This is a genomic window from Streptomyces sp. NPDC058308, from assembly GCF_042880275.1.
Lineage (GTDB): Bacteria > Actinomycetota > Actinomycetes > Streptomycetales > Streptomycetaceae > Streptomyces.
In genome coordinates this window covers 221311-277458 of record NZ_JBHVZA010000005.1, presented here as the reverse complement: position 1 = coordinate 277458, position 56148 = coordinate 221311, and the positions used below count along the sequence as shown (strand labels likewise).

Genomic DNA, 56148 nt, shown 5'->3' with positions numbered 1-56148 from the left:
CGCACGACGCGCTGTTCGGGCCGACGGTGACGGTCGGGCTCGGCGGCGTACTCGTGGAGGTCCTGCGGGACGCGGCCGTGCGGGTGCCGCCCTTCGGCGAGGAGCAGGCGAGGGCGATGCTGTCCGAGCTGCGGGGCCGTGCGCTGCTCGACGGGGTCAGGGGCGCGGCGCCCGCGGACATCGAGGCGCTGGTCGAGGTGGTGCTGCGGGTGCAGCGCATGGCGCTCGAACTGGGCGAGGACATCGCGGAGCTGGACATCAACCCCTTGATGGTGCTGCCCCGGGGCCAGGGAGCGGTGGCACTGGACGCGTTCGCGGTCTGCCGCTAGACGAACCCGCACCCGCACCCACACGAAACGGAGCCACACCCTCATGCCAGCCTCAGCCTCCCCCGACCCCACTCTGAACCCCAACGCCGTCCCCAACCCCAACCCCGCCCCGAACCCCCAACACCAACAGAACCACCAACCCCCGTCCGCCCTCGATTCATTGATACTCCACACCACTGACAACGCGGTCTCATGGATCACGCTCAACCGCCCCGAGGCCATGAACGCCGTCACCTGGGACCAGCGGGAACGCGTCATCGCACTCCTCAACGAGGCATCCGGCGACCCGACGGTGCGGGCGGTAGTGATCACCGCAACCGGCAAGGGTTTCTGCGCGGGCGCCGATCTGCGCGGAGCCCCGTCCACGGGCGAGCGCGTGCCGGGAGACGTCGCCCGCACCATCAGGCAGGGCGCACAGCGGCTCGTCTCCGCGGTCCTCGACTGCGAGAAGCCGGTGATCGCCGCGGTGAACGGCACCGCGGCGGGCATCGGCGCCCACCTGGCGTTCGCCTGTGATCTGGTCGTCGCGGCGGAACCGGCCCGTTTCATCGAGGTGTTCGTGCGCCGGGGGCTCGTGCCGGACGGCGGCGGGGCCTATCTGCTGCCCCGGCTGATCGGCCCGCGGCGGGCCAAGGAGCTGATGTTCTTCGGGGATGCCGTGTCCGCCGCCGACGCCGAACGGATGGGCCTCGTCAACCGTGTCGTACCGGCCGCCGAGCTGGAGAAGACGGCGCGGGCCTGGGCCGAGCGGCTGGCGGCGGGCCCGACCCGCGCGCTCGCCCTGACCAAGCAACTGGTCAACGCGTCACTGGAGTCGGACCGGGCGACGGCCTTCGCCGCGGAGGCAGCGGCCCAGGAGATCAACATGACGACGGCGGATGCGAACGAGGGCGTGGCGAGCTTCGTGGAGCGCCGCGCGCCCTCGTACCGTGGACGCTGACAAAGCGACGGCCACGGGCAGCCCCCCCCCAAAGCCACCACCAAGAGCGCCCCAAAAAAGCCCCCCCCAAAAAAAGAGGCCACCACCAAGAGCAACCGCAGAAAGCCGCCCTAGAAGGACCACCGACCCTCATCGCTCCCGATGCAGTATTTCGAGGTCCGGCGAGTCCATGTCCCCGGAGTTCACGAAGAGTTCGGGCTCACCCTCCGTGCCACCGACGAGCCAGGTCTGCCGCTCGCTGCACCCACCGGGCCCCGGGCCCACCTCAACGGCCGGCCGCTCCGAGAACCCCTCAACGCCCATGCTCCACACCCCCGTGGCACCGCCGCAGGAGGCCAGCTCCGCGCGATGGTCCGCGTACAGCCGGAAGAGGACCTCTCCCCCGTCCTCGCTCCGCCACGCGCCCGCCACCTGCGCAGGGGAGAGCCGCGGAGGCTCGTACTCCTTGATGAGGCCGGTCAGCGTGGCGAGGACGGCCGCGCCGATGAGGGCCGCGGACAGGCCGATCGAGATGAGTCCCGACAGGATCCAGACCTTGCGCAGGGGCCTGCCGAGACGCGCCTCGCGCCGACGGCAGTACGCGACGTTCAGCGCGGGGACGAGGCCGCTCGCCGTGAAGCAGGACACCAGCAGGACGAGGGGCCCGCCCAGCAGGGCGAAGAACCCGGCCCACGCCGCGCCGACGACCGGCAGACACCCCACCGACCAGGCCCATTCCGTGCCGCGACCGCTCCACGCGGCGCCGCGTCGCCCGAGCCAGACGGCCGGGAGCGTCAGCACCGCCGAGTGCAGCAGGCCGAGGACCGGCAGCAGCAGCGGCGCGAAGAGGACGGCGCAGAAGAGGCCGAAGTACGGGCCGCCCCCGATGCCGTGGTCGTCATCGTCGAGCGACAGCACGAACAGCAACAGCCCGGCCACCGGCAGCTGCGCCGCGCATGCCGCCCCGGCGGCCCGCATATCCACGTCGCCCCAGGTCCGACGCGTTTTCCCCCACTTCATGCGAGTGAAGATACGCGTGGGGCGGCAGCGATCCGGCCACGCCCTTCACATCTGATGCCCCGTCAGCTTCAATGGTCGGTGTGATGGGACACGCAGGGATGGCGGCCACCGCCGTTCGATACCTCAGGTCGGTCGGGGCCCGCACCACGACGGCCCCCGTCGAGGTCCTTCCGCGCCCTCAGCTGCGCGCGGTCGGCGACGACGAGCGGGCGCCGCTCGACCGGGACGAGTTCCGCAGGGTGCTGGGGAACTTCGCGACGGGCGTCACCGTGATCACGGCACCGCCCGCCGAGACAGCAGGAGCGGCAACGGGACCAGGCCCGGGGCCGGGGCCGGGGCCGGAGCCGGGCCCGGGAGCGGGCCCCGCCGGCTTCGCCTGCCAGTCCTTCGCCTCGCTCTCCCTGGACCCACCGCTGGTCTCCTTCATGGTGGCGCGTACGTCGACGACGTGGCCGCGCATCGCGCGCGCGGGCGTCTTCTGCGTGAACGTCCTCGGCGCCGACCAGGGCGAGCTCTGCCGCGGCTTCGCGGTGAGCGGTGCCGACAAGTTCGCCGGGGTGGTCTTCGACGCGGCGCCGGTCTCCGGTTCGCCGCGGCTGGCCGGCGCGCCCGCATGGATCGACTGCACGATCCAGGCCGTGCACACCGGCGGCGACCACCTCATCGTGGTGGGCCGGGTGGACGCCCTGGGGACGGCCGACGGCGACGCGGACCCGCTGCTCTTCCACCGCGGAAGATTCGGCCGCTTCACCCGCTGAGGCCGCCGCGTCTCCAGGGCCCCACACCGCCCGGCACCACCTCAGGCCACCCCGCAGCACCTCACGCTGCCCCGCACCACCTCACACCGCGACCGCCACAGCGTCCGCCTCCCCCGGGACCCGCCGCCGGATCACGAGCACCATCAGCGCCGCCGCCGCGCACAGCGCCCCGGAGGCGTACCAGACCACGTTGTACGAGCCGAAGACGTCCCGCGCCACGCCACCGAGGAACGCGACCAGGGCTGCGCCCACCTGGTGCGAGGCCAGGACCCAGCCGAAGACGATCGCGCTGTCGTCGCCGTACTGCTCACGGCACAGGGCCAGGGTCGGCGGGACGGTGGCGACCCAGTCGAGGCCGTAGAAGACGATGAAGAAGATCATCGGCGGGTGGACGTTCGGTGCGAGCAGGACCGGCAGGAAGAGGAGCGAGACACCGCGCAGCGCGTAGTACACAGCGAGCAGGCGCCGGGAGTCGAAGCGGTCGGTGAACCAGCCCGACGCGACGGTCCCGATGATGTCGAAGATCCCGATGACGGCCAGCAGGGAGGCGGCGGCCCTGACGCCCATGCCGTGGTCGTGGGCGGCGGGCACGAAGTGGGTCTGGATGAGCCCGTTCGTCGAGGCGCCGCAGATCGCGAAGCTGCCGGCCAGCAGCCAGAAGGGGCCGGTGCGGGCGGCCTTGAAGAGCGCCGTGACCGCGCGCCGGGCCGCGCCGGGGACGGGCGGGGGCTTCTCGACGAACTCCGTCGCCCCGTAGGGCTTCAGGCCCACGTCGGCCGGGTGGTCCCGCAGTAGCAGCCAGACGAAGGGGACGACCGCCAGGGCGGTGAGCGCGACGGTCACGGCGGCGGGCCGCCACTCGTACGTTTCGACGATCCAGGAGAGCAGCGGCAGGAAGATCAACTGACCTGACGCGGACGCCGCGGTGAGGATTCCGCTGACCAGACCGCGCCGCTCCGTGAACCACCGGTTGGTTACGGTGGCCGCGAAGGCGAGCGCCATCGACCCCGACCCGAGCCCGACGAGCAGCCCCCAGCACAGCAGCAGCTGCCACGCGGAGTTCATCCACACGGTCAGGCCGGACCCGCACGCGATCACGACCAGCGCGACGGCGACGACCCTGCGGATGCCGAAGCGGTCCATGAGCGCGGCGGCGAACGGCGCGGTCAGCCCGTACAGCGCGAGATTGACGGAGACCGCGAGCCCGACGGTGCCGCGCGACCAGCCGAAGTCCTCGTTCAGCGGGTCGAAGAGCAGACCGGGCAGCGAGCGGAACGCGGCGGCGCCGATGATCGTCACGAAGGTGACGGCAGCGACGAACCACGCGCGATGGATACGGGGAGTACGGCGCTGGGGCGCGTCGGGCGGGGAGGAGATCCGCGCGGGCGTCTCGGTTGTCTGGGTCACGTCATACAGCATCGGGAGGTGGTCCGTCCCGAACGAGTGGCCCGAGGGCCAGCCTTCGCTAGGATCGGGCCATGGCCCTCCCTGTCGCCACCGCAGAGCCCACCGAAGAGCCGCCCACCGGAGCAGCCAGAGCAACTGGAACAGCCGGAGCAGCCGAACCGTCCGGACCGGACAGGCACCGCGTCGTCGTCCTCGCCCTGGACGGCGTGATCCCCTTCGAACTGGGCATCCCCCAGCGCATCTTCAAGGGAGCGCGCACCCCCGAACAGCACCCCCTCTACTCCGTCGTGACCTGCTCGGTCCGCCCGCCGGGCCCCGTCCGCACAGACGCCGACTTCGCGATCCTCGTCGAGCACGGCCCCGAGGCGCTGGCCACCGCCGACACGGTCGTGATCCCGGCGTCGTACGAGCTCGGCCCGGTGTACGAGGAAGGCCGCCTCGCCCCCGAACTGGCCACCGCCCTCGCCCACATCAGGCCCGGCACGCGGCTGGTCGCCATCTGCACGGGCGGGTACGTTCTTGCCGCCGCGGGTTTCCTGGACGGCCGCCCAGCGACCACCCACTGGTCATCGGCCGACCACTTCCAGCAGCTCTTCCCGCAGGTCGAGGTGGACCCGGACGTGCTGTTCATCGACGACGGCGACGTGCTGACGTCGGCGGGCGTGGCCGCCGGCATCGACCTCTGCCTTCATGTCGTACGCCGCGACCACGGCACCGCGGTCGCCAACGAGGTGGCCCGCCGCACCGTCGTACCGCCGCACCGCGACGGCGGCCAGGCCCAGTACATCCACCGTCCGCTGCCCGAACCGCAGTTGGCGACCACGCGGACCGCGCGGGCCTGGGCGCTCGGCCGCCTCGACCAGCCGCTGCAACTGCGCGACATGGCGGAGCAGGAGGCGATGTCGGTCCGCACGTTCACCCGGCGGTTCCGCGAGGAGGTGGGCGTCAGCCCCGGCCAGTGGCTGACGCGGCAGCGGGTGGAACGGGCACGCCACCTGCTGGAGTCGACCGAGCTCTCCGTCGACCAGGTGGCGCGGGACGCGGGGTTCGGCACGGCCCAGTCGATGCGGCAGCACCTACAGGCGGTGGTCGGGGTCACCCCCACCACGTACCGCCGAACCTTCCGGGACGTCGCCGCGGGCTGATTCCCCGGCCTCGACGACCACGACCGCACCCTCCCCCCGCACAGCCTCCGCGCCCGCGGGCTTCACCTCCCCCAGCACCCCGATCACGGTCAGCACCACCCCGAGCCCCACCCCCGCCAGAATCGCGGTGGACGGCGAGACGACGCTCAGCAGCCCGCCCGCCAGCGAGCCGCTGGCCGCGTAACCGGCGCCCACGGAGGCGTACATCACCGAGTAGCCCGCCGCGAGGGCGCTGGGCGGGAGCACCTCGCGCAGCGAGAGGTTGCGCGTGAGCATGGCCCCCGCCTGGAGGACCCCGGCGACGACCAGGACCGCCAGGAGCCACCGGACACCGGGCAGCACAGCCACCAGCGCCAGGCACCCGGAGACCGAGAACATCAGCACCATGCTCTGCGTCCGCAGCCGTCCGGGCCAGCGCCGCAGCCCGTAGACGAACGACCCCACGGCCGACCCCAGCGCGAGCCCCGCGAGCAAGGGCCCCGCCCAGCCCACCTCGATGCCCCGCTGCTCAAGAAGCGCGGGCAGCACCAGTTCGGCGAGGGCGAGCATCGACAGGCTGGCCGCGCCCGTCACGAAGACCGGCCAGGCCCGTACGAGGATCCGCGCCATCGACTCGCCGCCCCGGTCACCCGCGTCCGATTCCCACCCCGCGGGCAGCAGCCACAGCCCCGCCGCGGAGGACGCCATGAGCACGCCCGCAAGCAGCAGCGGCAGCGCGGCGGACACCCCCAGCGCGAGCCCCGTCACCGCCGCGGGAGCGACCGCCCACACGGCGAAGGTCAGCATCGACTCGACGGCCAGGGCCTGGGCGACGGCCTGATCCGGCACGAGACCGGTCAGCAGCGCGCGCAGGCCGCCCGGGGACGCGGCGGGCGCGGCCCCCGCGAGGAAGGCGAAGCAGCCGAGCGCCAAGGGGTGCGCGTCCGGCAGCGTGCCGAGCGCGGCGAACGCGAGGGCGCCCACGGCCAGGCCCGCGGCCAGGTGCGGGCGGGCGCGTTCGGGCCGCAGCCGCATGCCGAGCAGAGGGGCGCCGGCGATCTCTCCGGCGACGTACGCCGCGGCGAGCACCGCTCCCAGGGTGTAGCCGCCGGGGCGGTCCCTGACGAGGAAGACGAGGGCGAGGGGGGCGGCCGCCACGGGCATCCTCGCCCCCACGGCCACGGCGGCCCACCGCACCACGGCCCCGGACACGACCTCGCGATAACTCATACGGGGACGCTAGTTGGCCGCGCCTTCGACGTCGTCCCGTTTTAGGGGGCCGCCCCACCACAGCACCACAGACGCTCAGAGCGCCAGAGCCCCACTCGCCGTTCTCTCAGTACTTCCAGTACTTCAACGCTTCAACGCTTCAACGCTTCAATGCAGGAGTTCCCACTGGTTCGCGCGGCGGTGATCCTTGGGCCGTCCGAAGGGGTGCCGCATGGGGAACATGGCGCCCGGGGGTTCTCCCCACCCCGCAGGGGGTCGCTGGCCGGACCTCGGACAGGCCCGCTGACCGGATGGATCAGTTCCTCTTGATCACGGAGGCTGGGCACGTCGCACATGCTCGTCCGATCGGAGAACCAGTGTTCAGTCCGAAGTCCTCGCGCCGCACGGTGGCACGCACCGCCGCGGTGGTCCTGGCGGGAGCGGCGTGCGCCGCCATGATGACCGGCAGCGCCGAAGCCATCGTCAACGGGAAGGATTCCACGCAGCGTTATCCGTCCATGGTGTCGATCCCGGTAAAGGGTGTGGACGACCCTACTTTCAAGGGTGTCTGCGGGGGATCGTTGATCGACTCGAAGTGGGTGCTCACGGCCGCCCACTGCGTGGACCCGACGCTCGTCACCCTGGACGGCACCGTCAGGATCGGCAGTGAGCGGAAGAACTCCGGTGGCACGCTCCGCTCCGTCGCCAAGACGGTGTCCCACCCGGGCTACCAAAACGGCGCCCCCAACCGCAACGACATCGCTCTGATCCGCCTCAACCGCCCGGTCGCCGAGAAGCCCATCCGCATCGCCGACAGGCCGGGGCGGCCCGGCACCCCGACCCGGCTCCTGGGCTTCGGCACCATCGATGACGCACTCGACCCCACCCGGTGGGTCTTCCCCAACCGGCTCCAGGAACTCGACACGCGCAGGGGCGCGGTCTCCGAGTGCGCGCCTGGTTACGCGGACAGCACCCGCCTGTGCACGATCAGCCAGGTGCCCAAGGCCATGGCATGCAACGGCGACTCGGGCGGCCCCCAGCTCCAGCGGGACCGGAAGGGGCGCTGGGAACTCATCGGCGTCACCTCGGGCCCCGGCGCCCCGGGCGTGCGCTGCAGCGAAGGTCCGGGGCTCTACACCAGCGTGCCCGCCCACGCGGGCTGGATCCACGAGACGACAGGCACCAACGGCTGATTCGGGACGTCGACACTGTGCCGGTGCGCTCGCTCTGCCGTACGCACCGGCATATCCGTCCGTCCACCTGGCCGCCGTCCGGGTTCTCCGCGAAGGGGAGTTGGGGGGCGGCCGTCGTCGGCGCCTGCGGCGCCCTCGCCGTAGGCGCTTCCTCCGTGCTTGCGTCGGACCGGGGTGGAGGGTGCCGGGCGGGCGGGTCGCGCCAGGTCGGGGTGGCGGTGCGGGTGAGGCGGCGGAGCATGACCGCGTACCCGGCCGACCGTGAAGCCCCGGAACCGGACACCCCGTCTTCAAGCACTTCAAGCACTACGAGTCAGTCGAGCACTCTCAGAACACACCCACGCAGAACGTCAGAACGTCAGCACCCCCCTCGCCACCCTCCCCGCCCCCGCGTCCTCCGCCGCCTTGGCGAAGTCCTCCACCGCGTACGTGGTCGTCACCAGTTCGTCCAGCAGGAGCCGCCCGCTGCGGTACAGCTCCGCGTACAGTGCGAAATCCCGCTGCGGCTGTGAACTCCCGTACCGGCAGCCCAGGATCGACTTGTCCAGGAACATGGACGCGACGACGAACGACGCCTCCGCCCCGGGCCCCGGCATCCCGAGCAGCACCGCCTGTCCGTGCCGGTCGAGGAGGTCGACCGCTTCCCGGACCAGCTCGACCCGGCCCACGCACTCGAAGGCGTGGTCGGCCCCGTGGGGCAGCACCTCCCTGACCCCGTCCGTCGACGCGAAGAAGTGCGTGGCCCCGAACTGCCGCGCCACCGCCTCCTTCGCCGGGTTCGCGTCGACCGCGACGATCGGCGAGGCCCCGGCGATCCGCGCGCCCTGCAGCACGTTGAGCCCGATGCCGCCCGTGCCGATGACCACGACGGAGTCGCCGAGCCCGACCTCGGCCCGGTTCAGCACGGCGCCGACCCCGGTCACGACGGCGCACCCGATCAGCGCCGCCGACGTGAACGGAATGTCGTCCGGGATCTTCACGGCCTGCACCGCCTTGACGATCGTGCGTTCCGCGAAGGCGGAGCTGGCCGCGAACTGGTACACGGGCCTGCCGCCCCGCGAGAACGGCTGGTCCGGCGTGCCGATGGCCTTCCGGCACATGGTCGGCCTGCCCCGGTCGCAGTCCGGGCAGGCCCCGCAGCCGGCGATCGTGGAGAGCGCCACGTGGTCCCCTGGCACCACATGCCCGACCCCGGCGCCCACCGCCTCGACGACCCCCGCCCCCTCGTGCCCGAGTACCACGGGCGGCGGGAACGGAATGGTCCCGTCGATCACCGAGAGGTCGCTGTGGCACAGCCCCGCCGCGGCCACCGCGACGAGCACCTCCCCCGGCCCCGGGTCCCGTATCTCCAGGTCGTCGACCACCTCGGCCCGCGTTCCGTCGAAGACAACGCCCCTCATCACGCACGCCCCTCACCGAGGCCCTCTGGCCTCTCTCGGCAGACCGAGCACCCGCTCGGCGATGATGTTCCGCTGCACCTCGTCGGAGCCGCCGTAGATGGTGTCGGCGCGGCTGAAGAGGAAGAGCCTTTGCAGGGCGTCGAGTTCGTAGGGTGCCTCGGCGCTCCAGTCCTCGGGCCCCACGGCGGCGGCCGTGCCCCGCACGGCCATGGCGAGCTCCCCGAGCCGCTGATGCCACCGCCCCCACAACAACTTGGCGACACTGGGCGCCCCGACACCCCCGGCCCCGATCCCAGACCCGGTCCCATCCCCGGCCCCCGACCCAGACCCAGACCGGGCCCCACCCCCGGCCCCGGTCCCAGATCCCGACCTGGAACCCGACTTGGCACCGCCCCCAACTCCGCCCCCAACCCCGCCCCCGGCCCCCGAACTCCCCAACGTCCGCAGCGCGTTCCACCGCATGACCCGCAGCTCCGCCCACTGCCGCACCAGCCGCTCCCGCACCACGGGGTCCTCCACCGCGCCGGAGGCGGCCGCTTCCCGCAGGACGCCCGCCAGTTCCTCCGCGAAGCCGATCTGCTGCACCAGGGTGGAGACGCCCCGCTCGAACCCGAGCAGCCCCATGGCGACCCGCCACCCGTTGCCGACCCCGCCGACCACGTGGGCGCCACGCGCGCGTGCGCCGTCGAAGAAGACCTCGTTGAACTCGGACGTCCCGGTCAGCTGCTGGATGGGCCGTACGTCGACGCACCCGGGCTGATCCATCGGCACGAGGAGCAGGGACAGCCCTTCGTGTCCACGCCCGCCCGCCTCGGCGCCCTCCCCGCCCGCCTCGGCGCCCTCCCCGGCCCCCGTGCGCGCCAGCACGAAGCACCAGTCCGCCTCCCGCGCCAGCGAGGTCCAGATCTTCTGCCCGGTGACGCGGAAGTCCACCCCGTCCCGCACGGCCCGCGTCCGCACCCCCGCGAGGTCGGAACCGGCACCCGGCTCGCTGTACCCCTGGCACCACAGCGCCTCGCCGCGCGCGATCGGCGGCAGGAACTCGTCCCGCTGCTCCTGGCTGCCGTACGCGAGGAGCGTCGGCGCGAGCAGGTTCTCCCCGATGTGCCCGTAGCGTCCGGGCGCCCCGGCCCGCGCGTACTCCTCGGCCCAGACGACCTGCTGGGTCAGGGTGGCACACCGATTCCCGTACGGCCCAGCACCCGTACCCGTACCCGTACCCGTACCCGTACCCGCGCCCGCGCCGGAAGCCGCCCCCTCACCCACCCCCCACCCGAGCCCGATCCACCCGTCCCGCCCCAACTCCCGTTCCCAGGCCCGCCGTACCTCGCCCCCCTCGTGCTCGCTGCCGGGCCCGCCCCGCCCCACCGCGGACGCGAAGGCGCCGGTGAGGTGTGCGGCGAGCCAGGCCCGCGCCTCGGCGCGGAACGCCTCGTCCTCGGGGTCCTCGGGTCCGAAGCCGAACTCCACCGGTCCTCCCCCGCCTACTCGTTCGGCCGTTCGCGGCCGGCCGCCGCCCTCGCCATGGCCTCAAGACGCGCCAGCAGCGGCATCGGGTCGGTGCCCACCGTCCCCGGCAGGAAGTCGGCGATTTTCTCCGGTGTCCAGGGGCCGTCCGCCGCGTACCCCGCGCGCAGTTCCCGCGGCTGCGCCCACACCGCGATCTTGGGCCCGGCGATCGTGTAGACCTGCCCGGTGATCTCCTCCTCGCGGGCGCGCTCGCTCAGCAGGTAGACGACGAGCGCGGCGACGTCCTCCGGCTCGCCGATCTCCTTGAGCTCCATCGGCACGTTGGCGGACATCCGCGTACGGGCCACGGGAGCCACGGCGTTGGCGGTCACCCCGTACTTGTGCAGGCCAAGGGCCGCGCTCCGCACCAGCGAGATGACGCCGCCCTTCGCGGCGCTGTAGTTGGCCTGCGCCACGGAGCCCTGGTGGTTGCCGCTGGTGAAGCCGATCAGCGTGCCCGAGCCCTGCTTGCGCATCACCGCGGAGGCGGCCCTGAAGACGGTGAACGTCCCCTTCAGGTGTGTGGCGACGACCGGGTCCCATTCCTCCTCGGACATGTTGAACAACATCCGTTCCCGCAGGATCCCGGCGACGCAGACCACTCCGTCGACGCGCCCGTACTCGGCGAGCGCGACGTCGACGATCCGCTGCCCGCCCACCATGGTCGAGACGTCGTCGGCGACGGCGACGGCCTCGCCGCCCGCCGCCCGGATCTCCTTGACGACGGCGTCGGCTATCTCGCTGGTCGGTTCGCCGCCCGCCATGGAGACGCCGTAGTCGTTGACGACGACCTTCGCCCCCTCGGCCGCCGCGGCGAGCGCGACGGCCCTGCCGATGCCGCGCCCGGCGCCGGTCACGGCCACCACCTTGCCTGCCAAGAAGTTCCCCACGCCCGGCCCCTTCCCGCGGTTTCTGACGGACCGTTAGATTCTATGACCCGTCAGATACCGAAAGACAAGCCCCGCGGAGGACTCATGTCACGTCCGGACTCTCTGCCTGCGGAGTTCCACGACATCGCCAAGCGCGTGAACAACTGGGGGCGTTGGGGGGCCGACGACGAGATCGGCACGCTCAACCTCGTCACCGACGAGGTGGTACGCGCGGCCGCCCGCGAGGTCAGGACCGGGCGCCGCGTCCCGCTGGCGCTCCCGCTGGAGGAGGACGGCGTCCAGACGGGCCTGATCCGCGGCCGCGTGAACCCGCTGCACACCATGGTGCAGATCAACCAGGAACTCTTCGGCCCCGGCACGGTCGCCACCAGCGACGACGCGGTGACGATGGGGCTGCAGACGGCCACCCACTGGGACGCGCTCACGCACGTGTCGCACTCCGGGAAAATCTACAACGGCCGCCCGGCGGACACCATCACGGCCCACACCGGTGCCCGGTTCTGCGGTATCGACAAGGCGCGGCACGTCGTCTCGCGCGGCGTACTCCTGGACGTGGCGCGGGCCAAAGGGCTCGACCGGCTGCCCGGCGACCACGCGGTCACCCCCGAAGACCTCGACGAGGCCGAGGAGTTCGGCGGCGCCACGGTCCGCGCGGGCGACATCGTGCTCGTCCGCACGGGGCAGCTGCGGGTCTTCCTCGCGGGCGACAAGCACGCGTACGGCTACCCGTCGCCCGGGCTCTCCGTGCGCACGCCCGAGTGGTTCCACGCCCGGGACGTGGCGGCCGTCGCGAACGACACCCTGACCTTCGAGATCTTCCCGCCGGAGATCGAGAACCTGTGGCTGCCCGTGCACGCGCTCCACCTGGTCGAGATGGGGATGCTGCAGGGCCAGAACTGGAATCTGGAAAACTTGTCCACAGCCTGTGCAGAAGTTTCCCGTCACGCGTTCCTGCTGTCCGCGATGCCGGAGCCCTTCGTCGGCGGGACGGGCACCCCGGTGGCCCCGGTGGCCATTCTCTGAACCTCACCCAGGTCGCCACCGCACCTCTCACCCGGGTCGCCGCCGCACCCCTCACCCAGGTCGCCGCCGCACCCCGGCCGCGGACGGCGGCGCTGCGGACGGCGGCGCGTCGGCTGTCGCCCCGAGCGCGCCGCCGCGCACGCCGCCATCCGGCTCCGGCGCTCGGCCCGGTCCCGTGCGACCACGAGGGGGCTGGCGCCGCATCGCGACCCACACCTCGCCGAGGACCTCCCGTCACCGGGCGCCCTCGACGTCCCCTCGCGGCGAATCGCTGCCCACAAGCGTGATCAATCGAACACGCTACGTCAACTCCCCGCCGGGGATTGGTGACCTACGCCCCGGTCTGCCCCACCCGCGCACGCACGCGCGCACCGTGGCACATGACGGCGCACACGGGCTCAGGGCGCCGGACGGGCACGGCTGGGCACGGCTGGGCATGGCCGGGCACCGGCAAGGCGCCGGGATCACACCGCTTCGTAAGCGACGTCCGCGTCCCCGTAGGCCGCCCTGTTGTAGGCCGCCCCTCCGTAGGCAGCGCCGTCGCAGGCCGTCATGCCGCGCGGGGTCGACTCGTAGACCCGCGGCGCCGCCTCGTGGACCACGACGCCGCAGGTCGACCCGTCGTGGGTCGTCCCCTCGAACGTCACCGCCGGGACGCCGGAATCGCACCGGTCCACCTCGCACCAGATGCTCTTGCCCGCGCCCTCGGGCTGCCAGCCCCAGCGGTCGGCGAGACCGTCGACGAGCTCCAGGCCGCGGCCGTTGGTGTCGTCGCCGTCGGCGTGCCGCTGCGCGGGCGGGCGGGCGCTGGTGTCGGCCACCTCGACCCGGACCGTCCCCGGCACGTCGGCGGGGACGCCGGGGAGCAGCATGCGCAGGACGGCCGGACAGCCGGTGTGCACCACGGCGTTGGTCACGAGTTCGGAGATCAACAGGATCAGCGTCTCGGCGACGGGCTCGTCGGCCTCTATCCCGGAGCCCGCGAGCCGCGAACGGGCCCAACGCCTGGCCCGCCCCACTTCTGCGGGGTCAGCCCCGACCTCCAGTTGAACTTGAAGCACCTGCACCGCTCACACCATCCGAACCGGCGGACACATCGCCTCGCGACTCCACAGGGTCACGGAACGTGATCCCCTTGGGAGACAGCATGATTGACGTTCAGTCACCCCAACAAGCGCTTCGGGCATATTCCAGCGCGAAGGAGTACGCGTGCTGCATACTGTGCGACGCACATCGCAGGGGGTCGAACAGGCCGGGGTGAAAACCCGCCCCGCAGTGCGAGCGGCGCGCATCGCCGGGCCCGGCGCCGCCACATGGGCAACACCGGCATGGCTCGACCTCTGAACCACTCGCATCCCACACAAGGTACCCGAGCCGGACACCGACTCCATGCCGTGACGAGTCACGCGTAGGACACAACCCGATATCGACGCTCCGTAGCCTTCACCGGACGGGCTTCGACCCACGAAACAGCCGACAAAGCGCACGATATCGGACAGACCAATTTTCGGCATCCGGCGGATCCTGCCCCGGCCGATGCCCCGGTTGACGCTCCGGTCGACGCCCCTGTCGGCACCCCTTTCGGCCCCTCGGAGCATCCTCCAAAGCTCCCCGCGCCCCTCAGAGCGCCGCGGCAAGATCCTCCTCGGCGTCGCGCGCCGTCCGCCCCAGCTCGGCCCGCACCCAAGCCCGCTTGAGGTGCAGATGCACGTCGGACTCCCAGGTGAACCCCATCCCTCCGTGCACCTGGAGGCAGTCCCGTGCGTTGCGTACGGCCGCGTCGTCGGCCAGCAGCTTCGCGGCCGAGGCGTCCAGCGCGTCCCCGGTCACCGCCGCCGCGTAGACCGCGCTGCGGGCGAGCTCGGCCCGCACCAGCATCTGCGCGCACAGGTGCTTGACGGCCTGGAACGCGCCGATCGGCTGTCCGAACTGCTCTCGGCTGCGGGCGTGTTGGACGGCTCTCTCGCAGGTGCGGGCGGCGCTGCCCAGCTGTTCCGCCGCGTACAGGAGGACGCCCCGGTCCAGGTGGCCGCGGTCGGGCACCCGGTGCAGCGGCGTCAGCGGATCGACGGACCGCAGCGGCACGGCGCCGGTCGCGTCGCCCCGCACCACGTCCGCGTCGTCCAGCCACGGCACCAGCGAGCCGTCGACCGAGGTCACCACCACGTCCCCGGAGGCGGCCCCCGGGACGACGCCCGCCGCCAGGAACGACGCCACGGCGGGCCCGGGCAGCAGCACCCGCCCCGCCTCCTCGAAGGCCAACACCGCCTCCGGGAGCCCCAGTCCGACCCCGCCCTCCTCCTCGGGCAGCGCGAGCGAGAAGAACCCCGCGTCACCGAGCGTGCGCCAGAGCGCCCGGTCGATCCGGTCCGTGGCGTCCCGCAGGGCGAACCGGCCCGCAAGGAGCTGCCGCATCCCGTCCCGCAACGCGCTTTGGTCTGCGCTCAGTTGGAAGTCCATACGCCCCTCACCGCCCCTTCGGGAGGCCGAGGATGCGCTCGGCCACGATGTTCTGCTGGATCTGCGAGGTCCCCGCGGCGATCGTGTACGAGAGTGCGGAGAGGCGGTCGAGGGTCCACTCCTGCCCGAGGTCGAGGGCGCCCGCGCCGAGCACCTCGGCCGCCGCGTCGTAGAGCTCCTGGCGCGCGTGCGAGTACCGCAGCTTGAAGACCGAGCCGCCCGCCCCCGGCACCCCGCCGGTGCGCTGCGCCTCGCTCACGTTCCACTGCGTGAGCCGCCAGAGCGCCGAGAACTCGGCGTTCAGCCTGCCCAGCCTGCGCCGCAGCGCCGAGTCGTCCCAGCGGCCGCTCCCGCGGGCCTCCCGGGCCAGCTCGCCGAGGACGCGCCGGCAGGCCACCACCTCCCCCGCGAAGGCGGTGCCCCGCTCGTACGACAGGGTCACCATCGTCACGCGCCAGCCGTCGTTCTCGTCCCCCACGCGATTGGCGACCGGCACCCGCACCTCGTCGAGGAACATCTCCGCGAACTCCGTGGACCCGGCGAGGGTGCGCAGCGGCCGCACCGTGATCCCCGGGGCGTCCATCGGCATGGCGAGCCACGTGATGCCCCGGTGCTTGGGCACCGCCTCGCTCACCGGCGTCGTACGCACCAGGAGCTCGCACCAGTCGGCGACCTCGGCGTGCGAGGTCCAGATCTTGGACCCGCTCACCACGTAGTGGTCGCCGTCGCGCCACGCGCGCGTGCGCAGCGAGGCGAGGTCGGATCCGGCGTCGGGCTCGCTGAACCCCTGGCACCACACCTCGTCGCCGCGCAGGACGGGCGGAAGCCACCGTTCGCGCTGTGCGGGCGTGCCTTCGGAGGCGATGGTCGGGCCCGCGTGCAGCAGGCCCACGAAGTTGGCGCCGACGTAGGGTGCGCCCGCGTTCTCCGTCTCCTCCAGGAAGATGAGCCGCTGCGTCGGGGAGGCGTCCCAGTGCACCTCTGCGTAGCCCGCGTCGTACAGCAGGCGCTGCCACGCGGTGTCGTAGGCGCGGCGGCCCGGCCAGTCCTGGGGCGAGGGCTTGGCGGGGAGCTTCGGCAGCACGAGCGAGAGCCACTCGCGCAACCCGGCCCGGAAGGCCTCCTCCTCTTCGGTGTACGTGAGGTCCATGCGGCTCCTACGGGTCCCGGGTGGCGTCCAGCGCACGATCTGACGAACCGTCAGGAGGCAGGCTAGCCCGGGCCCTCTGGACCGACAAGGCGCCGGGGCTTACGCTCGCGGCGCAACCTGACTGGCCGTCAGTTCCGGTCGCCAGGCCCGTGTGAGAGCCGCGTCGGACCGGGAGGGGACCGCATGAGGACCGTGCGCAACGAGACCGCGTACGAACTGGCCGAGTCCCGCACGCTCTGGGAACTGATCGCGCGCCGCGCGGCCCTCACCCCCGAGCGGCCCGTGCTCCTCCAGGCCGCCGCCGACCCCCGCGACGACCGCACGCTCACCTTCGGCGCGCTGCACGACCGCGCCGAGCGCGTCGCCGCCGGTCTCCACGCCATGGGGGTGCGGCCCGGCACGGTCGTCGCCTGGCAGCTGCCCACCCGCATCGAGACCGCCCTGCTCTCCTTCGCGCTCGCCCGCATCGGCGCCGTCCAGTCGCCGCTCATCCCCTTCCACCGCGACCGCGAAGTCGGCTTCGCGCTGCGGGAGTCGAAGGCGGAGTTCTTCGCCGTGCCCGGCGTCTGGCGCGGCTTCGACCACACGGCGATGGCCCACCGCCTCGGCGCGGGTGTGGAGTTCGAGGTCTTCGAGGCGTACGACTCGCTGCCCGACGGCGACCCGTCCGTACTGCCCCCGCCGCCCTCCGACGGGACCGCGGTGCGCTGGATCTACTGGACCTCGGGCACCACGTCCGACCCCAAGGGCGTGCTGCACACGGACCGTTCGCTGCTCGCGGGCGGCTCGTGCCTGGCCCACGCCCTGCACCTGACGGAGTCGGACGTCGGCTCGATGGCGTTCCCCTTCGCGCACATCGCGGGCCCCGACTACACGGTGATGCTGCTCCTGTACGGCTTCCCCGCGGTGATGTTCGAGACCTTCGCGCTGCCGGACGCGCTCGACGGCTACCGGCGGCACGGCGTGAGCGTGGCGGGCGGCTCGACGGCGTTCTACTCGATGTTCCTCGCCGAGCAGCGCCGACTGCCGCAGGGCGAGCGCGTCATCCCGACCCTGCGCCTGCTCGCGGGCGGCGGCGCGCCCAAGCCGCCGGAGGTCTACCACGCGGTGGTGCGCGAGATGGGCTGCCAACTCACGCACGGGTACGGCATGACCGAGGTGCCGATGATCACCATGGGCGCCCCCGACGACACCGCCGAGAACCTCGCGACGACCGAGGGGCTGCCTCCGGAGGGCATGGAGATCCGCATCACCGACGCGGACGGCACGCCACTACCGCCCGGAACGGACGGCGAGGTCCGGCTGCGCGGGGAGGCGGTCTGCCGGGGCTACCTGGACCCGGCGCAGAGCGCGGACGTCTTCGACGCCGACGGGTTCCTGATCACCGGGGACCTCGGCCACCTCAAGAAGAGCGGCCATCTGGTGCTGACCGGGCGGGCCAAGGACATCATCATCCGCAAGGGCGAGAACATCTCCGCCAAGGAGATCGAGGACCTGCTCCACCAGCACCCCGGCGTGGGCGAGGCCGCGGTCGTCGGCCTGCCCGACCCCGAGCGCGGGGAGCGGGTCTGCGCGGTGGTCGAACAGCGGGCGGGCACGGAGGCGTTGACGCTGGCGGCCGTCACCTCGTACCTGCGCGGGGAAGGCCTCGCCACCTACAAGCTGCCGGAACAGCTGGAGCTGGTCGAGGCGCTCCCCCGCAACGAGACGCTGCGCAAGGTCCTCAAGTACAAGCTGCGCGAACGCTTCTCACACTGACGCGCGCTGGTTGTTGTACGCCCTACTCGGGGACCGTGAAGTACTGCGCGAAGGCCTGCACGATCTCCTGCTCGGTGACCCGGCCGTCGCCGTCCGCGTCCAGTGCGGCGGCCGACGCCGCGGCGATGTCCTCGGGCACACCGAGCGCCTTGAGCGCACGGCCGGCCGCCTCGGGGGTCATCGCGCCGTCCGCGCCGCCGTCGGCGACACCGATCACCGCGTGCAGGAACGGCCGGGCGATCTCGGCGAACCGGTCGGGGTTGTCCCGCAGCCGCTTCACGGCGCCGCCCACGAACTCGTCCCGGGTGATCCGCTGGTCCCCGTCGCGGTCCGCGATCCCGGCCATGCCCTGCCAGAACGCCTCGGCCCCGATGTAGAGGGCCTGCCCCTGCTCGGACCGCGCCGTCGCGCCGAACTCCGTGCACAGGGCGGCTGCCGCCGTGCTGAAGTCCTCACGGGAGATGTAACCGTTGCCGTCCTGGTCGAAGGTGGCGAACCGGGCCGCGATCCTACGCTCGTACTCGGCACTGTCCATGGTCTTCGGGCCGCCTCACTTCCGCGGTTGGGTGCATGCTCCGGGGATGTTCCCGGGAGCTGAGCGTACGACGTGACGGGTGCCCGGAGACGGGAAAGCGATGCTTGTGCCAAGACCGCCGGAATTCCGGGACAAGGGTGTGGCACAGGTGTGATGTGGTGCACTGTCCGCTGTCCGCTGTCCGCTGTCCGCTGTCCGCTGTCCGCTGTCCCGGGAACGACTCAGGCGGAGAGCGGGGTCGCCCCGTCTTCGAGCGCCGCCGGTACGTCGGGGAACACCTCGAAGAGCCTGCGCACGCCGAGAGCCGCGAGGACGCGGTTGACGTGCGAGCCGTCCTCGGCGCCCTGCGCGGGCAGTATCAGCCGCAGGTGGCCCTGGAAGGAACGGATCAGGCGGCGCGTGGCGATCAGCACGCCGACGCCGCTGGAGTCGCAGAAGAGCACTTCGGAGAGGTCGAGCACGATACGGCGGCGGCCGTCGGCCACGGCGTCGTGCACGCGCTGGCGCACCACGGGTGAGGTCAGCAGGTCCATCTCGCCGCAGACGCACAGCACGGCCCAGCCGTCCTGCTCGCCCATCGTCACCTTGAGCGTCACGCGTCACGCCTCTCGCTCGCCCTGCCCTGCCTGTCACTCGTTCCGGAGCTAACCGGAAGCAGTCCCTACGTTTCGTTCTGCTTCGGCTGCCCCTCCACTCCCCTTATGAAACACCAGCAAACCCTCGTCAATATCATCCGGCCTCCCGCAGAGGGCCCGCTTTGCCGCAAACAAGAGAGTTCCTCCAGCGGAGCCGACTACATTCGAAGGGGAGCCACAGACGCGAAACGACAAACGGGAAGTACCGTCGGAGTAGGCAGGCAGAACAGGGCAAGCGCACGAGGGGGCCGCATGCCGAAGGACGCGCCGCGGCGCTGGGACCGCCGGATGCAGCAAAGGCTCGCGCACGGAGAGGCCGCCGCACTCGGCGAGCTCTACGACCGCTTCGCCTCGCTCGTGCACAGCCTCGCCCACCGCGTCCTCGACGACGAGCTCGCCGCCGACCGCATCACCCGCGAAGTCTTCACCCACGTCTGGGAGAACCCCGACGCGTACGACCCCCGGCAGGGCCCGCTGCGCTCCTGGATCGCCACGCTCACCCACCGGCACGCCGTCCGCAGGCTCCGCCAGACCGAGTCCGCCGCCCTCGCCCGGAGCGGCGAGGGCACCCCGGAGGAGCTGGAGCGCAAGGTCCGCCGCGCCTCCGCGGCGGCCCGCGCGGACTACATCGTCACCGCCATGCCCACCCCGCTGCGGGCCGCCCTCGAACTCGCCTACCTCCATCGGCGCGACTACCGCCAGACCGCCGCCGACCTCGGTGTCACCGACGACGAGGCCCGCCGCAGGCTCCGCCTCGGCCTGCAGCTCCTGTCCACGGCCAACGACACCGGCGACCCGTCCGCCGGCGCCGCCCGCGGCTCCGGGACCGCGCTGTGACCGGCTCCGACCGCCCCGAGCCGTACGAAGGGCCGGACGGCCAGGGCCGCCAGGAAGGCACCGAGGGCGAGGGGCCAGGAACCGAGGCCACCCCGCGCATACCGATGCCGCGTTCCTCCGTGGAGGACACCGGCCGGCCCGTGCCCGACCCGCCCCCGGCGCCGCTCGTCCTTGAGCACCGCGTCCTGAAGTCCCTCCTCGGCGCCTGGGCGCTCTCCGCGTGCTCCGCCGAGGAAGCCACCGCCGTCGAGGAGCACCTGGGCGACTGCGGCCCCTGCGCGGACGAGGCCCTGCGGCTGCGCGACGCCGTCGGCCTGTTGCACCCCGAGGAGAACCTCGACCTCGACCCGGGCCTGCGCACCCGCGTCCTGGAGAGCTGCCTGGGGCGGCGCCCGCCGCGTATCCCGGTGCCCGAGTGGGCTGTTCCCTACGACGCGGAGACCGCCCGACTGGACGCCCTGCTGCAGGACATCGGCGACGCGGAGTGGCACGCCCCGGTGCGCCTTCGCTGGTTCGACGAGGACGGTCCTGTCAGCAGGAAGACCACCGTGGCCGGCGTCATCGCGCATCTGCTCGCGGTCGACGGCATGGTCGGGCTCGCCCTCGGCCTCGACGACCCGCTCGGCACCGACGTCCGGGTGAAGCACGATCCGGACCACCGCACCGAGGCGTACTGGCGCGCCTCGCACTTCCCGCCCACGCGCGCGGTGCGCACCCCCTGGCGCGAGCAGACGCACGAGCTGGTCCGCACGGTGTCGTTCGCCGGCGACGGTTCGGGGCGGCTCCCGGTGCCGTACGGCACGGTGGCCGTGCCGGGCGGCGGCACGGATCCCGAGGCGCGCGAGACGGTCGAGCTCCCGCTGCGGGACGCGATGGTGGACCGCGCCTTCGAGTGCTGGATCCACGCGGGCGACATCGCCCACGCCGTGGACTACCCGTACGTACCGCCCGCGCCCCGGCACCTCCACCACATGATCGACCTCGCCGCGCGGCTGCTCCCCGGCACGCTCGCCGGACGCCGCCGCTCCGGGCTCGCCTCGCCCGCCCGTCGGCTGGTCGCGGCGGGGGCACCCGGCCGCAGCCTGCGCCTGGAGATCGAGGGGCTCGGCGGCGGCGAGTGGCTCATCCCGCTCGACTCCCCCGCCGCGGTCGCCTCGCGCGAGCACGAGGTCGCCCATGTGGCGCTTGACGGCGTCGAGTTCTGCCGCCTGGCCGCGGGCCACGTCTCTCCCAAGGAGGCGGCCGCGGGTCAGGACGGCGACCGCGAGGCCATCCGCGACGTGCTGTTCGCGGCGGCCTCACTGAGCCGGATGTAGCCCCGCGGACACGGCCTACGCGAAGACGACCGTCCGGCGGCCGTTCAGCAGGATCCGGCGCTCCGCGTGCCACTTCACGGCCCGCGCGAGCGCCTGGCACTCCACGTCGCGGCCGATCGCGACCAGCTGGTCGGGGGTGACGCCGTGGCCGACCCGCTCGACCTCCTGCTCGATGATCGGGCCCTCGTCGAGGTCGGCGGTCACGTAGTGCGCGGTGGCGCCGATCAGCTTCACACCGCGCGCGTGCGCCTGGTGGTACGGCTTCGCGCCCTTGAAGCTCGGCAGGAACGAGTGGTGGATGTTGATGATCCGCCCGCTGAGCTCCTTGCACAGGTCGTCCGAGAGGACCTGCATGTACCGGGCGAGGACGACCAGCTCCACGTCCAGCGAGCGCACGAGTTCGAGGAGCTGCGCCTCGGCCTCCGGCTTGTTCTCCTTCGTCACCGGGATGTGGTGGAAGGGGATGCCGTACGAGGCGACGAGCTCGGCGAAGTCCTTGTGGTTGGAGACGACCGCGGCGATCTCCACCGGCAGCGCGCCGGTCCGGGAGCGGAACAGCAGGTCGTTCAGGCAGTGCCCGAACTTCGACACGAGCAGGACGACCCGCATCTTGTCCTCGGCGCGGTGGATCTGCCAGTCCATGTGGAAGGAGTCGCCGATCGCGGCGAAGCTCGCCCGCAGCTTGTCGACGGTCACCGGCGCCTCGGCCGAGAAGTGCACGCGCATGAAGAACAGTCCGGTGTCGTGGTCGCCGAACTGCTGGCTGTCCTCGATGTTGCAGCCGGTCATGAAGAGGTAGCTCGACACGGCGTGCACGATGCCCTGCTTGTCGGGGCAGGAGAGGGTGAGGACGTACTGCTCAGCGGGGGCGGCGGGGGCGGTGGACTGCTCGTTCATGCGGCCAAGGTTCCCACAGCGGACACCGCCGTGGGCAATCGTCCCGCCGGTCGGACCCCAGGTGCGCCGTCAGAACCTGTGTCACGCGGAGCGCGTCAGGATCCGCAGCACTTCGAGGGTTCTCGGCGCCTCGTCCGGGTCCTCCCCGTCGCCCGCCGCCAGGCGTACGTGCGCGTCGCGCGCCGCGTGGACCGCCTCGGGCCACCCGGGGTGCTGCAGATAGGCGGAGACCATCGCGTCGGGCCCGACCTCGTGCATGATCCGCAGGACCCGCAGCACGGCCGTGTCCACGAGGGCCGCCTCCTGCGGGTCGCGGAAGATCGTGCCGACGTACTTCTCGGCGGACCAGTTGTCGAGCCAGGTGTCCTCGACGAGGCGGTACACGGCGTCGGTCACGTCCCCGTACTCCTCGCGCCCCGCGAGCCAGCACTCCCGCTGGAATTCGGGGTCGGAGAGCATGTGCAGCGCCGAGCGCACGTTGCTGCGCCAGCGCCACCACGGCATGTCGTTGGTCGGCATACCGCCCATGGTGCTGGAGCGACGGCCGCGACGGGAAGACTTCTCCGAACCTTGCACGGTCATGGATCGTACGTTCCCACCCCGCGCACGCGAACCGGACCCCGCCCGTTCACCGTCATGTCACTGTCCGTTGAGAACGTGTCACTCCACGGTTGGCCGCGCAACGGAATCGTGCAGGGACATGACCGGCCGGCGACGCACCTTCCTCCCCCGCCCCACCCGAACCGCTCTGCTCTCCGCGGCAGCCGTGGCGGCGAGTACGTCCCTGATATCCGGTTGCGGGGTCATCCCTGGCACCACGGGGGGTTCCAGGGATGCCCCGATCACCGTCATGACCTGGGCACCCGAGAAGACCAAGGCGACCAACAAGCCGGGCGTCCCCGCCATGGCGCAGGCCTACGCGCGCTGGGTCAACGCGCACGGCGGCCTCGACGGCCACGAGCTCAAGGTCCTCACCTGCAACGACCACAACGACACGGTGGGCGCCGCCGACTGCGCGCGCGAGGCGGTCGACAACGACGTGGCCGCGGTCGTCGGCGCCTACAGCCAGCACGGCAGCTCCTTCCTCGCCCCGCTGGAGGGCGCCGGGATCCCCTACATCGGCGGCTACGGCATCACCGACGACGAGTTCAGCAGCCCGCTCTCCTACCCGGTCAACGGCGGCGAACCGGCCCTGCTCGCCGGCAACGGCCGACAGCTCGCCGGCCGCTGCGCCCGCGTCTCCCTCGTACGCCCCGACACCCTCGCGGGCGACGAGCTGCCCAAGCTCCTCAACCAGGGGCTCGCCGACGGCCACCACAGGCCCGTCGCGGACATCCGGGCCCCCGAGGACGGCACCGACCTCACCCCGCAGGCCGAGCAGGCCCTGAAGTCCGCGGGCGCCCACGACGGCTGTGTGACGGCGGCGCTCGGGGCGCGCACGGACACCTTCTACGACTCGTTCCGCCGCACCAAGGACGACTATCCGCCGGTCCGGATCTCCTCGGTGCTCGGCAGCGTCGACCAGTCCCTCATCGACCGCACCGGCGGCGCGAGCGGCCCCTACGAAGGGGCGTACGTCACCGGCTGGTACCCCGCGACGGGCGACCCCCGGTGGTCCCAGATGCGGGAGGTCATCCGCGAGCAGGCCTTCGGCGACAACCGGGTCGACCCGGCGGACGCGGGCGTGCAGACGACGTGGATCGCGTACACCGTCCTGAAGCAGGTCGTCGAGTCGCTCGACGGCGGCGACGTGTCGTCCCGCACGCTGCGCCGCGCCCTCGACGGCGGTCTGCGGGTCGAGACGGGCGGCCTCACCCCGCCGCTGAGCTGGCGCTTCGAGGACCTTCTCGCGGCCAGCGAGTTCCCGCGCCTGATCAACTCGGGCGTCACGTTCCAGGTGGTGCGGGACGGGCGGCTCGTCCCGGCCCGCACGGGATTCGTGAACGTGGAGAAGACGCTGGAACAGACGGCTTAGGACGGCTTAGGACAGACATCAGGGCGGGCCCCGAGGCCTGCCTCAGGGCCTGCCTCAGGGGCTGCCCCAAGGTCCGCCCCAGGGCCTGTCGTCCAGGGTCAGAGCTGGGTCCTGTTGCGCTCGGTCAGGCCGTACTTGCGGGCGATCGCGTTCCAGTGGTTCGCGGCCTGCTCCTTGGCGGTCGTCGCCGCGCCGCTCTGCTGGTTGCCCGCGGCGGCCTGCGCGGTGTTGCGGGCGCGGCCCTTGTGGCAGCCCTTCTTGCCGCCCACCTGGTCCGCCCAGGCCGCGTAGTGGTTGTCGGCCGCGGCCGAGGCCTTCCAGGCCTTGTTGAGGGAGGCGGTCAGCTGGTCGTTGGCGGGGAGTTTGTCGACCTTGAGGGCGGCGAGCCGGGTGACGAGGCCGTTGCGCTGCCTGGCCGCGTCGCGCAGGTCCTTGGCCGACTTGCCGAGGTTCTGGCACTTCCCGACGTTGCGTACGGCGGCGATCACCATGTCACGGCTGTTGTTGCTGTCGGCCAGGAGCTTGTCCAGGGCGACGGCCTGGTCCTTGACGGGGTCGGCGGTCGGCGAGGGCCGCTCGTCGGGCCCGGAGGACGCGGAGACGGACTGACCGGCGTCTTCCTTGTCGTCGTCACCGCCACCGGAGCTGAGGAGGGCGCCCGCCCCGATGCCGACCACGGCGATGCCGACGCCGACGGCGGCGATCAGCGGCACCTTCGAACCGGTGCGGCCGCCGCGCCGGCCACCGCCGCCGTGACCGCTCCCGCCCGGCTCGGGCAGGGGCGCGGGGGCGGGGCCCTGGGCCTGAACGCGGGGCATCTGCTGGGTGGAGGCGGGGCCTTCGGCCTCCGGCTCGGTGCGGAAGAGGCTGTCGAACTCGGCGGGCGGCTGCCGGTCGCCGGGGGCGCCGGGGCGGATGCCGTAGGGGGCCGCGGCGGGCTCGGGCGGGGCGCCGTGGCCCGGGGCATGGCCTGCGGGGGCGTGGCCTGCGGGGTTCGTGGGGGCGTTTCCACCCGGTATGGGGGTGATGAACTGGGTGGGGTCGCTGTCCGACGCGGCGCCGGACATGGCGCCGGGCATGGCGCCGGGCATCGGCGTACCGGTACGGCCCAGGAACTGCGTGGCGTCGGCGGCGGGAGCCTCGGGCGGCAGCGCGCCGGGGGTCACCGGAGGTATGTACTGGGTGGCCCCCTCGTCCGCCGCGGACGGGGCGGCGGGCACCGGGGGTATGTACTGCGTGGCCTCGCTGTCGGACGGCGCGCCCGGCGCGGCGACGGGCGGCAGCGGCATGCTCGGCGGGGTGGTCACGGCGGCGGGCAGCTCCTGTGCCTGCCTCGGCGCGGCGGGCGGCAGGGGCTGCCCGGTCTGGGGCGCGGCGTGCGCGCCCGGTCTCGAAGGCGGCGCGGCATGGGCGCCGTACGCCTGCTGCGGCGCAGCGTGGGAGCCGTGCGCCGCCTGCGCCCCGTGCGCGCCCTGGCCGCCGTAGGACGGGTCGCCGTGGGCGGGCCGGTCCTGAGCGGGCCGGTCCTGGGCGGCGTGCGCGCGGTGCGCGCCGTGGCCGGGCTGAGCCTGCGGGCCGGAGTGTCCCGGCTGACCCGGGTGAGCCTGCGGGCCGGGGTGTCCCGGCTGACCCGGGTGAGCCTGCGGGCCGGGGTGTCCCGGCTGGCCCGGGTAGCCCTGCTGGCCCTGTCCCGGCTGCATCGGCTGACCCTGCTGACCCTGCTGGCCCTGCTGACCGGCGGCGTAGTCGGGCTGCTGCCCCGCGCCGTACGCCTGGCCGCCGTAACTCTGGCCGCCATGCCCCTGACCGCCGTAGCCCTGGTCCCCGTAGCCCTGCTGCCCGTAGCCCTGGCCGCCGTACGCCTGCGGGCCGTAGCCAGGACCGCCGTACTGCTGGGCCTGGGCTTGGGCCTGGGCAGGGTCGGGGGCCGTGCCCTCCGCGGGAAGCGGCTGGGCGGGGGTCTGCTGGGGCGGCGCGCCCCACTCCTGGCCCTGGCCGGGCGGCGGTCCGGCCGTCTCGGGCCCCCAGGGTTCGCCCCACGGGCTGCCGCCCGCCGGGGCACTGTGCCGGCCCGCGGTGCCGGGGAACAGCGGCTCGCTGCCGTCAGCGGGCAGCACGACGCCCTCGTGGGCGGGCCGGTCCGCAGGTTGCTGCGGATCGGAGGAAGCAGCGCCCTGACCGCTCTGCTGCGTCACCGGGACTCCTACACATGGGGGACCTACGGAACCGTCGGGTCACGCTACCGGGTCCCCACATCCCTCTGCCACGCAGCTCAGAACGCCGCCCCGCGCCGGGCGGCGGCAGTAACGGAACCGCCTGCCCAGACGCTGTTCAGGGGTGGATCCGCGAGTTCGTCACGCCGCCTGTACGTCGAGGCGCGCCCCGAACTCCCTTACCACCGGCTCCTCCCGGTAGGGCTCCAGCCGGTCCTGGAAGTCCTCCAGGTACTCCGCGCCGCGGTTCGACCGCAGCGTGCCGAGCAGTTCGACGGCTTTCAGGCCCGTATGGCAGGCCTGCTCCACCTCGCGCCGCTGCACCTGCGCCGTGGCCAGCAGGACGAGGCCGATGGCCCGCCGCCGCGCCCGTGTCTCGGGGTGGCCGTCGAGGGACTCCTGGGCGCTGCGCGCCGCCGCGTCGGCCTGCCCCAAGTCCCGGTGACAATGCGCCATTTCATCGGCCAGATATGCGTGGTCGAAGTGCCGGATCCACACCGGGTCGTCGCCCGACGATGCCTCGCCGGATGCCCGGTCCATCGCCTCGACCGCACGGCCCGCCACCACCTGCGTGGCGCGCGCGTCACCGAGCAGCGCGTGCCCGCGCGCCTCCGCCGCGTAGAACATCGCCTGCGCGCGGGGCGTGACCCGGCCGCGCGTCCCTTCCTGGGCGGCCCGCGCCAACTGTGCGATCTCGCGCGGGTTCCCGAGCTGGGCGGCGAGGTGGCTCATGGACGCGGCGAGCACGTATCCGCCGTACCCGCGGTCGCCCGCTGCCTGGGCGAGCCGGAGCGCCTGGATGTAGTAGCGCTGGGCGAGGCCCGGCTGCCCCGTGTCGACCGCCATGTATCCGGCGAGTTCGGTCAGCCGCGCCACCGCGGCGAAGAGCTCGCGCCCGACCGCTTCCCGGTAGGAGCCCGCGAGGAGCCCGGAGACCACGGAGTTGAGGTAGTGCACGACGACCGGCCGCACATGGCCGCTGCCGAACTGGTGGTCCAGCTGCGTCAGCGCCTCCGTCATCGCCTTGACCGCGGCCACGTCCGCCATGCCGACGCGCGGCCCGGCGGACCGCCCGACCTGCGAGTCCGGCGAGGAGATCAGCCAGTCGCGGCTGGGCTCGACGAGCGCGGAGGCGGCCACGGAGGAGCCGGAGAGGAAGTCCCGCCGGCCCACGTCGCTGCGCCACAGCTCGCAGACCTGCTCGATGGCGCCGAGAACGGTCGGCGAGAACTGCAGTCCCACGCCGGAGGCGAGGTTCTTGCCGTTCGCCATGCCGATCTCGTCGATGGTGACGGTGCGGCCCAGCTTGCGGCCGAGCGCCTCCGCGATGATGCCGGGCGCCCGCCCACGCGGCTGCTGACCGCGCAGCCAGCGGGCCACGGACGTCTTGTCGTAGCGCAGGTCGAGACCGTGCTCCGCGCCGCACATGTTGACCCGGCGGGCGAGTCCGGCGTTGGAGCAGCCGGCCTCCTGGATGAGCGCCTGCAGCCTTTCGTTGGGCTGTCGCGCGACGAGCGGCCTTGCGGCCATGGCGTACCCCCTGTGTGCACCGTGGACCATCGGAACGGGCGGCCGCCGTGGACCGCCTCACGATGATCAATGCCCTTGGGGCAAGGCGAAGATGCGCCACAAAAGAAGCAAAAGAAGCCATTAAGAACGACAAGTGCGAATCCGTACGGATCTCTGTACGGACCTGCCGGCCCGCGGGCTTCCTCCGAGGCGTCCTCTGATTGCCCTTGACCTGGCTACCCGCCCCCGGAAGCCAATCCCCACGCGCGCCCCCACCCGTGCACCCATGCGCCCCACTCGCAGGATCGATGCTCCTCCCCCGCCCTCGCGTGCGCCCGTAACCCGAGGTGGCACGGAGAGTTGAGAACTCCGTGGAAGAGACCATCGGAGTCACGTCAGCCGCGCAGATCCCGAAGCAGCGCGGAGAGGCCTTGCTGGACACGGCCGTGCGATATGCGGAGGAGCGGCACTGGGACGTGGTCCCCGGGACCTGGCTCGAGTCCGTCGACGGCGTCGAGCGGTGCTCGTGCGGGGAGAGCGCGTGCGAGGCGCCCGGCGCGCACCCCGCCCGCGAGGACTGGGCGACCCAGGCCACCGGCAGCGCGACCGTGGCCCGACGGCTCTGGCAGAAGCAGGGCAACGCCTCGATCCTGCTCCCCACCGGGCGCACCTTCGACGCGATCGACGTGCCCGAGACCGCCGGGTTCCTCGCGCTCGCCCGCATGGAGCGGATGGAGCTCACGCTCGGCCCGGTGACCTGCACCCCCGACCGGCGCATGCAGTTCTTCGTGCTGCCCGGCGCCGCCGCCAAGGTCCCCGACCTCGTCCGCAGGCTGGGCTGGCCCCCGGCCGCCATCGACCTGATCTCCTTCGGCGAGGGCACCTACGTCGCCGCTCCCCCGACCCGCTACGGCGCCATCGGCGCTGTCCAGTGGGCCTGCCGCCCCACCGCCGCCAACCGCTGGCTGCCGGACGTCGAGGAGATCATCTCGCCGCTGGCCTACGCGTGCGGCAGGGAAGCGCGCCGCTGAGTCCCGCCGGGGCCACCGCCGTCGTATCGTGCGGACACGACGAGAGCGGCGGAGGGCGAAGCGGTGACCGAGGCGGCGGTACGGGTCCAGGGGCTCTGGAAGCGGTTCGGCGAACAGGTCGCGGTGGCCGGGATCGATCTCAGCCTCCCCGCGGGCAAGTTCATCGGCCTGGTCGGCCCCAACGGCGCCGGCAAGACCACCACGCTCTCCATGGTCACCGGCCTGCTCAGGCCCGATCAGGGCACCGTCGAGGTCGTCGGTCACGACGTGTGGCGCGACCCCGTCGAGGTCAAAGCCCGCATCGGCGTGCTCCCCGAGGGCCTGCGCCTCTTCGAGCGGCTCTCCGGCCGCGAACTCCTCGCGTACACCGGCAGGCTGCGCGGTCTGCCGGGCGCCGAGGTCGACAAGCGCGCCACCCAGCTCCTCGACGTACTCGGCCTCGCGGGCGCCCAGCACAAACTCGTCGTCGACTACTCGACCGGCATGCGCAAGAAGACCGGCCTCGCCGCAGCGCTCCTCCACAACCCCGAAGTCCTCTTCCTGGACGAGCCGTTCGAAGGGGTGGACCCCGTCTCCGCCCAGACCATCCGCGGCGTCCTGGAGCGCTACACCGCGTCCGGCGCCACCGTCGTCTTCTCCTCCCACGTCATGGAGCTCGTCGAGTCGCTCTGCGACTGGGTCGCCGTCATGGCCGCCGGCCGCATCCGCGCGCACGGCACGCTCGCGGAGGTACGGGGTGCGGCGCCCTCCCTGCAGCAGGCGTTCCTCGAACTCGTCGGGGCCGGGCGCCGCGACACGGGCTCCGACCTCGACTGGCTGGGCGGCGGCGCCCGATGACCGCGCCCCTGCCGCTGCCGGGCACCCCGCCCCACGCCCCCGCCCCGCCGGCTTCTCCCTCTCCTCCTCCGGCGGGCGTCACCCGGGTCTTCGTACGCCTGAAGCTGTCCCTCCTGCGCAACGGCCTGCGCCAGTCCGCGGGCCGCCGCGCCGCATACATCGCCTCCGTCGTCCTCTCGCTCCTCTTCGCCGCGCTCCAGCTCCTCGGCCTCATCGCGCTGCGCGGCAGCACCCACGCCGCCACCGTCTGCGTCCTGCTCACCGCGGTGCTCGCCCTCGGCTGGGCCGTCATGCCGCTCTTCTTCCCCAGCGGCGACGAGACCCTCGACGCGACGCGCCTGGTGATGCTGCCGCTGCGCCCCCGCCCTCTCGTCCGGGCGCTGCTCGTCGCCTCCCTCGTGGGCATCGGACCGCTGTTCACGCTCAGCCTCGCGGCCGGCGCCGCGGTCGCCCTGGCCCACGGCGCGGCGGCGGCCGTCACCGGCGTCCTCGCCGCCGCCCTCACCCTGCTGGTCTGCGTGGCGCTGGCCCGTGCGGTCGCCGCCGCCAACATCCGCCTCCTCACCAGCCGCAAGGGGCGCGACCTCGCGGTCCTGAGCGGCCTCGTCATCGCCATCGGCGCGCAGGTCGTCAACTTCGGCGCGCAGCGGCTCGGTTCGGCCGGGCTCGGCACGCTCGACCCGGCGGCGGACGTCGTCCGCTGGATCCCGCCCGCCGCGGCGCTGGGCGCGGTGGACTCGGTGAGCGACGGCGCGTACGCCCGGGGCGCGGCCCAACTCGTGCTCTGCGCCGGGGCCCTTGCCGCCCTCCTCACGCTCTGGCAGCACAGCCTGACCCGTCTGATGACGTCGCCGGACGGTTCGACGCTCGCGGCAGCCGCACCGGACAAGGGCACCTCCCGCACTTCGGGCGCCCTCGCCGGCGTGCTGCCCGCCGGGCGCACCGGCACGGTCATGGAGCGCAGCCTGCGGTACGTCTGGCGCGACCCGAAGACCAAGGCGGCCTGGGTGACCTCCCTGGCCATCGGCCTGATCGTGCCGGTCTTCAACGCGCTGCAGGGCACCGGGTCCGTCTACTTCGCGTGCTTCGCGGCGGGGATGCTCGGGGTCCTGATGTACAACCAGTTCGGCCAGGACACGTCGGCCTTCTGGATGGTGGCGATGACGATCTCCTCGCCGCGCGACGCGTACGTGGAGCTGCGCGGCCGGGCCCTCGCGCTGCTGCTCATCACCCTCCCGTACGCCACGCTGGTCACCGTCCTGACGACGGCGATGCTCGATGACTGGCCCGCCGTGGCGGAGGTCCTCGGCCTCTCCTTCGCGCTGCTCGGCGCGATGCTGGCCACCGGCGCGTGGTCCTCGACCCGCTTCCCGTACTCGATCCCGCAGGAGGGCTACAAGAACGTGGCCCCCGGTCAGGCGGGGCTCGCCTGGATCTCGATCTTCGGCGGGATGGTCGCCGCGGCCCTGCTGTGCGCCCCGGTCCTGGCCGTCACGATCTGGCTGCACGCCTCGGGCGCGGCCTCCTGGACCTGGCTGCTGCTCCCCCTGGGCACGGCGTACGGCGCGGTGGTCACGGAGCTGGGTCTCCGTCTCGCGGCCCCACGCCTGGCGCGGCGCCTGCCGGAGATCCTCACGGCGGTGAGCAGGGGCTGAGGAGCCCGCTGTCCTGCGCTCCCGCTCCCGCTCCCGCTCCCGCTCCTGGAACGCAGGCGACCCGCGAGCCGTGGTTCCTGCCGCGCCGGGCGGACCGGGCGGAGGAAGCCGGCCGGACGTACCGGCGGCTCGCGGGTCGGGTGACTGCTTGGGTTTGGGCCGGCTGCACGCTCGTCTCACGCGCTGGTCCGGCACCGCACTGGGTGTGGTGGCAGGCCGCTAGCCCGCAGCCACCTCTCGCGTCCGCAATGAAATCACTGCCGGATCACCTCCTTTCTTCGAGTGCTCAACACCCTAGGAAGAGGCGCGGAGCCGCTCAACCGGTTTTTCGGGAACGCGGATCCCGGCACGTGCGCGCCGCGGATCCCGGCACGTACGTGGCGTGCGTCCCGGACGTGCGCGCGTCAGGCCCGGCAGCGCAGCATCTCCAGCGGCGGGTGGGCGAGAGCGTCGGCCCAGAAGTCCGCGCCGTACTCCTCGATCCCGGCCTCGGACACCTCCACGGGCACCCAGGTCAGCTCGGTGAACCCGGCCGCCCGCAGGCACTTCTCGTAGACGTCGCGGCGCGGGACCACGCCGAGGATGCTGATCGGCTCCGGGTCGAGGAGGGCCGTGACCCGCACCCGCGGCCCCGCCTCCAGTTCCTCCCCGGTCGGCTCGCAGCGGAAGCCGTACCTGTCCAGGGACGGGCAGTCGAAGCGGTAGTCGGGGTTCTGGGCGAACACGAAGAACTCGCCGCCCGGCGCCAGGCTCCGGTGGATGTTGCGGCACATGCGCTCAAGGGCCGCGACATCCTCGGCGTAGTTGAGGCACTGCACGCCGAGCGCGATGTCGAAGGGCCGTTCCGGAGCCCGCAGTGCGGCCACGTCGCCGACCTCGTAGCGCAGCCCCAGCGGTTCCTGGCGCTCCATCTCCCGGGCGACGGCGATCATCTCCGAGGAGATGTCGACCCCCAGGACGTCCGCGGCGCCGCGCCGCTTGAACTCCCTGCTGTAGAAGCCCGTTCCGCAGGCCAGATCGAGGATCGTCCTGCCCCGCACGTCCCCGACCATGCCCAAGAAGCTCGGCACCTCGCCGTGCCGGATCAGCGGCAGGGCCTTGAAGCCCTCGAATGCCTCGCCGATACCGTCGTACTGCTGCACGCTCATCGCCGTCAGACCTTCCCCGTGGTTCGCGTAAGTGATCCCGGCGCAGTCTTCCCTCACCCCCGCCGCACGCCGTACTGGCAGAACCTACGAATACTGGGGGCTCCTCCTGGCCGTATCTTCGGGTGAATCCGAACCGCCCGGGGCGACAGGTCCGCGCAACGATTTCTCTGTCACTTTCCGGGAACTACCTGTGGGGTGCGTCACGTTCCAGTTGAATGATCTGACGTGCGGTACAGGCGGACAGCGCAGCTCATGCAGTACAGGCAGCTCATGAGGACGAGGACACGGCCTGCAGGGGGTTCCAGGTGAGTGCTTCGCGACAGAGCGGAACTACCGACGAACTGGGTCCTGAAGAACCGGAGCCGGGCAGTGCCGAGTTGCTCGCGGCGCTGCTCGACGGGATGGACGCGGCGTTGTGCGCGTTCGACGCCGACGGTGTCGTGACGCACTGGAACCGCGAGGCCGAGCGGATCCTCGGCTGGTCGGCGGCGGAGGCCGTCGGGCGGCGGGGCTTCACCGGCTGGGCGGTACGGGCGGCGGATGCCGGTGACATCGAGGAGCGGCTGCTCGCGGCGATGGACGCGGCGGGCCGGCAGGTGCACGAGTTCGCGCTGGTCACCAAGGACGGCGGCCGGGTGCTCGTGCGGATGCAGTCGGCGTCCGTGCGGGGCGGCGACGGCAAGGCCGCGGGGATGTACTGCGCCTTCAGCGAGGTGCACGCCCAGATCGACCTGGAACGGTCCATCGCCCTGAGCGAGGCGCTCTTCGAGAACGCCACGTGGGGTGTCGTCCTCGTCGACGCGGACCTCCGGCCCGCCGTCGTGAACGAATACGCCGCCCGCGCCTTCGGCGTCGGGCGCACCGCCGTCCTCGGGCGCCCGCTGGCCGACCTGCTCGGGCAGGGCGTCGAAGAGCTGGAGAGCGCGCTGACCCACGTGCTGGCCGAGGGGGCGCCGCCCGCCCCCGCCGAGCTGTGGGTGTCGGTACGGGCGGCCGGGGCGGGCCGGGACGACGGGGCCGAACGGCGCTGCTGGCGCAGCGGGTTCCTGCGCCTGGCGTCGCCGCTCGCCGAGGAGCCCGTACCGCTGGGCGTCGGCTGGCTCTTCCTCGACGTGACGGAGGCCAAGCAGAGCGAGCAGGTGGCCTCGCAGCTGCGGTTCCGCTCCCAGCAGCTGCACCGGGCCGCGCGGGCCGCCGCCGAGTGCGAGGACCCGACGGAGGCGGCCACCGTCCACCTGGACTTCGCCCTCGCCGGGTTCGCCGACCACGCGCTGGTGGACCTGCTGGCCGCTGAGACGCCGGTACGGCTGGTACGGGTCGCCGCGACGCCCGCGGGGCCGCCGGGGCCCTGCCTGCCCGTCGCCATGGCGGGCATCCCCGTGCGCTACCCCGAGGGGCACCCCGCGCCCCAGTCCGTGGAACGCACCGGGTCGGTGCGGGCCAGCGCGGGCACGGCGGCCACGCCGGAGCGGGTACGGGAGTGGGCGGCGGCCCGCCAGTGGCCCGAGGACTCCGTCCACGCCCTCTGCGTCGTGCTGCGCAGCCGGGCTCGGACGCTGGGTGTGGTGACGTTTCTGCGGGGGGCGGGGCGGGGGCAGTTCGACGGGGTGGACGCGGCTTATGCGGAGAGTGTGGCGGCGCGGGTCGCTGTGTCGCTGGACTTGGCGGAATCTCTTGGGGGGCGGTGAGTTTCCGCTCCGCGGGGGGTGCGTGGGGGGCCGGGGGGGCCGGTGACTTTCCGCTCCGCGGGGGGTGCGTGGGGGTCCGGGGGGGCCGGTGGCTTTCCGCTCCGCGGGAGGTGTGTGGGGGTCTGGGGCCCGGGGGCCGGTGACTTTCCGCTCCGCGGGGGGTGTCTGGGTGTCTCGTCTTGTCCTCCGCTTGCCCCTGCGGGTGCGGACAGGACCGCCGCTTCGCGGCGGAGTCATCCCACCCACCCACCCGTTTGCCCCGCGACGTATGGCGGGAGTAGGGGCGGGGTGGGTGGGATCGCTCCTTGGCGGGCGGCGGGCGGCGGGAGTGTGGGCAGCAGGGACGAGGGCGGGCGGCTGGGTGGGGATCGGCCCTCGGCGCCCGGAAGCAGGGGCGGGGTGGGCAGGGATCCCCTCGCACCGGGTGACGGAGAAAGGGCGGGTGGGTGGGGATCGGACCTCAACGGCCGGAAGCCAGGGCAGGGAGGGCGGGGATCGCCTCGCAGCGGGTGACGGGGAAAGGGCGGGTGGGTGGGGATCGGCCCTCGGCGGGTGGGCGGAGGTTGGGGCGAGCCGCGACGGTCGGCGGGTGGGCGGAGGTTGGGGTGAGACGCGGCGGTCGGCCGTGGGGGATTCCGAAGCGGGTTGCGGGGGTTGAGGGGGCCGGGTCCTCACACCGCGTGCAGCGCCAGTGTGGGTGACAGCCTTGCCGCTCGTACCGCGGGGTACAGCCCCGCCACCGTGCCGATCGCCAGAGTCGCTCCGAAGCCGCCCGCCATGGCCCAGGGCGGGACCACCCACGGCAGGTCGCCGGAGACCGCGTACGCCGCCGTCGCCGCCGCGCCGAGCGCCACGCCCGCCATGCCGCCGAGGCCCGACAGCATCAGGGACTCCGTCACGAACTGGATGCGGATCTGGCCGCGGGTCGCGCCCAGCGAGCGGCGCAGGCCGATCTCGTAGCGGCGCTCCAGAACCGAGATGATCATGGTGTTGGCTACGCCGACCCCGCCCACGAGCAGCGCGATGCCGCCGAGCCCGAGCAGCAGCGTGGAGAACGCCCCCTCCGTCGCCGCCTTCGCGCGGAGCGCCGACGACGGGTCGGTGACCTGGACGTTGCGCGGGTTCTCCGGGTCGATGGACGGGGCGAGGAGCTTGCGTACGTCGCCCACGGAGGCGTCGGTGGAGCGTTCGTACACCGACGTCGGGTGGCCGTCGAAGCCGAGCAGCTTCTTCGACGCGTCCCAGCCGGTCAGCGCCGACCGTTCGATGTCGGGCGCGAGGGGCAGCGGGTCGAGGATGCCGATGACGGTGAAGTACCGGTCGTCGATCCAGACCTGCTGTCCGGGTGAGGTGATGCCGAGGCGCTCCGCCGCGACGTGGCCGAGGACCACCGACGGATAGCGGCTGTTCGCCGCGTTGAACCAGGTGCCGTGCGCCGTCCCGCCGCGCAGTACCTTCAGCAGCCCCTCCGTGGCGGCCCGCACCGCGATGCCGCCTGTCTCGTCCTCGGGGATCTTCTCGCTGCGCCGTACGGAGCGTTCGAGGTCACCGGTGGCGCCGACGTCCTCGACCCCCTCGACGCGCCCGGCCCGGCCCGCGGCGTCCTCGGGGAGAGACACCTTCTCGCCGGAGAACATCGCCTCGCCCGGCGAGGCGATGAGCATGTTGGTGCCCAACTCGTCCAGTTCGTTCATGAGTTGGGCCTTGCTGGAGGATGAGATGCCGACTACTGCGACCATGGTCGCGATGCCGATGGCGATGCCGAGCGCGGACAGGACGACCCGTACGGGACGGCTGCGCAGACCGGCCGAGCCGACGTGCAGGACGTCGCGGGGGCTCAGCCGCGCCGCCTTCAGAGCGCGCCCCGCCTTCGTGCGCCTACGGGCCGTCACGCCGCCACCCCCGCGCCCCGCGTGTCCGCGACGACCTGTCCGTCCCGGATCCGTACCTGCCGGGGCAGCCGTTCGGCGATCTCCGTGTCGTGGGTGATGACGGCGATGGTCGCGCCCTCCGCGTTGAGGTCGTGCAGCAGGGCCATGACGGTCTCGCCGGATTCGGAGTCGAGCGCGCCGGTGGGTTCGTCGGCGAGCAGCAGGTCGGGTTCGCCGACGACCGCGCGGGCGATGGCGACGCGCTGTTTCTGACCGCCGGACAGTTCGTGCGGGCGGTGCCCCATGCGGTCGGCGAGGCCGACGCGCTCCAGTGCGTACGCGGCCCTGCGGCGCCGTTCGGCCCGCGAGAGGCCGGAGTAGAGCAGTCCCTCGGCGACGTTGTCGCGGGCGCTGATGCCGGGGACGAGGTGGAACGCCTGGAAGACGAAGCCGATGTGCCGGGCACGGAGCGCGGAGAGGCTGCGGTCGGTGAGCGCGGCGACGTCGTGCCCGGCGATGGCGACGGAGCCCGCGGTCGGCCGGTCGAGGGTGCCGACGATGTGCAGGAGGGTGGACTTGCCGGAGCCGGACGGGCCGACGATGGCGAGGAGTTCGCCGGCGGCGACGGTGAGGTCGACACCGCGGAGGGCGGCGACACCGCCCGGGTACTCCTTGGTCACGCCCCGCAAATCGACGACGGGGTACGGGACTTCGGGGCTGCTCCGGACTTCGGGGCTGCTCCGGACTTCGCGGCTGTTCGGCACGTCGGGGCTGTTGCTGTTCGGGGCGGCGGAACCAGGCGGGGCCTCGGAACCGGACGGGACTTCGATGTCGTTCATACCTTCGGCACCCCGACCTTCGCGCCCTCCCGTAGCCCGTCGCCGCTGACCTCGACCCGGCCCTGCCCGAACATGCCGAGCCGGACCTTGACGTCGCGGGTGCGGCCGCCCTCGACGACCTGGACGCCGAACCCGCCGCCGGGCAGCGCGAGAAGCGCGTTGACCGGTACGGACAGGACGTCCTTGCGGGTCTCGCCGGTGAGGTTGACGGTGACCGGGGACTGGTCGAAGCCGTCGACCTTGCCGGGGTCGTCGAAGGTGACGGTGACGGGGACCTTGGGGGTCTTGTCGTTCGGGTCGTCGCCGGGCTTGGCGGTCCTGCCGACGGACGCGACCTCGCCGTCGACCGTGGTGCCGTCCGGGAGCGTGACGGTGACCTTCGTGCCCTTCTTCGCCGAGCCGCCTTCCGCCACGTCGAGTTCGACGCGTACGACCCGTTCGGAGCCGGTCGTCGAGAGCACGGGTCTGCCCGGCGCGAGCTGATCGCCCGCGCTCGCCCCGGCGGACTTCACGCGGACCGCGGACGGCTGGAAGGAGATCTGCTCCGGTCCGACGCGCCCGGTCCGCTTGCGGTCGTGGGCCTTCTGCCAGAGCTTGACGGCAGCCGCCGTGCCGTCGGTGTAGGTGTCGTCGACGGCGAGCCCGGCCCCGTACCCGAGCGCCACCAGGTTCTCTTCGAGCTGGCGCACGTCGTTGCCCTTGTCGCCGGGCTTCAGCGTGCGGTACATGGGCTCGGTGCCGTACATGAGGCGGACGGGGGCACCGTTCACCTCGTAGAGCCGCCCGTCGCGCCGGACGGTGGAGCCGGTCTCGGCGCACCACGTCAGGGTGCCGGTGGTACCCGCGTTGACCTTGCGTTCCTTGGCGTAGCCGAGGGTGCCGTCGACCTGGGTGCCGCTGCTGAGGTCGCCGCGCTCGACATCGGCGGTGGCGGGCGGCAGGCCCGCTGCCCGGTGGCTGGACTCCTCCTTGCCGCCCGCGTCGGCGAGCGCGGTGACGGCTATCCCGCCGCCGGTGACGGCGAGCAGGGCGACGACGGTGGAGACGACCGCGGTGCGGCGCCTCATCCGACGATGCCCTTGCACGCCTCGGCGGCCTTCTCCATCTTCTTGGCCTCGGCGCCCTTGGGCATGGGCTGGGCCTGCATCGCGCCACCGTCGAACTTGGGGTCGGGCATGTTGTAGCCGTTCTTGCGCATGCACTGGGCGTACTTGAGCATCTTGTCCTTGTCGGCCTGCGAGGTGCCGCCGCCCTTGGAGCCGCCTCCCATGCCGCAGTCCTTCATGGCGGCCTGCATCTTCTCCTTGCTCATGTCACCGCCGATGGTGATGCCGCGGGCGTCCTGGCCGGACTTCGGCTCGGCCACCTTCAGGCCGTGCTTGCGCAGGCACTCGCGCTCCTTGAACGCCTTGTCGGCGTCGGCGCCCTTGCCGCCGTCGGCGCTGTCCGACGAGCCGGAACCCGAGCCGGACCCGGAGTCCGAGCCTGAGTCCGAGCCGGAGTCGTTCGAGCAGGCCCCGGCGAACAGGGCGAGTGCGGCGAAGGCTGACGCGACGGCCACCAAGCGGCTTCGGGTCGTACGGGCGGTCCTCATGTGGCTTCCCCTTACATCTGGACAGCTGGCGTGACGGACGCGCACAGGCTCGCGGGAAGCCGGGTTTCGTTTCTCTCAACGGGGACGCTTACACCGGCGAAAGGTCACTCTCAGGTACACAGGGCCCCATGCGCGTACTGCTGGTGGAGGACGAGGAATTCCTGGCCGAGATGATCGCCGAGGGGCTGCGCCGCGACGCGCTCGCCGTCGACGTCGCGGCCGACGGCCTGACCGCGCTGCGCAAACTCCAGCTCGGCGAGTACGACGTGCTCGTCCTCGACCGCGACCTGCCGGGCGTGCACGGCGACGAGGTGTGCCGCCGCGTCGTCGAGCAGCGCCTGCTGACCCGGGTCCTGATGCTGACGGCGTCGGGCACGGTGCGTGACCGGGTGGCGGGTCTGGGGCTCGGCGCGGACGACTACCTCACCAAGCCGTTCGCGTACGACGAGCTGCTCGCCCGCGTCCTGGCCCTCGGCCGCCGCGCGCGCCCCGCGCTGCCGCCGGTGATCGAGCGGGCGGGCCTGGTCCTGGACACCGCGCGCCGCCAGGCCAGCCGGGAGGGGCGGCATCTGTCGCTGTCCCGGAAGGAGTTCGCGGTCCTTGAGGCGCTGCTGCGGGCGGACGGCGCGGTGGTCAGCGGCGAGGACCTGATCGAGCAGGTCTGGGAGGAGGACACCAGTTACCGCACCAACGCGGTCCGGGTCACCCTCTCCAAGCTCCGCGCGAAGCTGGGCGAGCCGCCGGTGGTGGAGACGGTGCCGGGCGCCGGGTACCGGATCGCGGGGCGGTCGCTGTGACGCGGCGGCCCGTCCGTGCGCCGGTGGGGGTGCGGATGAGCGGCGAGCGGTCCCGCCTGACCGCTCTGTACGGAGGGCTGCTCGTGCTGGCCGGGGCGCTGCTGACCGGGCTCGTGTACCTGCTCGTGCAGCAGGGCCTGTACACGTCGATCAGCACGGCGGTGACCACGGCCGTGCCGCGGGGACCCGTCCCGCCCTGGAACGTGCCGATGCCGGTGAGCTCCGCGGTGCCCGCCCAGCGCCTCGACGGCGTGCCGGCGGACGTCGGGAAAGGTCTCGCGGTGACGAGGATCAGCGATCTGGCGGGCGAGGCCGCGCTCAGCCGCCTCCTCACCGTGTCCGTGATCGTCTTCACCGCGTACGCCGTCCTGTCGATCGCCCTCGCCTGGTGGATGGCGGGCCGGGTGCTCCGCCCGGTGGCCGTGATCACCGGGACCGCCCGCCGTCTGTCGGGGGCCAATCTGCACGAGCGGATCGCGCTGGACGCGCCGCCCGGCGAGCTGAAGCAGCTCGCCGACACCTTCGACGCGATGCTCGACCGGATAGAGCGGCTCGTCGGCGCGCAGCAGCGGTTCGCGGCCAACGCGGCGCACGAGCTGCGCACTCCGCTGGCGGTGCAGCGGGCGGCGGCGGAGATCGGGCTCGCCGGCGCTCCCGACGCGGAGCGGGTGGCGAGGATCCGTACGAAGCTGATCTCCGTCGCCGACGACAGCGAGCACCTCATCGAGGGGCTGCTGCTGCTCGCCGCGTCGGAGCAGGGCCTGGAGCGGCGCGAGCCGGTCGCGGTGGACGTCCTCGCGCACGCCGTCGCGGACGGTCTCTCCGAAGAGGCCGCCCGGCGTGCGGTCACCGTGGCGGTACGTGCGGATCCGCTGACGGTGGAGGGCGACGGCGTCCTGCTCGACCGGCTGGTCCACAACCTCGTGGCGAACGCGGTGCGCTACAACGCTCCGCAGGGCCGGGTGAGCGTCGTCGTCAGCGGCGACGGCACGCTGGAGGTCGCCAATACGGGGCCGCAGGTGCCGCCGGACACCGTCCCGCACCTCTTCGAACCCTTCCGGCGGCTGGCGGAGCGCACCCATGCGCGCGGGGAGGGCGCCGGGCTCGGCCTGTCCATCGTGGCGGCCATCGCGCGGGCGCACGACGCGGAGGTCCTGGCGGAGGCGAACGGGGCGGGCGGCGGGCTCACCGTACGGGTGCGGTTCGCGGGGGCCGAGGGCTCTCGTACGGGTGCGGGGTCCAAGGGCTCTCGTACGGGTGCGGGTGCCGGGGCTTGAGGAGGTCCGGCCCGGACGGACGCGGGTGCCGAGGGGGTGAGAGGTCCGGCCCGGACGGACGCGGCTCAGTGCCGGTAGAAGATGCGGTCGCTGTACTCCTGGAAGATGCGGCCGTTCCAGTCGTGGCCGCCGTCCACGTTCCCCGACCTCAGGACGGGCGGCTGGCCGCCGCGCGCGGCGAGCTGCTCGATGGCGGCGGCGGTCATGGCCTGCACCAGCGCGTTGGTGACCACGCTGGAGGCGGGCCCGAACGGAGCATCGACCCCGTCGAGGCTCAGTTCGGCGTCGCCTACCCCGATCTTGGAGTCGACCACCACGTCGCAGTGGTCCTTGAGGAAGGTGCCGGAGACGTGCCGCGACCTGGTCTGCGACGCGTACGCCACCGAGGTCACGCCGATGACCTTCAGGCCGAGGGCGCGGGCGTTCATGGCCATCTCCACGGGCAGCGAGTTCCGCCCGGAGAGCGAGATGATCACGAGTACGTCGCCGGGGCGGGCCGGCGAGGAGTCGAGGACGGCGCCCGCGAGGCCGTCGACCCGCTCCAGGGCGGAGCCCAGCGTGGCGGGCATGACGTCGACGCCGACCACGCCGGGGACGGCGAGGAGGTTGATGAGGGCGAGGCCGCCCGCGCGGTAGACGACGTCCTGCGCGGCGAGCGAGGAGTGTCCGGCGCCGAAGGCGAAGAGGCGGTTGCCGGACTCCACCGCGTCGGCGAGCAGGGTGCCCGCGTCGGCGACGTTCCCGGACTCCTCGTCGCGGACCCGCTGCAGCAGACCGATGGCGGCGTCGAAATACTGACCTGCAAGCTTGCTCTCGCTCTTCGAGCTCATTCGCATCACGTTGCGGTCTGGACCAGTGCCGTGTCAACACCGTCGCGGGCCGGTCCCGGGCGGGAATTCCACCGGCGCGGCACGGTTGTCAGTGGTATGCGTCAGAATTGAGGGCAGGGCCAGCGCACGAGCGAATTCTGAGGGGCACCCATGTCGGGGCTGATTGACACCACTGAGATGTATTTGCGCACCATCCTCGAACTCGAGGAGGAAGGTGTGGTCCCCATGCGCGCCCGGATCGCCGAGCGGCTCGACCAGAGCGGACCGACGGTGAGCCAGACCGTGGCGCGCATGGAGCGCGACGGCCTGGTGGCGGTCGCCAGCGACCGGCACCTGGAGCTCACCGAGGAGGGCCGCCGCCTGGCCACCCGCGTGATGCGCAAGCACCGCCTGGCGGAGTGCCTGCTCGTCGACGTGATCGGTCTTGAGTGGGAGCAGGTGCACGCCGAGGCCTGCCGCTGGGAGCACGTGATGAGCGAGGCGGTGGAGCGCCGCGTCCTCGAGCTCCTGCGCCACCCCACCGAGTCGCCGTACGGCAATCCGATCCCGGGCCTCGAGGAGCTGGGCGAGAAGGACGGCGCGGACCCGTTCCTGGACGAGGGCATGGTCTCCCTGTCGGAGCTCGACCCGGGCTCCGAGGGCAAGACGGTCGTCGTGCGCCGCATCGGCGAGCCGATCCAGACGGACGCCCAGCTGATGTACACGCTGCGGCGGGCCGGCGTTCAGCCGGGCTCCGTGGTGAGCGTGACGGAGTCGGCGGGCGGCGTGCTCGTGGGGAGCAGCGGCGAGGCCGCGGAGCTCACCGCGGAGGTCGCGTCGCACGTCTTCGTCGCCAAGCGCTGAGCCGCGCGCCTTCGGCGGCCGTCCTTGACGGCCGTCGTCGGTGGTCGGCACCGGCGTGCCGGTGTCGCCGTCCGGCCGTCCGTCGGCGTACCCGGGTCCTCCCGGACCACTCCCGGAGCACTGTCGGAGCGCCGACGGAGCACTGAGGTCAACTCCCATGACTGGAGGGGCAGTTGACAAGGATCCACGATCTCCGCCAGATCTTGCGGAATCCAAGATTCAGTGTGCGGAATCGCAGCGCGCGAGCGTTTTGCGTGCGAGGCTGTCGCGAGAGGCATATGACCTGAGGGCTCTTGACCGTGTCGGCACCAGGTCTGGCCGCACGGCCGGAGAGGGGGCTGGAGGATGTGCCCGTCTGGTAAGCGCGAACGTCCGCCCGGCCCAGGCCGGCGGGGAAGAAGTGAGGGCCCCGACGCCCTTGAGCGCCGGGGCCTGTCCTCCCCTGTACTGACCCAGAGCCCCGAGCTCTCAGGGTCATTCCCCTCGGACCGGTTTCCCCGAGCGGTCCGCCCCCCGTGGAAAATCTCCCCTCGGCCACGCCGGTCAATCCTGAGCATGGTCACCCGAACGAGGGGTGTTATCGGCGAATCGGCCGATTTCGAAAGAGAGTTCGATAGCGTGCGGGGGCGTGAGCAGGGCCAGGCGTGGAACCCGAGCGGAACCTAGGGGGGTGCCAGGAATCATGGTGCGGCGCATCGACGTGACGGGCGCGGGTGGCGTACGCCTCGCCGCCTGGGAGTACGCCGACCCTCCCAAGCTGCGGGAGGCCGAGGGGGCGCCGGGCGGGGTGCTGTTACTGCACGGCCTGATGGGCCGCGCATCCCACTGGACCGGTACGGCCCGCTGGCTCGCCGAGCGGCACCGCGCGGTCGCCCTCGACCAGCGCGGCCACGGCAGGAGCGAGAAGCCCGCCGACGGCCCCTACACCCGCGATGCCTACGTGGACGACGCCGAAGCCGCCCTCGTCCAGCTCGACCTCGCGCCCGCCGTCCTCATCGGCCACTCCATGGGCGCCCTCACCGCCTGGCAGCTCGCCGCCCGCCGCCCCGACCTCGTCCGGGGCCTGATCATCTGCGACATGCGGGCCTCCGCGCTCGGGGCGGCCTCGCAGCGCGAGTGGGAGGACTGGTTCAAGTCCTGGCCGGTGCCGTTCGCGACGCTCGCCGACGTACGCAAGTGGTTCGGCGAGGACGACCCCTGGGTGGAGCGGCCCAACCCCGCGCGAGGTGAGTTCTTCGCCGAGATCATGGCGGAGGGCACGGACGGCTGGCGTCCCGTCTTCGACCGGGCGCAGATGCTGGAGTCCCGCGAGACGTGGGTGCACGACGCGCACTGGGAGGAGCTGATCCAGGTCCGCTGCCCCACGCTCGTGGTGCGCGGCCAGGACGGTGAGCTGGGGCGGGCCGAGTCCCAGGAGATGGTGCGGGTGCTTCCGCGGGGGGAGTATGCGGAGGTGGCCGACGCGGGGCATCTTGTGCACTATGACCAGCCTGCGGCGTGGCGGGCGGCGATCGAACCGTTTCTGGACGGGGTCCTGGCGGGGTAGTGGGCGCCGCCCTGTCGTGGCCTGCGGCCTACTCGTCCTCAATCGCCGGACGGGCTTGAAATGTCCCCACCGTCGCCGGACGGGCGCGGAATGTTCTTACCGCTGCCGGACGAGCGTGGAATGTTCTTCCTGTCGCCGGACGGGCGCGGGATGTTCTTACCACCGCCGGACAGGCTCTTGATGTTCCCTCGCCCGCCGGACGGGCCGAAATGTCCCCACCGCCACCGGGGACGGGCCTGAAATGTCCCCACCGCCGCCGGACGGCAGCCCGCGTCAGGGGCTCAGGCGTTCGACTTGCCAGGGGCCGCCGGACTCCGGCCGTACGTACCGGAGGCGGTCGTGCAGGCGGTCCGCTCTGCCCTGCCAGAATTCCACCGTCAGGGGGCGGACGCGGAAGCCGCCCCAGTGCGGGGGGACCGGGACCTGTTCGCCCTCGGGGTAGCGGGCCGCCAAGTCGGCGTAGGCGCGGTCGAGTTCCGTGCGGGAGGCCAGTACGGAGGACTGGGCGCTGGCCCAGGCGCCGAGCTGGGAGCCGTGCGGGCGGGTCCGGAAGTAGGCGACCGTCTCCTCGCGGCCGACGCGCTCCGCGACGCCGGTGACGGTCACCTGGCGGGCCACGGCGTGCCAGGGGAAGAGCAGGGAGACGTACGGGTTGACGGTGAGCTCGCGGGACTTGCGGGACTCGTAGTTGGTGAAGAAGACGAAGCCGCGCTCGTCGAAGCCCTTCAGGAGCACCGTGCGGGAGCTGGGGCGGCCCGCCGCGTCGGCCGTGGAGACCACCATGGCGTTCGGCTCGTGGACGGCGGCCCCGGGGCCCGCCGCCTCCTTGAACCAGAGCGCGAACTGGTCCATGGGCCCCTCCGGCAGATCCGCCTCGGCGAGGCCCGCGGTGACGTACTGCTCGCGCATGTCGGCCGGTTCGGGAAGGGGTTCGGGAAAGACTGCGCTGTCGGTCACACAGTCATCCTGCCGTATGCGGGCGGTCCCGGCGGGGCATCCTCGAGAGGTGACGTGTGGCACTGAGTGCCGCACCGCGTCGCCAAAGGTGGCACCAGGGGATATCGTCCTGCTGCCGAACCGGTTGGGTGACCACCTGCCTCACTGGGCATGACCGGAGTGAACGTTCCGGACCGCGAGTCGACGAATTCGCCACAGATGGGCGGATCGGACCGCGTAACCGGGCCGTGTTCGCCCCTTTTTGACCGATGGTCATGAGCTGATCGCCTTGCCTCACTCGACAACCATCACGCCGAACCCATCACGAGGAGCCGCCTGATGTCCGACTTCGTACCCGGACTTGAAGGAGTCGTCGCGTTCGAGACGGAGATCGCCGAACCGGACAAGGAAGGTGGCGCGCTGCGCTACCGCGGCGTCGACATCGAGGACCTGGTCGGCCACGTCTCCTTCGGGAACGTGTGGGGCCTGCTCGTCGACGGCGCCTTCAACCCGGGCCTGCCGCCCGCCGAGCCCTTCCCGATTCCGGTGCACTCCGGCGACATTCGCGTCGACGTGCAGTCCGCGCTCGCGATGCTCGCCCCCGTGTGGGGACTGCGGCCGCTGCTCGACATCAGCGAGGAGCAGGCCCGCGAGGACCTGGCGCGCGCCGCCGTCATGGCGCTCTCCTACGTCGCCCAGTCGGCCCGCGGGCAGGGCCTGCCGATGGTGCCGCAGCGGGAGATCGACAAGGCCGGCACCGTCGTCGAACGGTTCATGAAGCGGTGGCGCGGCGAGCCCGACCCCAAGCACGTGCAGGCCGTCGACGCGTACTGGACGTCGGCCGCCGAGCACGGCATGAACGCCTCCACCTTCACCGCCCGCGTCATCGCCTCCACCGGCGCGGACGTCGCGGCGGCGCTGAGCGGGGCCGTCGGCGCGATGTCGGGACCGCTGCACGGCGGCGCCCCGTCCCGGGTCCTCGGCATGATCGAGGAGATCGAGCGGACGGGCGACGCGGTCGCGTACGTGAAGCAGGCCCTGGACAAGGGCGAGCGGCTCATGGGCTTCGGGCACCGCGTGTACCGGGCCGAGGACCCGCGCGCGCGAGTGCTCCGGCGCACCGCCCGTGAGCTGGGGGCGCCGCGCTTCGAGGTCGCGGAGGCGCTTGAGAAGGCGGCGCTCGACGAGCTGCACGCCCGCAGGCCCGACCGGGTGCTCGCCACGAACGTGGAGTTCTGGGCGGCGATCGTCCTGGACTTCGCGGAGGTGCCGGCGCACATGTTCACGTCGATGTTCACGTGTGCGCGGACGGCCGGGTGGTCGGCGCACATTCTTGAGCAGAAGCGGACGGGGCGGTTGGTCCGGCCCTCGGCCCGGTATGTGGGTCCCTCCGCGCGGGAGCCGCGGGCGATCGAGGGGTACGACGAGATCACCCGCTGACGTCGTCGTGCGCCAGGGTCTCGGGGCTCTGCCCCAGGAGAGCGAGCCACGGCTCCGTCAGCCCAGGGACGACTCCACCAGCACCGTCCACTGCGCCACCACCCGCCCCCGCCGCACCCCGTCATCCGTCAGCAGGTTCGCCAGGCCCAGGCCGCGGGCCATGTCCAGGAGGCCCTGGATCGTCTCCCGGACGCCGGGCGCGGACTCGTCCGCGCCCAACAGCTCCACCGCGATCCGGTGGGTCTCGCGGCCGACGCGGGCCTCCAGCTCCGTGACCCGCCCCCCGAGCTGGGGCTCGTTGGAAGCGGCCACCCACAGGTGGAGGGCCGCGCGGAACAGCGGGCCCGTGTAGAGGTCGACCAGGGCCGCGACCACCGAGGCGCGGTCCTGGGCCGGGAGGGCGCGCAGGGCCGTGGAGCGCTGTTCGGCGACGTACTCCACGGCCGCCGTGAACAGGTCCTCCCGGGTCGGGAAGTGGTGCTGGGCCGCGCCCCGCGAGACGCCCGCCCGCTCGGCGACCACCGAGACCGTCGAGCCCGCCCAGCCGTGCTCGGCGAGGCAGGACACCGCGGCCTCCAGGAGTTTCTGGCGCGTCGCGCGGCTGCGGTCCTGCTTGGGCGAGCGGTCCGCGGCGGTCACAGCACCCATGGGCGCTCCCGTCGTTCGAGGAACGCCGTCATTCCCTCGCGCGCCTCCGCGGAGGCGAAGAGTCGCGCGGACAGGGCCGTGACGGCGTCCGATTGGTCGTCGAATGCGTCGAGCACCCTAGCCGTGAGCAGCTTCTTCGTCTCGGCCAGGGCGTGCGGCGCCGCCGCGCGGAGCCCGTCGAGCATCGGGGCGAGGGCGGCGTCGACGTCCGTCGCGTACGTCGTGACCAGGCCGATCCTGGCCGCCTCCGCCGCGTCGAAGCGCTCCCCGGTGAGGAACCAGCGGGACGCGGCGCCCGGGTCGATGCGGGGCAGCAGGGGCAGGGAGATCACGGCCGGGGCGACGCCGATGTGCACTTCTGTGAACGCGAAGGACGCGGCCGGGCCCGCGACCGCCAGGTCGCAGGCGCCGAGCAGCCCGAGGCCGCCCGCCCGCACGTGGCCGTCCACCCGCGCGAGAACCGGCTTGGGGAGCTCGACGAGCTGACGCAGCAGCCGTACGAAGTCGAGCGGGTCGGGCGGCGCCTTCAGGTCGGCCCCGGAGCAGAACGTCGTCCCGGTGTGGGTGAGCAGGACGGCGCGCACGGCGCTGTCCTCGCCGAGGCTGTGCAGGGCCTGTGCGAGGGCGCCCACCAGCTCCGCCGAGAGCGCGTTGCGGCGGTCGGGGAAGTCCAGGGTGACGGTGGTGATGCCGCGTTCCGGTGGGGAGACGACGAGGCTCATGAACCGCTCCTCAGTAGGACTTGGGCAGGCCGAGCGTCTGGTGCGAGACGTAGTTGAGGATCATCTCCCGGCTCACCGGGGCGATCCGCGCCACGCGGGACGCGACGATCAGCGAGGCGAGGCCGAACTCCTTCGTCAGGCCGTTGCCGCCCAGCGTGTGCACGGACTGGTCGACGGCCTTCACGCAGGCGTCGGCGGCGGCGAGTTTGGCCATGTTGGCGGCTTCGCCCGCGCCGATGTCGTCGCCTTCGTCGTAGAGCCTGGCGGCCTTCTGCATCATCAGGCGGGCCAGTTCGATCTCGACGTGGGACTGGGCCAGGGGGTGGGCGATGGCCTGGTGGGCGCCGATCGGGGACTTCCACACGCTGCGTTCCTTGGCGTACTCGACGGCGCGGGAGAGCGCGTAGCGGCCCATGCCGAGTGCGAACGCGGCCGTCATGATGCGCTCGGGGTTGAGGCCCGCGAAGAGCTGGAGAAGGCCCGCGTCCTCGTCGCCGACGAGCGCGTCGGCGGGCAGTCGCACGTCGTCGAGGGCGAGCTCGAACTGCTTCTCCGCGGCCTGGAGTTCCATGTCGATCTGGTGCCGTTCGAAGCCGGGGGCGTCGCGCGGGACGATGAACAGGCAGGGCTTGAGGTTGCCGGTGCGGGCGTCCGAGGTGCGGCCGACGATGAGGGTCGCGTCGGCGATGTCGACGCCGGAGATGAAGACCTTGCGGCCGGTGAGGAGCCAGTCGCCGGAGTCCGGGTCGCGGCGGGCCGTGGTGGTGATGCGGTGGGAGTTGGAGCCCGCGTCGGGCTCGGTGATCCCGAAGGCCATGGTGCGCGAGCCGTCGGCGAGGCCGGGCAGCCAGGCCCGCTTCTGTTCCTCGGTGCCGAAGCGGGCGATGACCGTGCCGCAGATCGCGGGTGAGACGACCATCATGAGCAGGGGGCAGCCCGCCGCGCCCAACTCCTCCAGGACGATGGACAGTTCCGCTATTCCGCCGCCCCCTCCCCCGTACTCCTCGGGCAGGTTCACGCCGAGGTAGCCGAGCTTGGCGGCGTCCGCCCACAGCTCGTCGGGGTGGCCGCCGCGGTCGGCGACGCGGGCCAGGTAGTCGCGTCCGTACCGGCGGCCGAGAGCGGCGACGGCGGTGCGCAGGGCCTGGTGCTCCTCGGTTTCGAGGACGGTGCTGCGGGCGGTGCTGCGGGCGGTGCTCATGAGGCTTCTTCCTCCTGGACGACGGCTTGCACGACGGCGAGCAGTGCGCCGACCTCGACCTGGCGGCCGGGTACGGCGTGCAGGGCGGTGAGCGTTCCGGAGGCGGGAGCGCAGATGCGGTGCTCCATCTTCATGGCCTCCAGCCAGACGAGGGGCTGCCCGGCCGTGACCGGCTCCCCCTCGGCGACTCCTTCGGCGACGCGGACGACGGTGCCGGGCATGGGGGCGAGCAGCGAGCCGGGGGCGCGGCGGGTGGCGGGTTCGGGGAGCAGCGGGAGCGGGGTGAGGGCGGTGTCGCCGCGGGGGGTGGTGACGTGCACGCGGTCGGCGTACCGCGCGACCGTGTACGTGCGGCGCACGCCGTCGGCTTCGAGCACGACGCGCCAGGACGACACGCTCACCACGCTCACGCCGTCGGCGGCCGGGCCCTGCCGGGTGTGGTGGTAGCGGACCTCGTGCTCGGTGCCGTCGGGCTCGGTGCGGTAGCGCTTGAGGTGGTCCTGGGAGCGGAGGTTGCGCCAGCCGCCGAAGCGGGAGCGGCCGTGCGCGTCGGCGAGCGCGGCGGCCAGTGGGGCGTGCGGGTCGGGCGCGGCGGCGGCGAGCGCGGTGGCGTGCCGGTCGTAGAAGCCGGTGTCCATGCGGGCGGCGGTGAACTCGGGGTGCCGCAGGGAGCGTACGAGCAGGTCGCGGTTGGTGACCGGGCCGTGCACGGCGGCGCGTTCCAGGGCGCCCGCCAGCTTGCGCAGGGCCTCGGCGCGGGTCGGCGCGTGGGCGACCGCCTTGGCGAGCATCGCGTCGTAGTGCACGCCGATGGTGTCGCCCGCGGCGTAGCCGGTGTCCAGGCGCACCCCGCCGGGCACGTCGAGGCGGTGCAGGGTGCCGGTCTGCGGGGCCCAGTCGGCCGCCGGGTCCTCCGCGTAGAGGCGGGCCTCGACGGCGTGTCCCCGCGCGGCGGGCGGGTCCTTCTCCAGGGCGAGCCCCTCGGCGATCCGGATCTGCAGGGCCACGAGGTCGATCCCGAACACGGCCTCGGTGACGGGGTGTTCGACCTGGAGGCGGGTGTTCATCTCCAGGAAGTGCGCGCGCCCTTCGGCCACCAGGAACTCGACGGTGCCCGCGCCCCGGTAGTCGGTGACGCGGGCGGCGCGCACGGCCCGCTCGTGCAGTTCGGCGACGAGCCCGGGGGCGAGGCCGGGCGCCGGGGATTCCTCGATGACCTTCTGGTAGCGCCGCTGCAGGGTGCAGTCACGGGTGCCGAGCGGCCATACGGTGCCGTGCGCGTCGGCCATGATCTGCACCTCGACGTGCCGGCCGCCCTCGACGTACGGCTCGACGAACACCTCCCCGTCCCCGAAGGCACTGACCGCCTCCGCCCGGGCCGCCGCCAACTCCTGCTCCAACAGAGCCAGTTCACGTACGACACGCATGCCGCGTCCGCCGCCGCCCGCCGCCGCCTTCACGAGGACCGGCAGGTCGTCCTCGGTGACGTCGCCGAGAGGGATGATGCCCAGCAGTTCCTTGGCGCGCGTCTTGGACGCCATCGCCTCGATCGCCTCGGGCGGCGGGCCGATCCAGCCGAGCCCCGCGTCGAGGACGGCCCGCGCGAAGGCGGCGTTCTCGGAGAGGAAGCCGTAGCCGGGGTGGATCGCGTCGGCGCCCGCGGCCTGTGCGGCCTTCACGACGAGGTCGCCGCGCAGGTACGTGTCCGAGGGCGCCGCGCCCGGCAGCCGTACCGCCGTGTCGGCCTCGCGTACGTGCAGGGCGTCCGCGTCGGCGTCGGAGTGCACGGCGACGGTGGCGATGCCGAGCTCGCGGCAGGTGCGGAAGACGCGACAGGCGATCTCGCCCCGGTTGGCCACCAACAGGGAAGTAATCATGGGGAGTTCCTCACCACAGTGGTCATGGGGTCACATCCGGAAGACGCCGAAGCCGCCGCGCGCGCCCTCGTAGGGGGCGGTGTGGATCGCGGACAGGCAGAGACCGAGGACGGTGCGGGTGTCGCGCGGATCGATGACCCCGTCGTCGTAGAGCCGCCCGGACAGGAACATCGGGAGCGACTCGGACTCGATCTGCTGCTCCACCATGGCGCGCAGCGCGGCGTCGGCATCGTCGTCGTAGGGCTGGCCCTTGGCGGTGGCGGAGGCGCGGGCGACGATCGACAGGACGCCCGCGAGCTGTTGCGGGCCCATGACCGCGGACTTGGCGCTCGGCCAGGCGAAGAGGAAGCGCGGGTCGTAGGCGCGCCCGCACATGCCGTAGTGCCCGGCGCCGTACGAGGCGCCCATCAGGACGCTGAGGTGCGGTACCCGCGAATTGGAGACGGCGTTGATCATCATCGCGCCGTGTTTGATGATGCCGCCCTGCTCGTACTCCTTGCCGACCATGTATCCGGTGGTGTTGTGCAGGAAGAGCAGCGGGATGTCGCGCTGGTTGGCCAGCTGGATGAACTGGGCGGCCTTCTGGGACTCCTCGCTGAACAGGACGCCCTGGGCGTTGGCGAGGACGCCGACCGGGTAGCCGTGCAGGGCGGCCCACCCGGTGACGAGCGAACTCCCGTACAGCGGCTTGAACTCGTCGAAGTCGGAGCCGTCGACGATGCGGGCGACGACCTCGCGCGGGTCGAAGGGCTTCTTCAGGTCGCCGGGGACGATGCCGAGGAGCTCGTCCTCGTCGTACTTGGGCGGCTCGACGGCGAGCGGGTCGGGATCGGCGTACGCCTTGTGCCAGTTGAGCCGCTTCACGACCCGCCTGGCCTGCCTGAGCGCGTCGCGCTCGTCCTGCGCGAGGTAGTCCGCGAGGCCCGAGGTACGGGCGTGCATCTCCGCGCCGCCGAGCGACTCGTCGTCGCTCTCCTCGCCGGTCGCCATCTTCACCAGGGGCGGGCCGCCGAGGAAGACCTTCGCGCGCTCCTTGACCATGATCACGTGGTCGCTCATGCCGGGCACGTAGGCACCGCCCGCGGTGGAGTTGCCGAAGACGACGGCGACCGTGGGGATCCCCGCCGCCGAGGACTGCGTGAGGTGCTTGAAGAGGGCGCCGCCCGGGATGAAGATCTCCTTCTGGGAGGGGAGGTCCGCGCCGCCCGACTCCACCAGGTGGATCGACGGCAGCCGGTTGGCGTGCCCGATCTCGTGGGCGCGGAACGCCTTCTTCAGCGTCCAGGGGTTGGAGGCACCGCCCCTGACCGTCGGGTCGTTGGCGGTGATCAGGCACTCGACGCCCTCGACGACGCCGATGCCGGTGACCATGGAGGCGCCGACGGGATAGTCGCTGCCCCAGGCGGCCAGCGGGGACAGTTCGAGGAAGGGCGTGTCGGGGTCGAGGAGCAGCTCGATGCGTTCGCGGGCGAGCAGCTTGCCGCGCCCCCGGTGCCGGGCGACGTACTTCTCGCCGCCGCCTTCGAGCGCCTTGGCCTGCTCGGTGCCGAGTTCGGCGAGCCGGTCCAGCATGGCCCGGCGGTGCTCGGCGTACTCGGCGCTCGCGGGGTCGAGCGCGGAGGCGAGGACGGTCACAGCAGTACCTCCGGTATGTCCAGGTGGCGGGCGCGCAGCCACTCTCCGAGCCCCTTGGCCTGCGGATCGAAGCGAGCCTGCGCTGCCACACCCTCACCGAGCAGTCCCTCGACGACGAAGTTCAGGGCGCGCAGATTCGGCAGGTCATGGCGTACGACGCGCAACTCGGCTGTCTCCGGCAGGAGTTCGCGCAGTCGCTCGACGGTCAGCTCGTGGGCCAGCCACCGCCAGGCGTCGTCGGTCCGCACCCACACGCCGACGTTCGCGTCGCCGCCCTTGTCGCCGCTGCGGGCCCCGGCGACGAGGCCGAGGGGCGTGCGGCGGGTGGGCCCGGGCGGGAGCGGGGCGGGCAGCGGGGGCCGGGGCGGGTCTTCGAGTACGCGGGTGTCGGCGCCGGAGGCGACGGGGGTGCGCTCGCCGCCGGGCAGGACCGCTACGTGCTCGACGGTGTTCCGGTCGACGTACGCCGCCTCGAAGACGCCGTAGGGCGAGCCCCTGCCGGGTGGCGCGGTGACGTGGAAGCCGGGGTAGCTGGCGAGGGCCAGCTCGATGGCGGCGCCGCTGAGCGTGCGGCCCACCGTGTCCGCGTCGGCGTCCCGCACGACGAGGCGCAGCAGGGCGCTGGCGCTCTCCTCGGTGGGCGCGTCGGCGTGGTCGGTGCGGGCCAGCTCCCAACGCACCTCGGCGGGCCGGGACTTGGCGCGTTCGAGGGCGTCCTCCAGCTGGGCGCGCACCAGGGCCGCCTTGGCGTCGATGTCGAGGCCGGTGAGGACGAAGACGACCTCGTTGCGGAAGCCGCCGAGGCGGTTGAGGCCCGCCTTGAGGGTCGGGGGCGGTGCCTCGCCGCGCACGCCGTCGATGCGGACGCGGTCGGGGCCTTCCTCGGCGAGGGCGACCGTGTCGAGGCGGGCGGTGACGTCCGGGCCCGCGTACCGGGCGCCCTGCGTCTCGTAGAGGAGCTGAGCGGTGACGGTGCCGACGTCGACGAAGCCGCCGGTGCCGTCGTGCTTGGTGATGACGGACGAGCCGTCCTCGTGGATCTCGGCGAGCGGGTAGCCGGGGTGGCGCAGGGCTCCCGGATCCCTGCCGTGCCCGGCGAAGAAGGCGTAGTTGCCGCCGGTGGCCTGCGCGCCGCACTCCAGGACGTGGCCGGCGACGACGGCGCCCGCGAGCTTGTCGTACTCCGTCGGGCCCCACCCGAAGTGCGCGGCGGCGGGCCCGGTGACCAGGGCGGCGTCGGTGACGCGCCCGGTGACGACGACGTCGGCGCCCGCGGTCAGGCAGGCGGCGATGCCGGCGCCGCCGAGGTAGGCGTTGGCGGTGAGGGCGCCGGGGAAGCGGCCGCCGAGGTCGTCGCCCTCGACGTGCGCGACCCTGAGGCCGCCGAGTCCGAGGCGTCCGGCGAGCTCCCGTACGGCGTCGGCGAGCCCGGCCGGATTGAGCCCGCCCGCGTTGGCGACGATGCGGACGCCCCGCTCCCTGGCGAGCCCGAGGCACTCCTCCAGCTGCCGCAGGAAGGTCTTGGCGTAGCCGCGCGAGGGGTCCTTGAGGCGGTCGCGGCCGAGGATGAGCAGGGTGAGCTCGGCGAGGTAGTCGCCGGTGAGGACGTCGAGGGGGCCACCGGTGAGCATCTCGCGCATCGCGTCGAACCGGTCGCCGTAGAAGCCGGAGGCGTTGCCGATCCGCAGGACGGGAGCGGTCACGCGGCGCCTCCCTTCGGCGGGCGGCCCGCGCCCGGCGGCCCCGCGAACGCCTGCGCGATGTCCAGCCAGCGGTCCGCGTCGGGGCCCTGCGCGCGCAGGGCGAGATCGGCGCGGTGGGCGCGCTGAGTGACCAGGAGGCAGAAGTCGAGGCCGGGCCCCGTGACACGCTGGGCGGCGTCCTCGGGCCCGTACGCCCAGGTCTCACCCGTGCCCGGCGAGGTCAGCTCGATCCGGAACTCCTCGCCGGGGGCGTCGAGGCCCCGTACGGCGAAGGCGAAGTCACGTGCCCGCACCCCGATCCGCGCCACGTGCCGCAGCCGGTCGGTCGCGGCCCGCGCGACGCCGAGCGCGTCCGCCACGTCCTGGCCGTGCGCCCAGGTCTCCATGAGCCGCGCGCTCGCCATGGAGGGGACGGCCATCGGCGGCCCGTACCAGGGCAGGCGGGTCCCGGCGGGGGCCTCGCTCAGGACCTGCCACAGCGCGTCGCGGCCGGTGCGCCAGCGGGCGAGCAGTGCGGCGGGCGGGAGCACGGCGCCCTCCGCGGCCCCCTCGTCCACGAACGAGCCGGGTGCCGCCGCGGCCTTCCCGGCCTCGGCGCCGAAGGCGTCCGGGTCGGTGGCGGCGAGCAGGGCCGCCCGGTCCGTCCAGGCGAGGTGGGCGATCTGGTGGGCGACGGTCCAGCCGGGCGCGGGCGTCGGCAGGGACCACCGCTCGTGGCTCAACTCCGCTACGAGACGGTCGAGTTCCTCGCTCTCGCTGCGCAGGTCGTCGAGCACGGGCAGGGCATCGGACACGGAACGCTCCCCTCGGGGCACGGGTCTCCCCTGCTCGAACGAGGTCGAGAGCATGGGGAAGTGCCTGGGAGCATGGCAGCGCTTCGAGAAACAAGCAAGCGTGCTTGCATTACTTTTCGGACGGCTCCGTGGACGGCTTCGTGGAAGATTCCGTAGACGGCTCCGTTGACTGCTTCGTGCACGATTCCGTGGCCGTCACGGTGGCGGCCGCCACTGCGTCCCCCACTGCACCGGCCGCCGCACCGGCCGCTGGTCCGGCCGCTGCACTGGCCGCTGGTCCGGTCACCGCACCGGCCACCGGATCCTCGCCCGCACGCCCCTGGCGCCGCCCCACCTGCGTCCGTACCGCGCCCATGCTCGCCGCGATGACCAGGGCGATGGCCAGCGCCTCGGTGACGGACAGGGCCTGGTTCAGGACCAGGAACCCGGCGACGGACGCGATGGCCGGTTCCAGACTCATCAGGACGGCGAAGGTGTGCGCGGGCAGCCGCCGCAGCGCGAGGAGTTCGAGGGTGTACGGCAGCACGGACGACATCACCGCGACGGCCGCGCCGAGCGCCAGCACGTCCGGCCTGACAAGCCGCGAACCGGCCCCGGCGATCCCGATGGGCAGGAAGAGCACCGCGGCGACCACCATCGCCAGGGCCAGGCCGTCGGCCTGCGGGAAGCGCCGTCCGGTGCGCGCGCTGAAGAGGATGTACACCGCCCACATCGCACCAGCGCCGAGGGCGTAGGCGACACCGACGGGGTCGAGGCCGTCGAAGCCGCCCCCGCCGCCGAGCAGGAAGACACCGGCCAGGGCGAGCCCCGCCCAGACCAGGTTCATCGCGCGGCGCGAGGCGAGGACGGAGAGCGCGAGCGGGCCGAGGACCTCCAGCGTGACGGCGGGCCCCATCGGGATCCGCGCGACGGCCTGGTAGAAGAGCCCGTTCATCCCGGCCATCGCGACGCCGAAGGCGACGACGGTGCCCCAGTCGGCGCGCGAATGCCCGCGCACCTTCGGCCGGCACACGACGAGCAGCACGAGCGCGGCGAAGACGAGCCGCAGCGCGACGATGCCGACGGCGCCGACCCGTGGCATCACGCTCACCGCGACCGCGCCGCCGAACTGCACGGAGATGCCGCCCGCGAGGACGAGCCCGACGGGGCCGAGGCGGCTGCGGAGGCCGG

General features: G+C 72.8%; 48 protein-coding genes and 1 pseudogene (2 of these 49 cut by a window edge). 19 read left to right on the top strand and 30 right to left on the bottom strand.

The window, feature by feature from the left end; genetic code table 11:
- A protein-coding gene (locus ACFVYL_RS10310) for an acetate--CoA ligase family protein (RefSeq protein WP_389714336.1) crosses the window boundary here: on the top strand, positions 1-329 show its 3' portion. The gene continues 1897 nt to the left of window position 1, outside the view; 329 of the gene's 2226 nt are visible here — the last part of the coding sequence; its start codon lies off the left edge, out of view; it ends in the stop codon at positions 327-329.
- 43 nt (positions 330-372) lie between these two features.
- A complete protein-coding gene (locus ACFVYL_RS10305) occupies positions 373-1269 on the top strand; it encodes an enoyl-CoA hydratase/isomerase family protein (RefSeq protein ID WP_389714335.1) in 897 nt (298 codons plus the stop codon).
- Between the two features lie 129 nt (positions 1270-1398).
- Here the strand turns inward: ACFVYL_RS10305 and ACFVYL_RS10300 are convergent, their stop codons facing one another.
- On the bottom strand, positions 1399-2268 hold the full coding sequence (locus tag ACFVYL_RS10300; protein ID WP_389714333.1) for a hypothetical protein: 870 nt from the start codon (positions 2266-2268) through the stop codon (positions 1399-1401).
- 83 nt (positions 2269-2351) lie between these two features.
- Between ACFVYL_RS10300 and ACFVYL_RS10295 the strand changes: the two genes are divergently transcribed.
- The gene (locus ACFVYL_RS10295; protein ID WP_389714332.1) at positions 2352-3026 is read left to right on the top strand and encodes a flavin reductase family protein; all 675 of its coding nucleotides are present in this window, start codon (positions 2352-2354) and stop codon (positions 3024-3026) included.
- An 81-nt stretch (positions 3027-3107) separates the two neighbouring features.
- Here ACFVYL_RS10295 and ACFVYL_RS10290 read toward each other — a convergent pair whose 3' ends face one another.
- Positions 3108-4433 (bottom strand): MFS transporter, encoded by a 1326-nt coding sequence (locus ACFVYL_RS10290; protein ID WP_389714331.1) that lies wholly within the window; start codon positions 4431-4433, stop codon positions 3108-3110.
- Between the two features lie 71 nt (positions 4434-4504).
- On the opposite strand from ACFVYL_RS10290, the gene ACFVYL_RS10285 reads away from it, so the two are divergent.
- Positions 4505-5578: a GlxA family transcriptional regulator gene (locus tag ACFVYL_RS10285; protein WP_389714330.1), complete on the top strand. Its 1074-nt coding sequence runs from the start codon at positions 4505-4507 to the stop codon at positions 5576-5578.
- Here ACFVYL_RS10285 and ACFVYL_RS10280 read toward each other — a convergent pair.
- Positions 5510-6787, bottom strand: a complete 1278-nt coding sequence (locus tag ACFVYL_RS10280; protein WP_389714329.1) for an MFS transporter — start codon at positions 6785-6787, stop codon at positions 5510-5512. The two genes, ACFVYL_RS10285 and ACFVYL_RS10280, sit on opposite strands and share 69 nt — an antisense overlap.
- A gap of 290 nt (positions 6788-7077) precedes the next feature.
- Between ACFVYL_RS10280 and ACFVYL_RS10275 the strand changes: the two genes are divergently transcribed.
- Complete coding sequence (locus ACFVYL_RS10275; protein WP_389714328.1) at positions 7078-7959, top strand: S1 family peptidase; 882 nt, start codon at positions 7078-7080, stop codon at positions 7957-7959.
- A gap of 350 nt (positions 7960-8309) precedes the next feature.
- Here ACFVYL_RS10275 and ACFVYL_RS10270 read toward each other — a convergent pair whose 3' ends face one another.
- Genes ACFVYL_RS10270 through ACFVYL_RS10260 form a run of 3 tightly spaced genes read right to left on the bottom strand, consistent with a single transcriptional unit; the run spans position 8310 to position 11758 of the window.
- Positions 8310-9359 carry a Zn-dependent alcohol dehydrogenase gene (locus tag ACFVYL_RS10270; protein ID WP_389714326.1) on the bottom strand — a complete coding sequence of 350 codons (1050 nt, stop codon included), beginning with the start codon at positions 9357-9359 and terminating at the stop codon, positions 8310-8312.
- A 12-nt stretch (positions 9360-9371) separates the two neighbouring features.
- On the bottom strand, positions 9372-10829 hold the full coding sequence (locus ACFVYL_RS10265; RefSeq protein WP_389714324.1) for an acyl-CoA dehydrogenase family protein: 1458 nt from the start codon (positions 10827-10829) through the stop codon (positions 9372-9374).
- 14 nt (positions 10830-10843) lie between these two features.
- Positions 10844-11758, bottom strand: a complete 915-nt coding sequence (locus tag ACFVYL_RS10260; RefSeq protein WP_389714323.1) for an SDR family NAD(P)-dependent oxidoreductase — start codon at positions 11756-11758, stop codon at positions 10844-10846.
- An 84-nt stretch (positions 11759-11842) separates the two neighbouring features.
- Between ACFVYL_RS10260 and ACFVYL_RS10255 the strand changes: the two genes are divergently transcribed.
- Complete coding sequence (locus ACFVYL_RS10255; RefSeq protein WP_389714321.1) at positions 11843-12781, top strand: cyclase family protein; 939 nt, start codon at positions 11843-11845, stop codon at positions 12779-12781.
- Between the two features lie 464 nt (positions 12782-13245).
- On the opposite strand, the gene ACFVYL_RS10250 is transcribed toward ACFVYL_RS10255, so the two are convergent.
- From ACFVYL_RS10250 to ACFVYL_RS10240, 3 genes are all read right to left on the bottom strand, one after another.
- Positions 13246-13848, bottom strand: coding sequence for an ATP-binding protein (locus ACFVYL_RS10250; protein WP_389714320.1), 603 nt, complete (start codon positions 13846-13848; stop codon positions 13246-13248).
- A 553-nt stretch (positions 13849-14401) separates the two neighbouring features.
- Complete coding sequence (locus ACFVYL_RS10245; protein WP_389714319.1) at positions 14402-15241, bottom strand: acyl-CoA dehydrogenase family protein; 840 nt, start codon at positions 15239-15241, stop codon at positions 14402-14404.
- A 7-nt stretch (positions 15242-15248) separates the two neighbouring features.
- Complete coding sequence (locus tag ACFVYL_RS10240; protein WP_389714318.1) at positions 15249-16391, bottom strand: acyl-CoA dehydrogenase family protein; 1143 nt, start codon at positions 16389-16391, stop codon at positions 15249-15251.
- Between the two features lie 183 nt (positions 16392-16574).
- Here ACFVYL_RS10240 and ACFVYL_RS10235 point away from each other — a divergent pair, with 183 nt between their 5' ends.
- Entirely contained in the window at positions 16575-18149 is a 1575-nt protein-coding gene (locus ACFVYL_RS10235; protein WP_389714317.1) for a class I adenylate-forming enzyme family protein, read from the top strand.
- Between the two features lie 22 nt (positions 18150-18171).
- Here ACFVYL_RS10235 and ACFVYL_RS10230 read toward each other — a convergent pair whose 3' ends face one another.
- Both ACFVYL_RS10230 and ACFVYL_RS10225 read right to left on the bottom strand, forming a co-directional pair.
- Entirely contained in the window at positions 18172-18684 is a 513-nt protein-coding gene (locus ACFVYL_RS10230; protein ID WP_389714315.1) for an EF-hand domain-containing protein, read from the bottom strand.
- Between the two features lie 221 nt (positions 18685-18905).
- Positions 18906-19280, bottom strand: a complete 375-nt coding sequence (locus ACFVYL_RS10225) for an STAS domain-containing protein (protein ID WP_389714314.1) — start codon at positions 19278-19280, stop codon at positions 18906-18908.
- 291 nt (positions 19281-19571) lie between these two features.
- Here ACFVYL_RS10225 and ACFVYL_RS10220 point away from each other — a divergent pair, with 291 nt between their 5' ends.
- On the top strand, positions 19572-20156 hold the full coding sequence (locus ACFVYL_RS10220; protein WP_389714313.1) for a sigma-70 family RNA polymerase sigma factor: 585 nt from the start codon (positions 19572-19574) through the stop codon (positions 20154-20156).
- Positions 20153-21472: a zf-HC2 domain-containing protein gene (locus ACFVYL_RS10215; RefSeq protein ID WP_389714312.1), complete on the top strand. Its 1320-nt coding sequence runs from the start codon at positions 20153-20155 to the stop codon at positions 21470-21472. Before ACFVYL_RS10220 ends, ACFVYL_RS10215 begins: the two co-directional genes overlap by 4 nt.
- Before the next feature lie 15 nt (positions 21473-21487).
- On the opposite strand, the gene purU is transcribed toward ACFVYL_RS10215, so the two are convergent.
- Positions 21488-22369, bottom strand: coding sequence for a formyltetrahydrofolate deformylase (purU, locus tag ACFVYL_RS10210; RefSeq protein WP_389714310.1), 882 nt, complete (start codon positions 22367-22369; stop codon positions 21488-21490).
- An 81-nt stretch (positions 22370-22450) separates the two neighbouring features.
- The gene (locus ACFVYL_RS10205; protein WP_389714308.1) at positions 22451-22951 is read right to left on the bottom strand and encodes a hypothetical protein; all 501 of its coding nucleotides are present in this window, start codon (positions 22949-22951) and stop codon (positions 22451-22453) included.
- A 118-nt stretch (positions 22952-23069) separates the two neighbouring features.
- Between ACFVYL_RS10205 and ACFVYL_RS10200 the strand changes: the two genes are divergently transcribed.
- Complete coding sequence (locus tag ACFVYL_RS10200; protein ID WP_389714307.1) at positions 23070-24344, top strand: ABC transporter substrate-binding protein; 1275 nt, start codon at positions 23070-23072, stop codon at positions 24342-24344.
- A 98-nt stretch (positions 24345-24442) separates the two neighbouring features.
- Here the strand turns inward: ACFVYL_RS10200 and ACFVYL_RS10195 are convergent, their stop codons facing one another.
- Entirely contained in the window at positions 24443-26539 is a 2097-nt protein-coding gene (locus tag ACFVYL_RS10195; RefSeq protein ID WP_389714306.1) for a hypothetical protein, read from the bottom strand.
- Between the two features lie 159 nt (positions 26540-26698).
- Positions 26699-28087 (bottom strand): transcriptional regulator, encoded by a 1389-nt coding sequence (locus ACFVYL_RS10190; protein ID WP_389714305.1) that lies wholly within the window; start codon positions 28085-28087, stop codon positions 26699-26701.
- 350 nt (positions 28088-28437) lie between these two features.
- Between ACFVYL_RS10190 and ACFVYL_RS10185 the strand changes: the two genes are divergently transcribed.
- From ACFVYL_RS10185 to ACFVYL_RS10175, 3 genes are all read left to right on the top strand, one after another.
- Positions 28438-29097, top strand: coding sequence for a bifunctional DNA primase/polymerase (locus tag ACFVYL_RS10185; protein ID WP_389714303.1), 660 nt, complete (start codon positions 28438-28440; stop codon positions 29095-29097).
- Between the two features lie 63 nt (positions 29098-29160).
- Positions 29161-29934, top strand: coding sequence for an ABC transporter ATP-binding protein (locus ACFVYL_RS10180; RefSeq protein ID WP_389714301.1), 774 nt, complete (start codon positions 29161-29163; stop codon positions 29932-29934).
- Positions 29931-31589, top strand: a complete 1659-nt coding sequence (locus tag ACFVYL_RS10175) for a transporter (RefSeq protein ID WP_389714300.1) — start codon at positions 29931-29933, stop codon at positions 31587-31589. Before ACFVYL_RS10180 ends, ACFVYL_RS10175 begins: the two co-directional genes overlap by 4 nt.
- Before the next feature lie 404 nt (positions 31590-31993).
- Here the strand turns inward: ACFVYL_RS10175 and ACFVYL_RS10170 are convergent, their stop codons facing one another.
- Positions 31994-32737 carry a class I SAM-dependent methyltransferase gene (locus tag ACFVYL_RS10170; protein ID WP_389714299.1) on the bottom strand — a complete coding sequence of 248 codons (744 nt, stop codon included), beginning with the start codon at positions 32735-32737 and terminating at the stop codon, positions 31994-31996.
- Between the two features lie 305 nt (positions 32738-33042).
- Here ACFVYL_RS10170 and ACFVYL_RS10165 point away from each other — a divergent pair, with 305 nt between their 5' ends.
- Positions 33043-34425 carry a PAS domain-containing protein gene (locus ACFVYL_RS10165; RefSeq protein WP_389714298.1) on the top strand — a complete coding sequence of 461 codons (1383 nt, stop codon included), beginning with the start codon at positions 33043-33045 and terminating at the stop codon, positions 34423-34425.
- A gap of 671 nt (positions 34426-35096) precedes the next feature.
- On the opposite strand, the gene ACFVYL_RS10160 is transcribed toward ACFVYL_RS10165, so the two are convergent.
- The 4 genes from ACFVYL_RS10160 to ACFVYL_RS10145 are packed head-to-tail and all read right to left on the bottom strand — an operon-like array spanning position 35097 to position 38729.
- A complete protein-coding gene (locus ACFVYL_RS10160; RefSeq protein ID WP_389714297.1) occupies positions 35097-36317 on the bottom strand; it encodes an ABC transporter permease in 1221 nt (406 codons plus the stop codon).
- A complete protein-coding gene (locus tag ACFVYL_RS10155; protein ID WP_389714295.1) occupies positions 36314-37135 on the bottom strand; it encodes an ABC transporter ATP-binding protein in 822 nt (273 codons plus the stop codon). Before ACFVYL_RS10155 ends, ACFVYL_RS10160 begins: the two co-directional genes overlap by 4 nt.
- Positions 37132-38202 carry a peptidoglycan-binding protein gene (locus ACFVYL_RS10150; protein WP_389714293.1) on the bottom strand — a complete coding sequence of 357 codons (1071 nt, stop codon included), beginning with the start codon at positions 38200-38202 and terminating at the stop codon, positions 37132-37134. Before ACFVYL_RS10150 ends, ACFVYL_RS10155 begins: the two co-directional genes overlap by 4 nt.
- Positions 38199-38729 carry a hypothetical protein gene (locus ACFVYL_RS10145; RefSeq protein ID WP_389714291.1) on the bottom strand — a complete coding sequence of 177 codons (531 nt, stop codon included), beginning with the start codon at positions 38727-38729 and terminating at the stop codon, positions 38199-38201. The genes ACFVYL_RS10150 and ACFVYL_RS10145 overlap by 4 nt, the downstream gene beginning before the upstream one ends.
- Before the next feature lie 128 nt (positions 38730-38857).
- Between ACFVYL_RS10145 and ACFVYL_RS10140 the strand changes: the two genes are divergently transcribed.
- On the top strand, positions 38858-39526 hold the full coding sequence (locus ACFVYL_RS10140) for a response regulator transcription factor (RefSeq protein WP_389714290.1): 669 nt from the start codon (positions 38858-38860) through the stop codon (positions 39524-39526).
- A 35-nt stretch (positions 39527-39561) separates the two neighbouring features.
- Positions 39562-40803 carry a sensor histidine kinase gene (locus ACFVYL_RS10135; RefSeq protein WP_389714288.1) on the top strand — a complete coding sequence of 414 codons (1242 nt, stop codon included), beginning with the start codon at positions 39562-39564 and terminating at the stop codon, positions 40801-40803.
- Positions 40804-40868: 65 nt separating this feature from the next.
- Here ACFVYL_RS10135 and ACFVYL_RS10130 read toward each other — a convergent pair whose 3' ends face one another.
- Positions 40869-41633: an SIS domain-containing protein gene (locus tag ACFVYL_RS10130; protein ID WP_389714286.1), complete on the bottom strand. Its 765-nt coding sequence runs from the start codon at positions 41631-41633 to the stop codon at positions 40869-40871.
- A 150-nt stretch (positions 41634-41783) separates the two neighbouring features.
- On the opposite strand from ACFVYL_RS10130, the gene ACFVYL_RS10125 reads away from it, so the two are divergent.
- Together ACFVYL_RS10125 and ACFVYL_RS10120 are read left to right on the top strand one after the other, a co-directional pair.
- Positions 41784-42476, top strand: a complete 693-nt coding sequence (locus ACFVYL_RS10125; RefSeq protein WP_389714284.1) for a metal-dependent transcriptional regulator — start codon at positions 41784-41786, stop codon at positions 42474-42476.
- Positions 42477-43158: 682 nt separating this feature from the next.
- On the top strand, positions 43159-44022 hold the full coding sequence (locus tag ACFVYL_RS10120) for an alpha/beta fold hydrolase (protein WP_389714375.1): 864 nt from the start codon (positions 43159-43161) through the stop codon (positions 44020-44022).
- Between the two features lie 273 nt (positions 44023-44295).
- Here the strand turns inward: ACFVYL_RS10120 and pdxH are convergent, their stop codons facing one another.
- Complete coding sequence (pdxH, locus tag ACFVYL_RS10115) at positions 44296-44931, bottom strand: pyridoxamine 5'-phosphate oxidase (RefSeq protein ID WP_389714374.1); 636 nt, start codon at positions 44929-44931, stop codon at positions 44296-44298.
- A gap of 366 nt (positions 44932-45297) precedes the next feature.
- Between pdxH and ACFVYL_RS10110 the strand changes: the two genes are divergently transcribed.
- Positions 45298-46398 (top strand): citrate synthase 2, encoded by a 1101-nt coding sequence (locus tag ACFVYL_RS10110; protein ID WP_389714282.1) that lies wholly within the window; start codon positions 45298-45300, stop codon positions 46396-46398.
- 57 nt (positions 46399-46455) lie between these two features.
- Here the strand turns inward: ACFVYL_RS10110 and ACFVYL_RS10105 are convergent, their stop codons facing one another.
- The 8 genes and pseudogenes from ACFVYL_RS10105 to ACFVYL_RS10070 form a co-directional block, all read right to left on the bottom strand.
- Positions 46456-47046, bottom strand: coding sequence for a TetR/AcrR family transcriptional regulator (locus ACFVYL_RS10105; protein ID WP_389714280.1), 591 nt, complete (start codon positions 47044-47046; stop codon positions 46456-46458).
- The gene (locus ACFVYL_RS10100; protein ID WP_389714279.1) at positions 47034-47768 is read right to left on the bottom strand and encodes an enoyl-CoA hydratase family protein; all 735 of its coding nucleotides are present in this window, start codon (positions 47766-47768) and stop codon (positions 47034-47036) included. Before ACFVYL_RS10100 ends, ACFVYL_RS10105 begins: the two co-directional genes overlap by 13 nt.
- Positions 47769-47778: 10 nt before the next feature.
- Complete coding sequence (locus ACFVYL_RS10095) at positions 47779-48969, bottom strand: acyl-CoA dehydrogenase family protein (RefSeq protein WP_389714278.1); 1191 nt, start codon at positions 48967-48969, stop codon at positions 47779-47781.
- Positions 48966-50846, bottom strand: a complete 1881-nt coding sequence (locus ACFVYL_RS10090) for an acetyl/propionyl/methylcrotonyl-CoA carboxylase subunit alpha (protein ID WP_389714277.1) — start codon at positions 50844-50846, stop codon at positions 48966-48968. The genes ACFVYL_RS10095 and ACFVYL_RS10090 overlap by 4 nt, the downstream gene beginning before the upstream one ends.
- 30 nt (positions 50847-50876) lie before the next feature.
- Entirely contained in the window at positions 50877-52481 is a 1605-nt protein-coding gene (locus tag ACFVYL_RS10085) for an acyl-CoA carboxylase subunit beta (protein ID WP_389714275.1), read from the bottom strand.
- On the bottom strand, positions 52478-54184 hold the full coding sequence (locus ACFVYL_RS10080; RefSeq protein ID WP_389714273.1) for an acyclic terpene utilization AtuA family protein: 1707 nt from the start codon (positions 54182-54184) through the stop codon (positions 52478-52480). Before ACFVYL_RS10080 ends, ACFVYL_RS10085 begins: the two co-directional genes overlap by 4 nt.
- Positions 54181-54978, bottom strand: coding sequence for a TIGR03084 family metal-binding protein (locus ACFVYL_RS10075; RefSeq protein ID WP_389714272.1), 798 nt, complete (start codon positions 54976-54978; stop codon positions 54181-54183). Before ACFVYL_RS10075 ends, ACFVYL_RS10080 begins: the two co-directional genes overlap by 4 nt.
- 310 nt (positions 54979-55288) lie before the next feature.
- Positions 55289-56148: pseudogene (locus ACFVYL_RS10070) on the bottom strand (DMT family transporter); its annotated part runs 67 nt beyond the window's last position; the annotation flags it as partial.

What these genes read in the sequence shown, in the direction of transcription:
- ACFVYL_RS10200 (WP_389714307.1), top strand. Translation starts at nt 23,070, where the DNA reads ATGACCGGCCGGCGACGCACCTTCCTCCCCCGCCCCACCCGAACCGCT.
- pdxH (WP_389714374.1), bottom strand. Translation starts at nt 44,931, where the DNA reads ATGCGCGAGCAGTACGTCACCGCGGGCCTCGCCGAGGCGGATCTGCCG.
- ACFVYL_RS10135 (WP_389714288.1), top strand. Translation starts at nt 39,562, where the DNA reads ATGAGCGGCGAGCGGTCCCGCCTGACCGCTCTGTACGGAGGGCTGCTC.
- ACFVYL_RS10205 (WP_389714308.1), bottom strand. Translation starts at nt 22,951, where the DNA reads ATGACCGTGCAAGGTTCGGAGAAGTCTTCCCGTCGCGGCCGTCGCTCC.
- ACFVYL_RS10105 (WP_389714280.1), bottom strand. Translation starts at nt 47,046, where the DNA reads ATGGGTGCTGTGACCGCCGCGGACCGCTCGCCCAAGCAGGACCGCAGC.
- ACFVYL_RS10220 (WP_389714313.1), top strand. Translation starts at nt 19,572, where the DNA reads ATGCCGAAGGACGCGCCGCGGCGCTGGGACCGCCGGATGCAGCAAAGG.
- ACFVYL_RS10170 (WP_389714299.1), bottom strand. Translation starts at nt 32,737, where the DNA reads ATGAGCGTGCAGCAGTACGACGGTATCGGCGAGGCATTCGAGGGCTTC.
- ACFVYL_RS10175 (WP_389714300.1), top strand. Translation starts at nt 29,931, where the DNA reads ATGACCGCGCCCCTGCCGCTGCCGGGCACCCCGCCCCACGCCCCCGCC.
- ACFVYL_RS10190 (WP_389714305.1), bottom strand. Translation starts at nt 28,087, where the DNA reads ATGGCCGCAAGGCCGCTCGTCGCGCGACAGCCCAACGAAAGGCTGCAG.
- ACFVYL_RS10230 (WP_389714315.1), bottom strand. Translation starts at nt 18,684, where the DNA reads ATGGACAGTGCCGAGTACGAGCGTAGGATCGCGGCCCGGTTCGCCACC.
- ACFVYL_RS10270 (WP_389714326.1), bottom strand. Translation starts at nt 9,359, where the DNA reads ATGAGGGGCGTTGTCTTCGACGGAACGCGGGCCGAGGTGGTCGACGAC.
- ACFVYL_RS10110 (WP_389714282.1), top strand. Translation starts at nt 45,298, where the DNA reads ATGTCCGACTTCGTACCCGGACTTGAAGGAGTCGTCGCGTTCGAGACG.
- ACFVYL_RS10245 (WP_389714319.1), bottom strand. Translation starts at nt 15,241, where the DNA reads ATGGACTTCCAACTGAGCGCAGACCAAAGCGCGTTGCGGGACGGGATG.
- ACFVYL_RS10285 (WP_389714330.1), top strand. Translation starts at nt 4,505, where the DNA reads ATGGCCCTCCCTGTCGCCACCGCAGAGCCCACCGAAGAGCCGCCCACC.
- ACFVYL_RS10145 (WP_389714291.1), bottom strand. Translation starts at nt 38,729, where the DNA reads ATGAGGACCGCCCGTACGACCCGAAGCCGCTTGGTGGCCGTCGCGTCA.
- ACFVYL_RS10255 (WP_389714321.1), top strand. Translation starts at nt 11,843, where the DNA reads ATGTCACGTCCGGACTCTCTGCCTGCGGAGTTCCACGACATCGCCAAG.
- ACFVYL_RS10150 (WP_389714293.1), bottom strand. Translation starts at nt 38,202, where the DNA reads ATGAGGCGCCGCACCGCGGTCGTCTCCACCGTCGTCGCCCTGCTCGCC.
- ACFVYL_RS10100 (WP_389714279.1), bottom strand. Translation starts at nt 47,768, where the DNA reads ATGAGCCTCGTCGTCTCCCCACCGGAACGCGGCATCACCACCGTCACC.
- ACFVYL_RS10295 (WP_389714332.1), top strand. Translation starts at nt 2,352, where the DNA reads ATGGGACACGCAGGGATGGCGGCCACCGCCGTTCGATACCTCAGGTCG.
- ACFVYL_RS10280 (WP_389714329.1), bottom strand. Translation starts at nt 6,787, where the DNA reads ATGAGTTATCGCGAGGTCGTGTCCGGGGCCGTGGTGCGGTGGGCCGCC.
- ACFVYL_RS10125 (WP_389714284.1), top strand. Translation starts at nt 41,784, where the DNA reads ATGTCGGGGCTGATTGACACCACTGAGATGTATTTGCGCACCATCCTC.
- ACFVYL_RS10240 (WP_389714318.1), bottom strand. Translation starts at nt 16,391, where the DNA reads ATGGACCTCACGTACACCGAAGAGGAGGAGGCCTTCCGGGCCGGGTTG.
- ACFVYL_RS10155 (WP_389714295.1), bottom strand. Translation starts at nt 37,135, where the DNA reads ATGAACGACATCGAAGTCCCGTCCGGTTCCGAGGCCCCGCCTGGTTCC.
- ACFVYL_RS10120 (WP_389714375.1), top strand. Translation starts at nt 43,159, where the DNA reads ATGGTGCGGCGCATCGACGTGACGGGCGCGGGTGGCGTACGCCTCGCC.
- ACFVYL_RS10300 (WP_389714333.1), bottom strand. Translation starts at nt 2,268, where the DNA reads ATGAAGTGGGGGAAAACGCGTCGGACCTGGGGCGACGTGGATATGCGG.
- ACFVYL_RS10305 (WP_389714335.1), top strand. Translation starts at nt 373, where the DNA reads ATGCCAGCCTCAGCCTCCCCCGACCCCACTCTGAACCCCAACGCCGTC.
- ACFVYL_RS10275 (WP_389714328.1), top strand. Translation starts at nt 7,078, where the DNA reads ATGGATCAGTTCCTCTTGATCACGGAGGCTGGGCACGTCGCACATGCT.
- ACFVYL_RS10235 (WP_389714317.1), top strand. Translation starts at nt 16,575, where the DNA reads ATGAGGACCGTGCGCAACGAGACCGCGTACGAACTGGCCGAGTCCCGC.
- ACFVYL_RS10140 (WP_389714290.1), top strand. Translation starts at nt 38,858, where the DNA reads ATGCGCGTACTGCTGGTGGAGGACGAGGAATTCCTGGCCGAGATGATC.
- ACFVYL_RS10095 (WP_389714278.1), bottom strand. Translation starts at nt 48,969, where the DNA reads ATGAGCACCGCCCGCAGCACCGCCCGCAGCACCGTCCTCGAAACCGAG.
- purU (WP_389714310.1), bottom strand. Translation starts at nt 22,369, where the DNA reads ATGAACGAGCAGTCCACCGCCCCCGCCGCCCCCGCTGAGCAGTACGTC.
- ACFVYL_RS10130 (WP_389714286.1), bottom strand. Translation starts at nt 41,633, where the DNA reads ATGAGCTCGAAGAGCGAGAGCAAGCTTGCAGGTCAGTATTTCGACGCC.
- ACFVYL_RS10090 (WP_389714277.1), bottom strand. Translation starts at nt 50,846, where the DNA reads ATGATTACTTCCCTGTTGGTGGCCAACCGGGGCGAGATCGCCTGTCGC.